Origin of the sequence: Nitrosospira sp. Nsp14 (genome assembly GCF_900113575.1) — a bacterium.
GTDB lineage: Bacteria > Pseudomonadota > Gammaproteobacteria > Burkholderiales > Nitrosomonadaceae > Nitrosospira.
The window spans coordinates 1-57,671 of sequence record NZ_FOPV01000007.1 but is presented as its reverse complement, the minus strand read 5'-3'; the positions used below and the strand labels follow the sequence as shown (position 1 = coordinate 57,671).

The window sequence follows — 57,671 nt, the reverse complement described above, 5'->3', positions numbered from 1 at the left end:
TGTCGCGGCCAATATCGGCTTGACCTATCCGGCCATCAGCGATCTCGATCCGCAATATCTGGAGGCACTCGAAACGCCGCTCGGCGCGATGCATTATGACCAGATATTCGACCGGGCGATGGAAAACGTGCTGGATGCGTGGGCACACGTTGCCGATGCCGTGTTCAGGAACAGCAACACTTACCAGACCGCGGCGGTTAACTGGAACCTCGACACCGGGCGCGACCAAACCGGCAGTTACGTGTACTGGCAGGAGAAAAAACTGGCGTGACCACGATACGGACGCCTGTTACAGCTACTGCTGCGGTTGTGTTCTTGCTTTCCTTCGCGGTGGGTTGCGCACCGATTAAGCAGCGTCCCGACAGGGAAGAAATGTACATCAAGGCCTCCGCGCTGACGAAGTTATCAGCTGCGGTGGAATCCACCGTCCGCTACAAGAATCCGCCAACGGGACTTGACGAACGCGAACTGCTGACGCTCGCCACGCGGCAGGATCCCGCACTCGTGGATAATTTCAAAGACTACACGGTCCGGGTGCTGCGGCACGCGCGCCACTCGGTAGTGCTGGTATGCGATACATCAGGTACTCGCGCCCTGCTCGAGGATGCGGGATGCTCCGGGCCGATGGATCGCCATCGGTGGATGGGTGAGAAACCGGAACCGTGCGAATTTACGATTGAAACCACAGAGGTGTGCGGGAGAGATTAATGGAGCGCCCCAAAATTGCTGAGTAAATACTTAAACCTGCCATAATAGCTCTTAGGCCAAACCGTTGTGAATTCAGCCATAAAGTTTAAGAAAGAGGCTAAGGAACAAGACCATATGGATGCCGTGCGTGACAACATAATTTCATATAACGAAATGTGCAGACGTGAAGGCATAAGCTTGCAACAAGGCATGAATTACGGTTTAGGCGGCAGCCACTCGGTCATTCTTATGTCCCTCAGACCTAATGCACCTTATCGCGATTATCTAGAAGACTCTGGAATAACGCTAGTGTATGAAGGTCACGACATACCGAAGAGCACCTTATTTCCCAATCCCAAAATCGTTGACCAACCTCTCAAGTATCCAAGTGGTGGACTCACGCAAAACGGCAAATTCCACGCCGCTGCCCAAGCCACAAAATTCGGTCAGCGTCATCCCGAGCGAGTGAGAGTCTACGAAAAAATTCGTCCAGGTATTTGGTCGTACAACGGGGTTTTTCATCTCCTTGATTCATGGATTGAACCCGACGACTTCCGTACCGTCTGCAAATTCAAACTCATTGCAGTGGAAGGTGAAGATGACTTTGAGCAACCGGTACAGCTCGATGCGCAACGACGCCGTATTATTCCCACTCACGTCAAGCTTGAGGTGTGGAAACGTGATGGGGGCAAGTGCTCACTTTGCAGCGCTACGGACGAACTACATTTCGACCATATCCTTCCGTTTGCTAAAGGGGGAACTTCATTAACAGCCACGAACGTGCAATTGCTGTGCGCGAGGCACAACCTTGCAAAAAAAGATCGCATCGAGTGATATGGCAGAACCAGCTCGCCTTGTAATTACTGCTGAATCTACACAACATCTCCTTGCCAATTCTTTACTTTTGTTCAGTGTCTGGGGCGGTGCAGCCCGTTGCCTCAGCCCTGCCGTTTCAATACCGTATCCCTCGCCTGCGGCAACAATTCCGGATAGTCCCGGCTGTAGTGCAGGCCGCGGCTTTCGTGGCGCATCATGGCGCACAGCACGATCAGGTCGGCGGTATCCACCAGGTTTCGCAGCTCGAGCAGATCGCTGGTGACGTGGAAGTTTGCGTAATACTCGTTGATTTCCTCGCGCAGCAACTCGATTCGGCGCCGCGCCCGCTCCAGGCGCTTGGTGGTACGGACAATGCCGACATAGCTCCACATGAAACGTCGCAGTTCATCCCAGTTATGCGAGATGACGATCTCTTCGTCGGCATTGGTTACGCGGCTCTCGTCCCAGCGGGGCAGCTCGACGGGAGGCTCGGGCGCCCGCCCCGTAATATCCCTCGCGGCCCCCTGGCCAAATACCAGGCATTCCAGCAATGAGTTGCTCGCCAGCCGGTTGGCGCCGTGAAGACCGGTGTGCGCGGTCTCCCCGACCGCATATAAATTGTCCAGGTCGGTCTTACCGTACAAGTCAGTCACGATGCCGCCACAGGTATAGTGGGCTGCCGGCACGACAGGAATGGGCTGTTTGGTAATATCGATGCCGAATTCCAGGCAGCGCTTGTAGATGTTGGGGAAATGCTCCTTCAGGAACTCCGCGGGCTTGTGCGAGATATCCAGGTAAACGCAATCGAGCCCGCGTTTTTTCATTTCGAAGTCGATCGCACGGGCGACGATATCACGCGGCGCAAGCTCCGCGCGCGAGTCGTGCCAAGGCATGAAACGGGACCCATCGGGGAGTTTCAGCACGCCGCCCTCTCCGCGTACCGCCTCGCTGATGAGAAAAGACTTGGCATGCGGATGGTAAAGACAGGTGGGATGGAACTGGACGAATTCCATGTTCGCGATGCGGCAACCCGCCCGCCATCCCATGGCGATGCCGTCGCCGGTGGCGGTATCTGGATTAGTTGTGTAGAGATATACCTTCCCCGCGCCGCCCGTCGCCAGCACGGTATTATCCGCCCCGATAGTCCGCACCTGGCCGGTGGCGCTATCCAGCACATAGGCGCCATGGCAGCGGTTGCTCTTCTCCTCGGCGACCCCCCGGAGGGGTCCCAACTTGGCGCTGGTAATGAGGTCGACTGCGACATGATGCTCGAGCACGGTGATATTGGGATGGGTGCGCGCCTGGTCGATGAGGGTGCGTTGCACCGCCTGCCCGGTCGCATCCGCCGCATGGATGACGCGCCGCACACTATGCCCGCCCTCCCGCGTCAAATGATATCCCGTACCGTTGTCATGATCTCGGGTAAATGGCACGCCCTGCCTGATCAGCCACTGGATGGCCTGGGGTCCGTTTTCCACCACGTAGCTGGTCACCGCCTCGTTACAAAGGCCGGCCCCCGCAACCAGCGTATCCCGGATATGGGCTTCGGGCGAATCCTCTTCCGACAGCGTTGCGGCAATGCCCCCCTGGGCCCAACCGCTGGCACCGTCGAGCAACGCTTTTTTGGTAATGAGTCCGACCTTTCTGCTGGATGCCAGATTGAGCGCAAGCGTCAGGCCGGCGAGACCGCTGCCGATGATCAGGGTATCAAAATGTAGTTGCGGCACGTGAATTCATTGTATTGATACAGGACCAGAATGATACCAGACTTGGCGCCGCTCCTTTGAGGGGACCCCAATCCCGACAGTGTCGAGACAAGCGTCCTCATGGGGCTGACTGATTCGCGGCAGTCAACGGATGAGCCGTTCCAATGCGAGGGACGGCCATAATTCCCAGCCCTCCCCTAGACCAACGTTGGTCTATTCCGTCGGTTACCGAACAGAATTGGCCCAGGCATGGGCGCACATTATGCGTCGGTTTCCCATTCTTGCCCCACCAACGCCGGAACCGCGCGCGAATTTTGCCAGCTCCATCTAACTGCCGCCAAGGAGATCACCATGCCGCTCACCATGACTAATAGCCAGAACACGGATTCATGCATTGACGAGTGCATCAGCTGCCATCAAACCTGTTTGCAGACTGCCATGGGTCATTGCCTGGAAACGGGCGGCAAGCATGTCGAGCCAGGGCATTTTCGGCTGATGATGAGCTGCGCTGAAATATGTCAGACATCGGCAAATTTCATGCTGAGCGATTCCCCTTTCAGCCAGCAGATCTGCAGAGTCTGCGCCGAGATTTGCGACGCCTGTGCGGAAAGTTGCGAGAAGCTGGAGGACATGGAGGAATGCGCACTGGCCTGCCGCGATTGCGCCGAAAGCTGCCGCAATATGGCGGGCGGCACCGAATAATTGATGCGCGATGGTTGATGCAAGCGCAAGCAGTCGGGGCGCCAATTTTGCCCCCCGCAAAAAATCACCTTGCCTCAAGTCTTCCTGGGAATCAGACGGCTCTGCGGCGGTACCACGACGCTACTATCTGGGCGTAATGCATCGGCCGGGAGATACTGAAGCTCATGCACGCTTGGCAACGCCCCAGGCGACGACTGAGGTGCCCTGTGGGAGTCATTCTGGCTTTCCACAGGCGGCGTCGAATTCAGGTGCAAAACAGTTGAATGATGCGTTCGATCTATCTGTGCAATAACCACGTTTTCAACTGAACTAATTTATACTATGCGTTGTCTCTCTACACAGATCACGGATAACAAGCCTGGAGCGCGTCATTCCCCGATAGACCCTTGAACGGGTATACTTGCCTGAGCCGCACGATTGTGCGGCAGTTGCAGGTAAAGAATCATTAATTCAGGGATTAGGCGGCATGGGTGACCGGGAAATCGATCAACAACTGGTGGAGCGCGCGCAGCACGGCGACAAACAGGCGTTTGATCTTTTGGTGGTCAAGTACCAGCGCAAGCTTGCACGATTGCTTTCGCAATTTATCCGCGATTCGACAGAAGTGGAAGACGTCACCCAGGAGGCGTTTATCAAGGCGTACCGTGCGCTGCCGTCATTCCGCGGGGATAGCGCCTTTTACACCTGGCTGTATAGGATCGGAATTAATACGGCGAAGAATTTTCTCGTGGCGCAAGGTCGGCGCGCGCCGACCACCACAGCCGGATTCGACAACGAAGATGCCGAAGGATTTGAGGAAGCAAGCCAGTTACGGGAGATGAACACGCCCGAGAGTGAACTGACAAGCAAGCAGATCGCTCAAACAGTGAACCAGACGCTGGAAGAATTGCCTGAGGAGTTGCGGACGGCAATTACGCTGAGAGAAATAGAAGGACTAAGTTATGAGGAAATTGCAGTCATCATGAATTGCCCCATTGGCACGGTCCGATCGCGCATATTTCGCGCTCGGGAAGCGATAGCGGAAAAATTACGGCCCTTGCTGGGGACCGGCAAAGACAAGAGGTGGTAGGATGCAGGAAAAAATATCGGCATTAATGGATGGTGAATTAAGCGGGGAAGACGCCGAAAGCGTCATTGGCGACTTTGAGGCAACAGACGGACTGCGCGAACAATGGGCGGTCTATCATCTGATCAGTGATGTTCTGGAGCATTCCGAGGCAAGACATATCGACGTTTCGCGGCGCGTGAGTGCAAGATTGGCCGCTGAACCTTCGCTCATCCCCTCCGTCACCGTGCTCCATCCCAAACCCAAGCCAAAGCGGAAACCGGTTGCCTATGCTGCGGCTGCCTCGATAGCCGCAGTGGTCGCAGCGGGCTGGATGAGTCTGCAAACAACGCAAGCGCCTCATCAGCAGCAAAATCTCGCTGATGCCAGAACCGCTCCTGCAAACTCCATGCCGGTCATCCCGGCAGTCAGTCCGGTTCCGGCATCCGCTCCCGTTCAAATCAACGATTATCTGCTGGCGCACAGGGAGTTTTCGCCCAGTACCGCCATGCATGGCGTAGCGCCCTATACGCGTACGGTAGCCGAGTCGCGCGAACATTTCGGCAGATGACACGAGTTGCACTGGCTGCCCTGTTGCTGCTAGGCACCAGCGGTCAGCTCGTATTCGCGCAAAACCCGTCCAGTTCGTCCCCAGAAGCGTTAGGCTGGCTGCAAAAGGTCGCTGCCGCACCGCGTCAGCATAACTACATCGGCACTTTTGTCTATTCTTCCGGCAACGAGATCGAGACTTCCCGCATCGTCCACGTAGTAAATGGGGACGGGGAGCAGGAAAAAAGCGAGGTTCTGGACGGCGCGCCACGGGAGATCGTCCGCAACAATGACGAGATGAGATGCTATTTGCCCGAGACCAAGACCGTCGTTACCGAAAAGCGCTGGCTGCGAAAGGTCTTTCCCGCGTTGCTTCCCCAACCGCTGAGCAATCTCGACGATAACTACATTGTTAAAAAAGGCGGGCTGGAACGCATCAGCGACTACCTCTGTCAGGTCATCGAGCTGGAACCCCGGGACGACAAGCGCTACGGACAAAAGCTGTGGGTGGATACTGAAACCGGTTTGCTGCTGAAAGCCGCCGTAATGGACAAGGACCGGGTGGTGGAACAGTTTGTGTTTACGGATCTTAAAATCGGCGGCAAGATAGACAAGGAATTGCTGAAATCCAGATATGCGGGAAAAGCCGCCGGTTGGCACAATACCAACTTGGTATCGTCCACCATCAAAAGCGGAAAGCTGGGCTGGCAAGTCAAGGATCCGCCACCGGGATTCAAAAAGATTATTGAAATGAAGCGCAATCTCTCCGAAAAATCCAGACCGGTGTCTCATATTGCCCTTTCGGATGGGCTTGCCGCAGTATCGGTATTCATCGAACCGGTTTCGACACAATTCACGCCACCGGCCGAGGGGCTTTATCACAGCCGCGGAGCGATCAATATCTATACCCGCACCGTGGCGGATAACGTCATCACCACTGTGGGCGAAGTGCCGCCAGCCACCGTCATGCAAATCGGAAACTCCGTCACCAGTCATAAGACCGATTGACCGATCAGAGGGATGCCAGGGCATTTCCCGAGCCAGAGCCGGGGATATTGCAACCCCGGCGACAAGACACCGTTCGGTATCGACGTGCTTGTATTACAATCATGGGCGGGGAGCGGTTCGTCCCGAGGTTCGTTCCAGATCCGACATCACCTTGAAAGACGCCATACCGGCCGCATATAGACGATATTTCCGTATGTGAAGCCCGGCGCGAGGGATATATACCTTTCGTATTAATTCAATGGCTCGCCGGTTTTATTTTCCCATGGAAGGCAGAGAATGATATTTAAATTTTTTCTTGTGGCGTTGTTCGGCTTATCTGCTCCGGTCTGGGCGCAGCCCGGAGATTTGCCCAATTTTACCGAACTGGTCGAACGGGAGGGCCACGCCGTGGTGAATATCAGCACGGTCCAGGCTCCCAGCATGGGCAGCCGGGCTTTCCCCGGCATGCCGAATATTCCGGAGGACGATCCCTTCTTCGAATTCTTCCGCCGTTACGCTCCTCCGCATGGAATGCCCAAAGATTTCGAATCGAAATCCCTGGGTTCAGGCTTCATTATCAGTTCGGACGGTTATATTCTGACCAATACCCATCTGGTGGATGCCGCCGACGAAATCAATGTAAAACTGACGGACAAGCGTGAATTCCGTGCCAAGCTGATCGGAGCCGACCGGAGAACAGACATCGCGCTCCTGAAGATTGACGCCACCGGCTTGCCTAAAGTTACCCAAGGCGATCCTGAAAAGCTCAAGGTTGGTGAGTGGGTGGTGGCCATCGGCGCGCCCTTTGGTTTTGAGAATAGCGTTACGGCGGGTATTGTCAGCGCCAAAGGGCGCTCCCTCGCGCAGGAAAACTTCGTGCCCTTCATCCAGACCGATGTCGCCATCAATCCCGGCAATTCGGGTGGTCCTTTATTCAATATGAAGGGGGAAGTGGTCGGCATCAATTCCCAGATTTACAGCCGCACCGGCGGGTTCATGGGCCTGTCGTTCGCCATACCCATCGATGTCGCGACCGATATTTCCAACCAGCTGATCGCGAGCGGCAAGGTGAGCCGTGGCAGGATCGGCGTGCTGATCCAGGAGGTAACCAAGGAGTTGGCTGAATCCTTTGGCTTGCCCAAGCCCAGCGGCGCGTTGGTCGCGTCGGTGCAGAAGGGCGGACCCGCCGAGAAGGCCGGAGTTGAGCCACGCGACGTCATTCTCAAATTTGACGGCAAAACGGTAACCAGCTCAGGTGATCTGCCGCGGATCGTCGGCGCCACCAAGCCGGGCGCGAAGGTCCAGATGCAGGTATGGCGTAATGGGGCCACCAAAGACATTACCATAACGGTGGACGAGCTTCCGGCCGACGAGAAACCGGGGGCGCGTGGTGGCAAGCGCGGCAAAGCACCCGATACATCCAACCGTATCGGGTTGAGCCTGAGTGAGCTTACTGCTGAGCAGAAGAAACAACTGGAAGTGGACAACGGTCTGCTGGTCGAAGATATGGCGCCTGGAATCGCGGCCCGCGCAGGCGTCCGCCCAGGGGACGTGATTCTTAGCATCAACAACCAGGATGTGAAAACGGTTGACGATTTTAATCAGTTGCTCAATAAGGTTCCAAAAGGACGCAACATCGCGCTCCTGATCAGGCGCGGCGACACTACCACTTTCATCACCATGAAAGTAAACGGTGATGGCAAGTAAGCCGGGCATGCCCGGCTCCCTCCCGGGCGACCGACCCCTCGAATTGAGGGTCTACGCGCGGGAGCACTGCCATCTTTGCGCAGACATGATTGCCGCGCTGCGGGAATTGCAAGCGCGACATCCTTTTCACTTCGACGTGATCGACGTGGATAGCGACGACGATCTCCGGATGCGATATGGCGTTCGAGTCCCGGTACTGGTGGCAGGGAGCGGTGAGGAAATTTGCCACTATCATCTTGACCGGGATGCGCTAGATGCTTATTTAGTCAAAATTAGCTAGAATGCGCACTTCTCGATAAAGAAGGTTGCCGAATCTGTGCGGACCTGCGGGGCTGCGCCAGAGATTCAGGAGGGGCACGGCACGTGCCCTTTTTAATTGTCCCCAGCCATCCCCTCATAGCCTTCCTCGATCATTCACTCGGTCCCGATGCAGCATATTCGAAATTTCTCCATCATCGCGCACATCGATCACGGCAAATCCACCTTGGCCGATCGCATCATTCATTTGTGTGGCGGCCTGTCCGATCGGGAGATGGAGGAGCAGGTGCTGGACTCCATGGACCTGGAACGGGAGCGTGGCATTACCATCAAGGCGCAAACGGCCGCACTGGAGTACCAGTCGCTCGATGGAAATCGCTATTTTCTCAACCTGATCGATACCCCCGGCCACGTCGATTTCTCATACGAGGTGTCACGCTCGCTGGCCGCATGCGAAGGCGCGCTTCTGGTGGTGGACGCCTCCCAGGGCGTGGAGGCCCAGACGGTCGCCAACTGCTATACGGCCATCGAACAGGGTGTGGAGGTGGTACCGGTATTGAACAAGATTGATCTGCCGGCAGCCGAGCCGGAGCGGGTCATCAAGGAGATTGAGGATATTATCGGCATAGACGCGCAGGATGCCCTGCACGCCAGCGCCAAGACTGGTGAGGGGGTGCGGGACATCCTTGAAGCGGTGATTTCCCGTATCCCGCCGCCCAAAGGCGACCCTGCGGCCCCGCTGAAAGCCTTGATCATCGATTCGTGGTTCGACAACTATGTCGGTGTCGTCATGCTGGTACGGGTGCTGGATGGCGTGCTGAGGCCAAAAGACAGGATCATGCTCATGGCCAGCAAAGCGATTCACCTGTGCGAGCAGGTCGGCGTATTCACTCCCAAATCAAAAAACCGTGAATCCCTCAGCGCCGGCGAAGTCGGATTCATTATTTCGGGCATCAAGGAACTGAAATCAGCAAAAGTCGGCGACACGGTGACGCTGGTAGAACGTCCAGCTGCGGAACCGCTGCTCGGCTTCAAGGAAATAAAACCGCAAGTATTTGCCGGCCTCTATCCGGTGGAATCCAATCAGTATGATGCCCTGCGCGATGCGCTGGAAAAACTGAAACTCAACGATTCTTCGTTGCAGTATGAGCCGGAAACCTCGCAAGCGTTGGGTTTTGGTTTTCGTTGCGGCTTTCTCGGGCTGCTCCATCTCGATATCGTGCAGGAGCGGCTGGAACGCGAATATGACATGGATCTCATCACCACGGCGCCAACGGTGGTGTACCAGATCGTGCTGCGCGACGGCTCCATGATGGAAATCGAGAATCCCTCCAAGTTGCCTGACCTGTCGAAAATCGCGGAAATTCGCGAACCGATCATTACCGCCACCATTCTGGTCCCGCAGGAATACGTCGGATCCGTTATCACGCTCTGCATCAGCAAGCGGGGATCACAGAAAAACATGCAATACATGGGCAGGCAGGTCATGCTCACCTATGAACTTCCGCTAAACGAAGTCGTTATGGACTTTTTCGACCGCCTGAAGTCGACCAGCCGGGGATATGCCTCGCTTGATTACGAGTTCAAGGAATTTCGCCCTTCCGACCTCGTCAAGCTGGACATTCTCATAAACAACGAGAAGGTGGATGCGCTTTCGCTGATTGTGCATCGCAGCAATAGCCAGTACCGCGGGCGGGAACTCGCGCAGAAGATGCGCGAACTGATTCCGCGGCAGATGTTCGATATCGCCGTGCAGGCCGCCATCGGCTCTCATATCATTGCCCGGGAAAGCATCAAGGCGTTGCGCAAAAACGTGCTTGCAAAGTGCTATGGCGGCGATATTTCGCGCAAGCGCAAGCTGCTGGAAAAGCAGAAGGCTGGAAAAAAACGAATGAAACAGGTTGGTAATGTCGAGATCCCGCAAGAAGCTTTTCTGGCGATCTTGCAGGTCGGCGACAAATAGCGGGATGAACCGCGCGCGCACATGCCCGATGCGGGATCGTTTTACGCGGGACGCCTTCTACTCGAAAAATAAGGAATAGCGATGAACTTCCCTCTCATCATGCTGATACTGCTGGTGATTACCGGCGGCATCGCGTTGCTTGACCGCCTCGTGCTGCGGCGCCGCCGTGCGCCGGACGCTCAGGGCCCGTGGTGGGTGGAATATCCGAAAAGCTTTTTCCCGGTCATCCTGGTTGTCTTCTGCTTGCGTTCCTTCCTGGTGGAACCCTTCAAAATACCGTCCGGATCGATGATCCCGACGCTGCTGGTCGGGGATTTCATCCTCGTGAACAAATACACCTACGGCATCCGGTTGCCGGTGGCAAACGTCAAGGTGGTAGATATCAACGAGCCCCAGCGCGGGGAAGTGATGGTGTTCCGGTATCCGGTCAATCCATCCATGGACTATATCAAGCGTATTATCGGCATCCCGGGGGATACCGTTACCTATCGCGACAAACAGTTGACGGTTAACAATATCCCTGTAGTAATGGAACCTGAAGGCGAATACACGTATGTGGAATCCGGCTTGAATTACGTCTATAACCGCCGCTTCCGCGAGTCTCTGGACGGGCATAAGCACGATATCCTCATTAATCCGGATGCGCCAGATATCCAGCTTGGGGGGGTACACCCGTTTCCGCACCATCAGAATTGCAGCTACGATGACCGGGGATTTGCCTGCAAGGTGCCTGCGAACCACTACTTCACCATGGGCGATAACCGGGACAGCAGCAGCGATAGCCGCTACTGGGGCTTTGTACCCGAACGCAACATCGTCGGCAAGGCCTTCATGATCTGGTGGAATTTCAACGATCTCAAGCGCATCGGATTATCCATCAAATAGTGCCGGCGCTCGCGGCGCCCCAACTGCCCTGGGTTTGCTGGAACGACGGCGGCAGCGTGTACGCTCGCTCCCTCAGAATAAGGGGATCCGCCGGGCCAGAGGCGACCAATGAGAGCAAGCCGGCAGATGGTACGGATAGGAATTGCAGGTAAACTTGAGACCATGAACAATGAGGAGTTCTGCCGGAGAATCGGGTACACATTCCATCGTCCCGATCTGCTGCGCCAGGCGTTGACTCACCGCAGCCATAGCTTCCCGCACAATGAGCGGCTGGAGTTTCTTGGCGACAGCGTGCTCAACTGCGCGGTCGCAGGACTGATATTCCGCCATTTTTCCGACCTCACCGAAGGCAACCTCTCGCGCGTCCGCGCCAATCTTGTGAATCAGCAGGCACTCGCCAACCTTGCGCGCATGCTTGAATTGGGAACACTGATCAGATTGGGCGAAGGAGAACTCAAAAGCGGGGGGGACCGGCGCCCTTCCACGCTCGCCGACGCACTGGAGGCGGTGCTCGGCGCCATCTATCTCGACGGCGGTTTCGCCTCCGCCGAGAAAGTGGTTGTGAGTCTTTTTGTCCCCCTGCTGCAAAACCTCGATGAGCGCACGCTTGGAAAAGATCCTAAAACCCTTTTACAGGAATATCTCCAGAGCCACAGGCTGGCGTTACCACAATATTCTGTTATTGCCACCGTGGGCGAGGCTCACCAGCAGCATTTCACGGTCGAATGCGTTATCGTCAGGCCGGCCATGCGCACGGTAGGTGAAGGGGCCTCCCGCCGGCGGGCGGAGCAGGAAGCAGCAAAACAAGCTTATGATCAGCTATACCCACAGGATGAGTAGGAAATACCTTGTCAAGTCCATCGCGCCCGTGAGGAACATGTTCACGGATTCCCGCCGCTTCAACAGGGACTCGTTCGCAAGCGCGCGCGCACGGCTCCCAAGCGGCAACGTCCCTGCCGCTCTGGTTTTTTCCCAGGCGGCGTCCGCCGTTTTTATGGATCACCGGCGGTAATGACCAGCGACCACATGGAACATACTTTTCATGCCGAATACCGCTGTGGATATGTCGCCATTGTCGGACGGCCCAACGTCGGCAAATCCACTCTGCTCAACCGGATGATAGGGCAGAAAATCAGTATAACTTCCAAAAAACCCCAGACCACGCGCCATCGCATCACTGGCATATTGACTGAGGCGCAGTCCCAGTTCGTTTTTGTCGACACGCCCGGTTTTCAGTCACAACACCTTAATCGCCTGAATAGTGCGATGAACCGGGTCGTTACCCAGAGCCTGCGTGACGTGGACGTGGTGGTGCTTGTAATTGAGGCCATGCATTTCGATAACCGCGACAAGCTGGTAATAAAGCTCCTGCCAGTGGACCGGCCAGTGATTCTCGCCATCAACAAGGTTGACCTGCTGAGCGACAAATCACAGCTGCTGCCCTTTCTCGACAAAATGGCCAAAACGTACAGCTTCAGAGAGATCGTCCCGGTAAGCGCAGAACGGGGAACACAACTGCCGGCGCTGATCAACGCGATACGGCCATATCTTCCCCTAAACCCACCCTTTTTCGCTGAAGACGAAGTCACCGACCGCGACGAGCGTTTCATAGCCGCGGAGCTGGTCCGTGAAAAACTGTTTCGGTTGCTGGGCGAAGAAGTACCCTATTCCACCAGTGTTGTCATCGATCAATTCCAGACCGAGGGCGAACTGCGCAAAATTCATGTATCGATCCTCGTCGACAAGCCCAATCAAAAAGCGATCGTTATCGGCAAGGGTGGCGAAAAACTCAAGCTGATTGGTACGACCGCACGCAAGGACATGGAGGAAAGTTTCGGCGGTAAAGTTTATCTCCAGATCTGGGTGAAGGTGAAAAGCGGCTGGGCTGACGATGCGCGAACACTCAGAAGTCTGGGGTATGAGTAAAAAATTCGCGACTGGGTAGAGCGTGAGCAACGATAAGCTGCGCCAGGATGCCCAGCCTGCGTTCGTGCTACATACCTATCCCTATCTGGAGACCAGCCTCCTGGTTGAGACGTTCACGCGTAACTTTGGACGGGTTCCGCTGGTGGCGAAAGGCGCCAAGCGACCGAAATCCGCCCTAAGGGGCGTACTGCGGGCGTTCCAGCCACTGCTGCTCAGCTGGGGAGGTAAGTCCGAATTGAGGACCTTGTATAAAGCCGAGTGGCAGGGCGGACAAAAGCCATTACAGGGCACGGGGCTGATTTGCGGATTTTACCTCAACGAGCTGCTGGTGCGGCTGCTGCATCGCAACGACCCTCACGAGCACCTGTTCGAGTATTACCAGAAGGCGTTGGCAGAGCTCAGTACCCTGGAGGATTATATTCCCGTGTTGCGCGGCTTCGAGCAACGCATGCTGCAGGAGCTCGGCTACGCACTGACGCTTGATCACGACGTTGCCTCCGGGAAATCAATCGACCCCAGCCGCGAGTATTCTTATGAAATCGAGCGCGGTCCCCTACGCCAGGGTAGCCCCGCGCACGGTCTCGTGATTTGCGGAAAAACGCTGGTGGATATGCAGCAAGGCGATTATTCCGACGCCATGACCCGGCAACAAAGCAAAACGCTGATGCGCTACATCCTCAACCATTACCTCGGGGACCAACCGCTGCATACACGGCAATTGCTGAAGGAGCTACATCAATTATGAGATTGGTCGATCTGGTTGCGATCGTTTGCATGGCGCGGGCAACAGAAACTCCAGAGCAGGCTGGCGTCGACGATGGAGGTGGAACACACACCGGGAATCATAACCTCCCCCCGAAATATTCAACCCGGTTGCGACCGGCCTTTTTTGCCCGATAAAGCGCCTCGTCTGCGGCGGCGATAAGACGCCCTGCATCTTTACGCTTGCCATCGCTCATTGCTACCCCGAGGCTTACCGTGATGGGAATTTCCCCGGCCTCGCTTATAACGGGCGTCAGGCTGACGGCACGACGGATGCTTTCGGCGAGGGCCATCGTCTGGCTCCCGCCAGAGCCTGAGGTTGTGATCAGGAATTCCTCCCCGCCGTAGCGCCCCATATTGTCATCGGGACGCAAGGCGCCCTGCATGCGGCACGCCGCCTCCTGCAATACCGTGTCGCCGGCGGCATGGCCAAGGGTGTCGTTAATACGCTTGAAGTGATCAAGATCGGCTATTATCACGCCGAGGGGGAAATTTTCCTGTGCCGCGCGTTGCAGTGACCGTTGCAGATTGTCTACGATTGCCGCCCGGTTCCATACGCCGGTCAAGCGGTCATGCGTGGCTTCGATATGCAGCCTTTTATGCAGCCCAAGTATTCGTTCCGCGACCCGGAGCCGGGCGGCCAGGTGTTCTTCGTCGAGCGGCTTGGTAATGAAATCATCCGCGCCCGCGTCCATGCCTTCGAGGTAGCTGCCCTTGCTGTCCATCGCTGTAAGAAGAATGATGTAGGTATATTGCAGGGTAGGTTCCGCGCGAACCATTCGGCACAACTGCAAACCGTCTACATGGGGCATCATCCAGTCGGAGATGAGCAGGGAATAATCATTCTGTCTCCAGGCTTCCCATGCCTTACGTCCATCCTCCACGGCAGTGACTGTATGGCCCAACTTCCTTAGCGTGGCGCTGAACAAAAGCCGCGAGGTGGTATCGTCTTCAGCAATCAGAATCTTCATGTTCGGTTGTTTCCGGGGAATAAAATATCTGGGTGAACCCTGAGCTGGGCAATTTCTCCTACTACCCGCTCAAATTCCGCTTCAAGCTGATCGACCAGCCCTACGGCCCAATTCATCCGCTGGTCGCTTGTGGAGCACTCCAGTTGCTGCGCGATACTTGCCATGTGTAATGCGCCCACATTGGCGCTTGCGCCTTTGAGCGCATGCGCCGCCTTGCGCATCAGTTCATGGTCGCTGCCGCTTATCGCGTCGCGCAAGGCCCGGATGCGTTCGATGCTATCGCCCACGAATGCCGTGAATAACTGGTCGATTAACGATGGCTCGGATGCTCCTGCCAGCGCGCGCAGGCGGGCAATAGTCTCTGGATCCAGAGCGAAGGAAATGTTCCCAAAAGCCGAGGGACTGGGAAAAGAGGAAGGGTCTTCTACGCTGAGGGGGCCGATCACGTCATCAAGCTTCCCCGACGGCTGTGGCTCATCACTCTTCTGCTCAGCTTTATCTGGCACCCAACGGTTCAACACCGCCAAGAAATCTTCCTGTTTGACCGGCTTGCTGATATACCCGTCCATGCCCGCGCTCAGGCAGCGTTCCTGATCCCCCGCCATCACCTGAGCAGTTACCGCGATAATAGGGACATGCTGGCCATCTGGCTGCCGGCGAATCGCGGCGGTAGCCTCGTAACCATCCATTTCAGGCATTTCGCAATCCATAAAGACAATATCGTAATGGTAGCTCCGGGTCCGCTCGGTTGCTTCCTGGCCATTGGCGGACACATCCACCTCACACCCCAGATTCCGCAACATCGTAGCGCCGACGATCTGGTTGACTACGTTATCCTCCACAAGCAGCACATGCGCGCCCGTAAATAGCGCTTCGGCGCTGCTCTTAGTTTGTACGTCGAGAGGGGCAGCCACGGATGAAGTGCCACTGATGAGATCTACCGGCTGCTTGCGACAGTAAGCATCCCAGATATCCGCCAGCGTGGACAATAACTCGGACTGGCGCGCGGGTTTCACCAGATAAGCCGCGAAGCCGATTTTCTTAAGCCGTTCCCTGACGTCTCCTTCCTGTCCCAGTGAGCTGAGCATCACCAGCTGAATATCACGCAACAGCGGATCCGCTTTAATGGCTCGGCCCAGCATTTCACCGTCCATCTCTGGCATCTGATAATCGAGTATCGCGATCTGGTACGGGTTATCTGCCATAGAGGCGTCGCGCAGTGCCCGAAGCGCCTCCCCACCTGATGCACAACTGCCGATGCGCATTCTCCAGCCGCGAAGCTGCTCCTGCAGCACCAGCCGGTTTGCCGAGTTATCGTCCACGATCAGCACGCGAACACGCGCGAGATCGACGCGAGGTGTCGCCGGCAGCGGCGGCTGCTTCTGTAACGGCAGGCGCAGCGTAAACCAGAACGTTGAACCAACGCCAACCCGGCTCTTGGCCGCAATGGTTCCACCCATCAATTTTACCAACTGCTTGCTGATAGCCAAACCCAGGCCCGTGCCGCCGTACCGACGCGTGGTAGAGGTATCCGCCTGGGTGAATTTGTCGAAAAGGCTTTCCAGTTTGCCGGTCGCGATTCCGAGCCCGCTATCCTCAACACTGATACGGAGCGAAACCTCATCATCGTTTAGTTCCTCGGTTTCCACATCGATGAGCACGTGCCCCTTTTCGGTGAACTTGATGGCATTGTTGGTGAGGTTAGTCAGGATCTGGCGGATCCGACCCTTATCTCCAAATACATAGCGCGGCACATCCGGCGGGTAACGCACGATGACGTTGACATCTTTCCTTCTTGTCGGCTGCATCGCGATCATGCTCCCCACCTCTTCGACAGTCTGGAGCAGGTCAAAATGGATGGGCGAAATGATGAGCTTTCCCGCCTCGATTTTGGAGAAATCAAGAATGTCGTTGATGATGGTGAGCAAGGTCTCGCCGCTCGCGCGCGCGAGGCTGGCCAACTCGCGCTGCGCCGCCGTCAGCGGCGTATTTAGAAGCAGGCCCACGGTGCCGAGCACCCCATTCATGGGCGTGCGAATCTCATGACTCATGTTCGCCAGGAATTCGCTTTTTGCGCGATTTGCCGCCTCGGCTGCTTTTCGAGCGTTAAGCAATTCCATCTCCATATTCTTTCTCGCGGTAATGTCCTGGCCGGAAAAATAGAACTCCTCCACATCCTTGTTAGCAGTGATATTCCACAACACCCAACGCGTCGAGCCGTCCTTGCAGCACATCTGGCATTCGAAGGAGACCGGCGTACCCTGTATGAGCTTATCCAGCGCCGCCGAAGCTTCCGTGCGCGAACCAGGAAAAACGAAGTCCATGAACGGCCGGGATACCAATTCCTGTTGGGAAAAACCCGAAATCTTGGCCCAAGCCGGATTCAAGCGTTTGAAGTGCCCGTCAAAGCCGGAGATACTGAGAAAATTAAGCGACTGGTTAAAGTAGCGGTCGCGTTCGGTTTGGGTCGTTGTAAAAACGTAGGAGAGATGGCCTATCTCATCACTTGAGTCGATTTCAAACGCTGAATGGTAGCCTTCCTCCCCGATATGCCGGGTTTCTTCCTCAAGCTGCTCCAGATTCGCGACCTTTCGCCGCACGATCCGGTAGGAAAAAGCAACCCAGGCAATGATACAAATCAGCGTGACAAAGACGCACGACATATAAAAGCCCGCACGCCGCTCTGCAGTAGTGACCAAGTCCGATGTGCGCTGGTCGATCAGATCGTAGAATTCGTTTAACGACCGCATGATGCCGGCCTTGGCGATATGATAATTCTCGTCGTGCAGGAGACCGCGCGCGAATTCAGGGTCGGGTTCGCTCTTGATGTAATGGGAATCCGCGGACCCTTGCGTCGACCCTTTCATCGCGTTTAACCCCCGGCGTTCCCGCTCGACCAATTCGTTTGACCTGGTTTCGGCTTCGTCAAGTTTTGCAAGCTCCGCCGCCGGGACCCCGAGCTGTTCCAATTGCGATCGTAGCGATCGGCCCGGGCCTGGCTTGAGTTCAAAGCCGGGATCACCCAGCACGAGATCCCAGTAACTCCGCTCATACTTGTAGGGACGTTCCCTCTCGCCATTGCGTATCGCCAGGATATCCCAGTAATACTGCTCGAACTTTGGATCACCGGTGACCACAAAGGCGCGGGCCATGCGCGTCAAATCATCAGAGGATTGGCGCAGCTCATCCGCGGCAAGAAAAGAAGCGTGCCGAACATTCAGCGCATCATCCAGCTTGCGGCTCTCAAAGAAGCGGAGCACCACAAAGAGCGTAAGCAGGGCGATAAGTACCCCGGTCGTGAGGTAAAAGATATAACTCAATTTCCGGATTGTCATACTCTCTCCTTCGGCGCAGCTGCATGATCATTCCAACGCAGACGTCGCTTTTTTCTTGTTTTATGGACCGGAATATGCGACCGGAATCGGCGGCCGCTTGCCTGCTTTCTGGCCGGAACAGCAGGCGTCCGTCAGACTAAAATCGTCTTTGTCTTTGTCTTTGTCTTTGTCTTTGTATCGTGCGCAACCGAGGCACGGTGAAGGCTGGCAGACGCAAGACCGATCACCGGGGAGGCATCAGCCCAGCAGGGTCCTTTGTATCCGATCGCTGGATGTACCATTCATCCTGCTTGCGCATTAGATAACGGGGAGGGATTTCTGAATAGCTGTAAGTTTTTACAGGTAGCGGTAGGGAATTCAGGGTTCGGGGCGTACGGCATTCGGGAACCTCATGCTGCCGTGCCGCAATGATGGCGTCCGGATGAGCAGCAAGGCAGTATAAATCGGCTGCCTGGGCCGAAGAACAACGCTAGCCGGGCGGTCGCTGTGCTCGGGAAACCTTCCGCGTTGATGGCTGGGCGGAAAGCTTCGGATATCTTCTATTCGACGCCCCGGCGGCTATCGCACCATGAGGATTATTGACGTGAACGCAATGCACGATAAAGCTGCCGTGCCTCTTCTTCCTTGAGCGTGTCGTTAATCTCACGCATGACACTTTTCACGTCCACGGCGTGCTCGCTATGCTCGAAGTATCCGGTCAGCACAGTCTCCGGGTGAAGTTTACTGCTCTGGTAGAGCGACCAGATTTCCATGCCGTAATTGTTGGTCAGTAACTCGGGCGCAAATTGGCCGAAATAGGTAGCGAGGTTGTCGACATCACGCAGCAGCATTTTGCGCGCCTGGTTATTGGCGGCGGCGTCAATCGCTTGTGGGAGATCGATAACAACGGGACCCGTCGCGTCGACCAGGACGTTATATTCCGAGAGATCGCCATGGACGATTCCCGCGCAGAGCATGCGCACCACTTGCCTGATCAACATATGATGATATTCGCGGGCTAGCTCTGCCGTAAGCACCAGGTCATTCAGCCGTGGTGCCGCATTGCCGTCGCTGTCGGCCACCAGTTCCATCAGCAGCACGCCCTCATGGAAGTTATATGGCTGGGGCACACGCACACCCGCTGCAGCGAGCCGGTACAAGGCATCCACCTCGGCATTTTGCCAGGCCTCTTCCTGCGCTTTGCGTCCATAGCGGCTCCCCTTCTCCATGGCTCGCGCACGGCGGCTGTTTTTTACTTTGCGGCCTTCCGTGTAATCCACGCTTTGGTGGAAGCTGCGCTTGTTGGCTTCTTTGTATACTTTCGCGCAACGGATATTTTCTCCGCAGCGCACCACATAGACTGTGGCCTCCTTGCCGCTCATCAACTGGCGGATGACCTCATCGACGAGGCCGTCCTGGACCAGCGGTTCGATTCTCTTCGGGATTTTCATTGATTCGAATGCTTTTTAACGGCTACAGATCCATGCTCATGTAACACCTTATCTTGACACGGCCCCAGCCTCAGCCGCTTCTACCACAAGCACGTCGCAAGGCGCATACTGCAGAACCTGTTTTGTGACACTGCCAAGCAGCATATCTTCCCATCCTGCCTTGCCGTGCTTGCCTATGATGATCAGATCCGTTTCCAGCGCCTGTGCCTTTTTCAGTATGACATCGGCTGGCGAACCTGACTCGACCATATGCGACCATGAAAGGGTGTCGTCACCCGACCTGGAGATAAGTTTTTGCATCTCATCGCTTCTGCGGTCACTCAACTCGGCACGGTAAGCTTCTATCTTTTCCACATCGAATTTCAATTTCTTTTCGAGCGGCACCTCAACCGCGTGCAGGACAGTGGCAGTCGCCCGTGGTGCCACGCTTCGCGCCAACTCCAATCCGCGCCTGGAAGATTCCGAGAAATCCACGGCCACCAATATCCGTTGATAAGGCGCCTCGGGCTCACGCTTCACAATCAACAACGGGCAGGGCAGCGTGCGCAATACCTTGTCGGTGGTCGAGCCGACGAACAAGTCGCGCATCAACCCGCCACCGTGAGCACCCAGCACCACCAGTCCCGCTTTCAGCAGTTTGGCATAGTGGGCGATTTCGCTGTGGGCCCGTCCCACGTTCAGCGTCACCGTCATTACCCGGATCCCGTAGGTATCTGACAGCCTGCGTTCAACCTCGGCCAGCTGGTGGCGAGCGGACTCCATCAAATGCTGCTCCGTGTCCACGCGCGGTTCGGCCAGATGGCGCAGCGACTCAAGCGCCAGCCTATCGATGACATGCAGCAAATCCAGAGATTCGCAATCCAGTTCACGCGCCAGCATTGCGGCTCGCATTTCCGCGCGGGCCGCCATGGCGGACATGTCCGTGCCGACGACGATTCGTTTAATGGGCGATATCATTGGTTCTTCCCTAGTTAATTGAATTATCCGATTCAACTCACATGAAAGTCATGCCCAGGTCGTCATGCTCCAGGTTTTGGCAGTGATAGAGGACAACAGTATAGTCCCCGAATTAGTCCTGGAATGCCATGGGAATGGACTTCCTCAAACGGCATGACCAACACCGCGTCCGCCCCGTCGCTGTTAATGAAACCGTTCCACAGGCCGGCGTAGCTATCGTATCCTCGTTCTCCGTCGACATGGTACGCGAAATAACCATAAACCGCTGGCCACGCAGATGGATGGGATGGGGCATGGCATCAACTTGCCCATACTACCTCGGCCCCGACCATCCATCCCACTGCCTCCCCCTCGAGTCCTCCCATACCCAGTCCACCGCCTTCCGCCGACCGGCGCGCTAGTCCCCTGCCCTCTGCGACACGTTCAAGACTGAGGGTCCCGCATTTACCCGGCTTGCTCTCTCCCTGCATTCGTTTCATACGGCTCCAGCTTGTAGCAACATTGAGTTCCTACCGCCCCCACCTGGAGTCGCAGGAAGTTCAGAACCTCGATCACCACGAGGCGCGAATTACCGCGCGACAGATTTACCTTCGGACGAAGACTGTATTAGTATAGTAAATTTGCTCAATCGGGCTTGCCTTGAGTCGTAACCACTGTGGCAAGCATGACCTCACGCTCAAAAAGCGATGCCGGCTCATCCTTCGCCCTGGTAGCAGGCTGGCGCGACCCTCGGCTTGTACAAAAGGACGCATTTGAAATACGTCAGATAGAACTTTTACGCACGGCGGCGGGCAATCACCGAATCGTCAATTACGCTATTATCCGCGCAAGGCACGCCGGAGACTATGCTGGTATGCGCGGGCCAATCACAATGAATAATGAGACATGATAAAACTTGGCGTAAATATTGATCACGTCGCGACGCTACGGCAAGCGCGGCGTACGCGTTACCCCGACCCGGTAGAGGCGGCACTGGTCGCGGAATCGGCCGGGGCGGATGCGATTACGCTGCACTTGCGTGAAGACCGCCGCCACATACAGGACAGTGATGTTGAAACCCTCCGCGGTTTGATAAAGACCCGCATGAATCTCGAAAGCGCGGTCACCGAAGAAATGACAGATTTCGCGCTTCGGATCCAACCGCACGACGTTTGCCTGGTACCTGAACGGCGTGAAGAACTGACAACCGAAGGGGGCCTTGATGTGCTGCGCTACTTCGACCAAGTGCAGCGCGCCTGCCGGAAACTGGCTGAGGCCGGGATTCGGGTATCGCTGTTTATCGATGCCGATCGAGCACAGATCGAGGCGGCGGCGCACGCCGGCGCGCCGGCTATCGAAATTCATACCGGCCACTACGCCGATGCGCGAACTGTCGCTCAACAGGAGAATGAGCTGGAGCGTGTCCGCGCCTCTGTCAGCGCAGGGCTGGCCCGGGGCCTGGCGGTCAATGCGGGACACGGCTTACATTATCAGAACGTTCGGGCGATTGCGGCTATCCCCGGCATATCCGAACTCAATATCGGCCATGCCATCGTGGCCCACGCTTTGTTTGTCGGCTTCGAGCAGGCGGTACGGGAAATGAAAACCCTGATGCTGGAAGCCTGCAAATGATTTATGGAATCGGCACCGACTTGGTTGAACCCTCACGCATTGCGCGGCTGCTCGAGAAGTACGGCGAGCGTTTTGCCAAACGGCTGCTCGCCGACGACGAATGGCCGGAATATGTGAAGAGTATGCAGCCAGCGATGTTTCTCGCCAAACGCTTCGCCGCGAAGGAAGCTCTTTCCAAGGCAATCGGGACCGGTATGCGCTATCCCGTGAGCTTGAATAATATCGGCATCACGCACGACCCCCTGGGGAAACCCTATTTTACCTTTCATCCCGAATTGAGCTCGCTGGTCAAAAATGAAGGCATAACCAGCCACCATCTCTCCATCAGCGACGAGTTGAACCTCGCCTGCGCGTTTGTCATACTAGAAAAATAAGCCCATGACGCTCGGCCCTCTCATGCTTGATATCGGCGGCACTAGGCTCACTGCTGCCGATAAGACAAAACTTCTGCATCCGACGGTTGGCGGGGTAATCCTCTTCGCCCGCAATTACTCGTCCCTTGCTCAGCTTACGCAACTGACCGCCGAGATTCACGCACTCCGGAACCCTCCGTTGCTCATTGCCGTCGATCATGAAGGCGGCAGAGTCCAGCGTTTTCGTACCGAGTTCACCCGCTTGCCGCCGATGCGGGAGCTGGGAAGAATCTGGGATGAGCATCCGCGCCAGGCGCGCCATCTCGCAAGGCAGATGGGGTATGTCCTGGCAGCCGAATTGCGGGCCGCGGGGGTTGATTTCAGCTTCACTCCCGTCCTCGATATGGACTACGGCACGAGCTGCGTCATCGGAGACCGCGCGATTCACCGTGAACCGGAAGCGATAGCAGATCTGGCGCATAGTCTGATGTCCGGGTTGAAATCGGGTGGCATGAATGCAGTGGGCAAGCATTTCCCCGGACACGGCTGCATCCAGGCGGATTCTCATCTTGAACTGCCCGTAGATCAACGCGCCTATGCGGACATCGAAATGAATGACATGGTCCCGTTCCGCAAAATGATCGATCTCGGGATGATCGGCATTATGCCGGCGCATGTGATTTACCCAAAGGTGGATTCACGCCCTGCTGGATTTTCCGAGGTCTGGCTGAAGAAGATACTGCGGGGCGAGCTGGAGTTTGAGGGATGTATTTTCAGTGACGACCTGAATATGGAAGGCGCAGCGTTTGCGGGCACCGTGCTGCAGCGCGCGGAAAGCGCGTTGCATGCCGGGTGCGATATGGTGTTGATCTGCAACAATCCGGACGCCGCCGACACGCTGCTGGCCGAGTTGCGCTGGGATATTCCCGCCATCAGCCTGGTTCGCCTCGCTCGCATGCATGGACACCCCCACCCCGAGTCCATCGTTGAGCTGCACGAAAACACTGATTTTGTTAAAGCGGTAAAAGAAATTGGAGGTATTGGAATGAGCAGCGGAGATTTGCCGTTAGGGAATGTCGAATAAATCCTCCGCGGAGCCCGTTGCCGGCAAAATAGGCATGTACACAAGTGGTCTCTTTGTACACCCTTGTCAAAAGGATCGGCCATTTGCGTCCTCGCCGTCCGGGCACCCCATCTTGCAAATACGCAATGTGCCTCTGACCCCTCCCAAGCATTGGCCAAAGGTTTTTTTGGCATAACGGCGCCACTTTCGCTCAAACCCTGTCACGGCCGATTGCGCCCCATCGAGCCACACGCTCCTGCGCAGCCGCGCCAGTACGCCGGTCGTATTGCGTACGCCACTAACTGCGACATAAGGAATCTGTTCAATGTTCCCTTGTAGTCGCGCTTCAGATTGATCCCAAATAGTTGAGCGAGGCAAACACCGGTTTATTCCCCGCACGCTCAAAACCCTGCGCGCATTCTTCCGTCCCCACCCTCTAGCCTCCATCGAGACCGGCTCATGTTGATTACCAGGTTCAGTTGAAAAAAATTCAAATGGCACTATATTGAGAGATGATGCAAATCAATTATTTTTCAACCGTTAATCATGGAGGGAGTATGCCCATTACACGTTATGAGCCCTGGAGCTTGCTGCATCAATTGCACAAAGAACTGGACAGAGCCCGCGAGGGCACGAATGGCGACGGATCGACGGCCACTGCCGAGTGGGCCCCCGCCGTCGATATCAAGGAAGAAGCTGATAAATTCGTATTGCAGGCCGACCTTCCCGGCGTGAAACCCGAAGAAATCGACATCAGCATGGAAGACGGAGTTTTGACAATCAAGGGGGAAAAGAAAACCGAGGCCAAAACCGAAAGGGAAGGCTATAAGCGGGTCGAACGAACCTATGGCTCGTTTTATCGTCGCTTCAGCTTGCCCGACACCGCGAATCCCGACGCGATATCGGCAAAGTCCAACCACGGGGTGCTTGAAATTGTCATTCCCAAACGGGAGGCGGTTCAGCCGAAGAAGATCAACGTCACGTCGGCTGAATAAGCGCAGGAGTACGAAAAGATTAAAGGAAGAGTCCAGCAGCCGGACCCTGAGCTGATTCCTCTGCAAACATGCGAGGTGATCCCCGACACAGCTTGGAGAAGCTCTGTTCAGTCCTCTGGAAGCACGGCCGGGAAATTGGAAGAATCCGGCCGCACCCCTCCTGGACTGTGCAGAGCTTGAGTGGGTTTTGCTACAGCTTGCGTTCGACGCGTGATCCGTTAACTGGCCGCGCTCCGATGTCTCATTAGACCGGATTGTAACCATACGCCACCCGGTAATAAACGCGCCGCAGGGGCCGCTTGTCCCGGTAAATGACCAGCTCCTGCGTCGGACCAGGGCGGACAAGGGATGGCGTGATATTGTCAACGCCATGAATATCATGTTCCAACTGGTGGGGCTTCATGCCCACCAGAAGGATGGGCCGCGTGGTCGGCGACTGGGATGGATACCAGAAATCGTACGCCGCCGCGCTTTGATGGAACATGTTGCGCGCGCGTATCTCCATGGGCTCCGCCTTGTTGCCGTAAAAGGACAACGCGGCGGAGACCGACCATTTGCTCATGCCGACGACAATAGGTTTTTGCCCAGTCTGATGCTGAATCTCCGCTGCCAGCTTCTCGATTTCAGGAACTGTTTCATGCCAGAAGTAGTGTTCGGCGAATCCCTTGTAGGGAACGCCAGGGATGCCGAGCGTGACATAGTGCAGCGCGATTGCATAGACAAACAGACAAACCACGATAGTCGGCTTCCACGCCGCCGCTACCCGACGTGTAATATTGCGCCAGTTCCCCGCCGAACCCATCATCCACGCGATCGTGGGCAACACAGCAAGCCATACGGGAGCGGTCCAGTGGAACTTCGGCGCACCAACAAGGCTAAGACCAAAGAACACCGCCAATGGCACAACTGTAAATACCCGCACGAATAGCTGCCGCCTGTTTGCGTAGGGGCTGGGGCGTTGGTCCCGTCCTGGCCATAGAGCAAGGGCAGCGGCCAGAAGACCCACTGGCGTCAACATCAGCAGCATGTGGAAAAAAAGCAGGTGCAGCGAAAATTGATTCCCGATCCCCGTAGCTCGCTCGGATTGGAATAAAATCGATGCCCAGCCGTTTTCCATATTCCAGATGATGACCGGGGAAAACAGCAATAGCGCAAGCGCGGCGGCGAGATATGCGTGCGGCCGGCGAAGCCAGCGGCGGGACTCCGGATCAAGCACCACAAATACCAACGCCGCCACACCCATCAGGCCCAGCGTATATTTGGACAGAATACCCAGTCCAAATGCAATGCCCATGCCCAGCCATGCCCAGCGGCGATCGGCTATCAATGCCCGTTCCATGTAATACAAGGTGGCCGCCCACGTTGCCATCAATGGCGCATCGGGGGTCATAAGAGCCCCGGTGACACAACCGAAAGGCAGTACCGCGAGCAGTAGAACGGCGCGCATCGCGGTCGACTTATCGTACAGATTATGAGCTAGCGCATACAGATAGCCCATCGCGATCAGCCCGCATATGACAGCCCCGACGCGCACGCCGAACTCATTGTCGCCAAAGAGTCCCGTACCCAGCCAGATGAGCCAAGCAACCATCGGCGGGTGATCGAAAAAACTCAGATCCATATGCTGCGCATAGTTCCAATAGTAGGCTTCGTCGGGAATCAGCTGCGCCGCGCCTATGTAGATCAGACGCAATAGCACCGCAAACGCGACGATTCCGAAAGAGGCTACCCACCAGCGCACATCAGGAAAACTGAAAGCCGACCCGGCCGAAAACACATAGAAGCCGGAGCCGAGGTAAAGGATGACAGCAGCGGCGACGATGGCCGGAAAAATCGCTATGAACGCCGGGATGTGCCAGGCATTAACCAGCAGGGCCAACACACCGCCACGCATCGACAACGCGAGCATGCTGACGAGCACAAAGCGCCCGATTTGCGGCGAGCGCATGCGGCCGTCGTTTTGCTGAGTCCGACGTGACGATTTCGAATACAGAAAATAGCTGACCGCTACAGCGGGAAGAAAGCTGAGGATATGGGCCATGGCCAGCCCCGCTCCCTGACCCGTGAGCGAAAGAAACAGTACCGCGTCGATTATGGCACCCAACAGCGCGACCGCCGCCAAGCGGCTGCCGGCACCGGGCGCAACTGTGCTGCCTGTAAGCGTCATCAGGCGTTGCAGGTCTCCCGCTTGCTGTTTGATTCCCGCCCGTAATGGCGCATCGTTTTCGTCGCCGAGGCGGGTGGGCACTTCCACCACCCTGAGTTTTCCCCCACCCGCCATCAGCAGCTCAGGCAGAATCCTGCCCCCGTCAGGGCACGCGGTTATCAGACGCGCCAAGTCACGCCGGAATACAAAAAATTCTGATGCTGCGTCATATCCATGGCGTAGCGGCCACGCAAGCAAATTGCCCAGGCTGCCGGTACCGGGCGGGTGGGCGTAGCGGCTGGCAATCGCAACGTCATGGCTCCCGTTCAACACCGACTCTATCAACGCTGGAAGCCGATCAAGCGGATGACTGAAATCACCACCCATTACCACGACCACTTCTCCGCAAGCCAGGGCTGTGCCGGCCAGCACGGAACGCGCGCAATCAAGCTTTTCCTCCGGCTCCACCAGGCGTATGTTCGCCCGATTTTCCCAAGCGCGCACCCTTCCCGCCACCTGCTCGCTTGAGCTATCGTTTACGACGATGACCTCAAAGCTTTCCGCCGGAATATTGGAAGCAGATAAACTCTCCATGAGCAGATCGATGCCCGCCGCATCATTAAGCGCGGCCACCACCACGGAAAACCGGATGGCGTTCGGACCCCCCGCGCCGGACGGGCCCGCCGCGGGGGGGTCCGGGGCAAAGCGAAGCGACAGGAGGCCCGTCCTATCCGTAGGTTTGCTTAACGAACTCACGTAGCTGTTATTTTTTTACGAATTGAAGGGGCATCTGCTCGGTAGATAGCGCGGCCGCGACAAGCATGCCGAAGCCTAGCATAATTATTCGAGCCGGGTATGGCTCGAATGCGCTGCAGCGACCGTCCCCGGCGGTCAGCACCCGTAAACCGGCACCCGCACAACGTTTTATTGCCGAAACCGTCAATTTTTTAAATGCCGTACCCATATCCTCAACGGTATGCTAGTATTAGACCGGCTTTAATTTATCAATCACTAGGGAGGTATCGATGAAAAACATGCTGAAATCACTGCTGATACTATCTGCACTTTTATTCATTTCGCCGCAAGCCGCCATGGCCCACGATTACGTCGAGGGCGTAGGTGACAAGCTCGCGCACGGTCTTGCGAACACGGTAACGGGACTTGGGGAAATTCCTAAGAATGTGATTATAGAAACGCATGAGAGGGGCCTGGGTTATGGCCTTACCGTCGGAACGCTGACGGGTATTGTACACGGGATTGGACGCACATTGACGGGTGCGGTCGACCTGGTAACATTTATCATTCCTACCAAACCGATTATCGAACCCGACTTCATCTGGAAAGACTGGGATAAGAAAACGCATTATATTCCCGACTGGAAGTTATCGACGGACACCAAATAACGTCGACCCCATCGATAAAAAAGGGAGCCTTGGCTCCCTTTTTTATGCCAAATGTTTACATACCGAAATTAATTCAAAAGCGTCCCTGTATATCATTCCGCCTTCAGCACATCCCGGAAAAGGCACGCCATGCTGGAGAATTGTCGGGGTAGCTGCAGGAATTCCCCCCGACAATGAAGCATGACATCCTTGCACACCGACCGAGCGACCTAACCATAGACTGGGCGCAACGAGTGGTCGGAAACAATTGCCCCGGGGTAATCGTGTCGAATGTCGCCACCGTCTCTGTCGATATCGGCACAACGACGCGAGTACGCCTGGCAATAGAACATGATGGGCCGGCCGCGATGCCGCGGCGGTGGTTTGTGAAATTGCCCTCCCTCAACTGGCGCGCTCGGGTCATTACGGCTTTACCGGGCCTGCTGCATACCGAGGTACGTTTCTACAGAGAAACGGCTCCTGCGATACCGCTTGCAGTGCCCGGATTTCTGGCGGCAGAGAGCAAGCTTGGAAGAGGCACAACTCTGGTTCTGGCGGATGTGACGGAAACCGGTGCGACCACGGGAAAGCCGGGCGACGCCCTGACTCCGGCGCAAGCAATGCTCGTCATCGAGCAGCTCGCCCGTTTTCATGCCTTTTTTTCGGATAAGGTGGCGCTCGGGGAAACCTATCGATGGCTGGCCGGTCCAGTCCGCCGGCTGGAAGATCATCTGGGCACGGCCCTGGCTGTACCACTGATGCAGCGGGGGCTGAGACTGGCTGGAAAGCTCGTGCCTGGCGCCGTACGAAGATGGGCCGTCCGCTATGCCCGGCATCGTCGCGGAGCCATGCGTTTTCTTGCAAATGCGCCGCAAACCCTGGTGCATCACGATTGTCACGCAGGGAATATATTCTGGCGCCAGTCTCAGCCGGGCCTTCTCGACTGGCAATTGGTTCGCTTTGGGGAGGGGATCGCGGATGTCTCTTATTTCCTCGCCACGGCACTGCAACCCGAAGTGCGGCGGATGCACGAAGCTCTTTTTTTGACGACTTATGCGCAGGCACTCGCTGCACACGGAGTTACCGGAATTGAACCGAGCAGTCTGTGGCAGCGATACCGGGCGCATCTCGCCTATCCGTTCGAAGCCATGATTGTCTCGCTGGCAGTGGGCGGGATGATCGAACCGGAGAGCAATCACGAGCTCATTCGCCGCGTAACCGCTGCCGTAGAAGATCTGGATGCCTTTGCTGCGATACCGATTTGACGCTGCGGTCGGATAGCATCCAGCGTAATGCGCCCGATAGATTGACAACCACATCGGCAGGCTCCGCTGATAATCCCTGTCACCCCCATGGATAGCGCAACGGCCGCCAGCGGAAGTTACTCATGCACGGCTCTTTTAAATTACGTTACACTTCAATTACGAGTGACTGCTTCCGCAAGCATAATGAGCGATATTTTCAAAACCGGGCTTGAGGCAATTGACGCTGAATGCGAAAGCGCTGCCAAAATCGAGCTGGAAAAGCTATTCGGTGACGCACGCTCCGGTCAGAAACCCCATATGCCTTCTCCTCAGGCAGTGGAGGCAATCTGGTTGAGGCTGATTACTCGAAAAGAATACGAGTTTATTCAGAAAATACGCAGCATTTTGAAACCGGCAGCCGCGGCCTCGCATCCCAGACCCAGAAAAGAACAGCTAGCCGAAATCGAGACGCTGGTTGGCTCCATGCTGGCGGAGGACCGCTATGAGGATCGAATGCAATCTTTTTTCCGAGAGGCCGCCAGGAACACGCCTGAGCAGGAGCCTTTTACTGATAGTCAGGCCAAACGGCTTGAATTGATCGATGCCACGTATCGAACGGGGGTTCGTGACGCGCTGCGCAGGGCCCGGCACAGCATTCTTGTCGAATTGAACTTGTACAAGGGCCGGGAAGCAACGGAGGATGCAGGTTTTTTAACTACATGGAGGCGTTATTCCACCTTGAGCCCGTGGCGCTCTGTCGGAACGATTGTTCTTCTAAGCTTAACCTCGTATCTGATCGCGTTCGTCATTGCCAGTGATTCCTTCCGCGCATTGCTGGAACGCTTCGGGTTTTCGAGTGGAACCGGTCTATAGTGCCAGTCGAGGATCATGGATAAGCTTGGATAAGCAATACGGCTCCTCCAATAACAACATTTGACCGATTTAATGGAGCGGTATTGCCCTAGCATTATTTTTCCTGGTGTGTTTCCTCATGCGCAGCCCTGCCAATCCGAGTAGTCCCAGCATCGTAAGCGCCAGCGAGCCTGGTTCCGGGATCGGATTGGAGGGGATTTCCTGCGGAGGCACCTCCCCGTCCGACGCGACGTATTTCAGTGAACTCTCCCCGCCAGGCCCGGCGCCAACCTGCTGGACGTGAACCATGGCGACGGAAGCCGTGCCGCTGCCGGTCACGGGGTTCAAAAAGTCATCTAACAAAACATTCCTGATTGTCCAAGAACTGGACTCGCCATCTACAAAGCGCGCCGAGGATTTGGTTGGGAAATCCAACCCAATATAAAAGTCGTAGCCGGCATCGTTCCCGGGAGGGTTTAGATCAAAATCGTTAGCCGTAACGAGCTGCGTGCCTCCAAAATTCACGAACGAAGCATTCGTCAGAGCTGAAGCTCCAGCATAAGAGAAAAGCAGTTTCGATATAAATGCGTCATCACCAATGCCGCTCTGAAGGTTATTGACCGAATTGCTGAAGCTGAAATCGACGTGGGCGCCATTCTGCGTCAGGGTGAGCTGACCCATAGAGGCGGTACCAGACACCAGACTGCCCGTTACATAGGTATTGATGTCAATAAGGAGCGCGGAGGCCGGCAAAGTCGCGGCCATCAGTCCCAGCCCGACCAGGGCACCAGCAACTGATCTGTATCCGCCATAAATTCGATTCGATTCCATAGTTAGCCTCAGCCTATTTAATAGAAAATATAAAAGAACCTATCGAATCGGTTTTCCGGGAAACTACCGTGCTCAATCGGTTTCCTTTAATCCTGTATACGAGTGCTTTCCCGGTTTTCCCTTCACTCTCGGGAATCCCAAAACTCTCCCCGATAGAACTCATCTTCCCCCAATACGCCAGCGGTGAACATTGGACTGAAGTACAAGTTTTTGAAATATTCAGCGCATGAATGGAGCAACCCGAAAAGCCCTGGGGTGGAGGCGGGAAATCGCATCAAGTAAGCAAGTAAGCTGCTTCCTCGCTGAGCTGACGCAACCGAATTACAGCACCGAGGCAGTATCAACTCCAGTATTTTAAAAAGGAAAGAAACAGGAAAACGATGAAGCGGAGGGCAAACAAAAACCCCGCCAAAGCGATATGAATCGCGGGGTTCAGCTCATCAATGAGACAAGCATGCCGGAGCGGTAATGGAGCCCCGCGTATTAACAGCCGGCAGGCCGGGCAAGATAGGCCCAATGTAACGTGCTATGGAACGTATCATGGGTCACATTGCATTCAGGTCTTGAATCGCGTCAATAACCAGTCCCGTGCCGGCTGCGATCAGCAACACATCCGCCGCCACCCGCACGTAACGATAGCCAGGTCCTGGAACCCCAAGTTGACTGATCAGGTGGGGCGGCAGCGGATGATAGATCATGCCTTGCGGCAATGGGTATCCTACTCTCCATTTTGCCTGCCCTGGCGGCATGCAGCCATTATGCTTTTTTGCCAATCCCGGTGGGCAATGTCCGCTCTGGAAGCGAGGTGTAAAATAATTATGCACGGCAAGCCGTTGGCGCTCGTCAAATCCCCGCATGGGATAGCCGTTTCTCGGGCTCCCCGCGCCTTTGCCCTTGTTCCGTTTCTCCCCCTTGTAATGCCCATTCTTGCCTGCTTTATGATTGCCGCCCGGATCAGCAGAAACAGGCGCGGAAACAAAATACATGGAGAAAGCAATAGCCAACGCGAACAGCCTCAAGCGGAAATCATGCATGGTTCAGCTGAGAAAGATGGGTTCTTAATGATTATATTAACGGCGAGTTTGCGTCTAACTGGTGCTACGCATCCGACCACTGCCAGATTTTTGGATTTAATTCCTCGAAAGAGCAGTAGCCGCTGGAAATCCGCGCATAGGAATCCCCCTGCTGCCCTATCAACGTGGGAAAACCATGCACGCCCAACTGACGCGCCTTTTGAAAATGACTTTGCGTAATATCCCGCGCCACTTGGGATTCAAATGCGTCCAGAAAGGCCTGTGCCTCAAGCCCCACGTGGACGGCCAGTTCGGATAGCACCGAGGCTTGGGTGACGTTTCTCTGCTCAACGTAGAAGGCGGATTGAATTGCGCGAAAAAAAGCGAAGGTCGCATCCGGACTGAGCTTCGAAACGGCAACCACTGCGCGACTGGCGGGCTCGGTGTCGTAAATGAACCCATCGGGCATTGCGCGCTCGAATCGAAACGGCTGTCCAGTCAGGCGATGCACGGCGTGCCAATGACCGATGATCTGTTGTCGCTGGGCTGCTGGCAGTGGATGCTCGGTGCCTGGCCGCAGCCCCCCAAGCAGTAGCTCCACCTTCAAACGCTGATCATAATCATTCCGCACGCGCTCGATCACGGGCATGAACCCCCAGCACCAGGAGCACATGGGGTCGGCCACATACCAGAGGATTTTTTCGTTCACGCCGACCAGACTTGCGCTTAATTGCCGCGGCGGATCAGCTGACCAAGAAAATGGCCCCCATGCCGCACGCCAGGCTGAACGGCGTGGCAGGCACCTGTCCGTTCGGCCGTGCTATGCAGCAGCGCGGGAAGCTTTCTTGCGTTCATGATCCTGCAGAAAACGCTTGCGGATGCGGATGGTTTTTGGGGTAATTTCCACCAACTCATCGTCAGCGATGAACTCGATGGCAGATTCCAGGGTGAGCTGAATTGGGGGCGTCAGGGTCACGGCCTCGTCGGTTCCGGATGCGCGTATATTCGTCAATTGTTTCCCTTTTATGGGATTGACCACCAGATCGTTGTCCCGGCTGTGAATGCCGATTACCATCCCCTCGTACAGGCGGTCGCCCGGGCTGACGAACATGCGTCCGCGCTCCTGCAGTTTCCAAAGCGCGTAGGCGACGGCCTCCCCTTGCTCGGCGGAGATGAGCACCCCGTTGCGGCGCGCCGCAATTTCCGGGCGAACCGGCGCATACTCATCGAATACGTGACTCATGAGGCCGGTACCCCGGGTCATGGTCATGAAGTCGGACTGGAAACCGATCAGTCCGCGCGCAGGAATACGATAGTCCAGCCGCACCCGCCCGCGTTCGTCCGAGACCATATCCTGGAGATCGCCGCGACGGGCTCCCAGTGCTTCCATTACCGCGCCCTGATGAGCTTCTTCGACGTCCACCGTCAGCATTTCGAAGGGTTCGCATTTAACCCCGTCGATCTCCCGTAGCACCACATGCGGACGCGACACGGCAAGCTCATAGCCTTCCCGGCGCATGCTTTCCAGCAAAATCGTAAGATGAAGTTCGCCCCGGCCCGAGACGAGGAATGAATCGGTGTCCCCGGTTTCTTCCAGTTTCATCGCAACATTGGTCAGAAGCTCCTTTTCGAGGCGTTCCCGCAATTGCCGGCTGGTAACGAATTTGCCTTCCTTGCCAGCAAAGGGGGACGTATTCACCTGAAAATTCATCGTAAGCGTGGGCTCGTCCACAGCAGGCATCGGTAGCGCTTCAGGCTGGTTGATATCAGCGAGCGTTGCGCCAATGCAGAGCTCTTCAATGCCGTTGATCAACACAATGTCACCCGCCTGCGCCTCTTCCAGCTGTACGCGTTCGATGCCGCGAAAACCCAGCACCTGGTTGACCCTGGCTTTCCTGGGGGTGGCTGTTCCGGCCATCACCATGACATCCTGGGCAGGTCTGAGCCGGCCGCGGCTGATGCGTCCAATGCCGATGCGCCCGACGAAGCTGGAGTAATCCAGCGCGCTGATCTGAAGCTGCAACGGTTCGTCTGCGTTGCCCGCGGGCGCTTTAACATGCCTGAGGATGATATCGAACAGCGGGCGCATATCAGCCGCGGCTTGCTTCAAATCGGTCGTGGCATAACCGTTAAGCGCCGAGGCGTAGACGACGGGAAAGTCCAGCTGTTCTTCATTTGCGCCCAGCTTGTCGAACAAATCGAACGTATGATTGACCACCCAGTCCGGCCGCGCCCCGGGACGGTCTATCTTGTTGACCACGACGATCGGACGCAAACCCAGCGCGAGCGCTTTCTTGGTTACAAAGCGTGTCTGCGGCATGGGTCCCTCGACTGCATCGACCAACAGCAACACACCATCGACCATGGACAGGACACGCTCGACTTCGCCGCCGAAGTCGGCATGACCCGGCGTATCCACGATATTGATATGTACACCTTCGTAATCGACCGCGCAGTTCTTGGCAAGGATGGTGATACCGCGCTCGCGCTCGATATCGCTCGAATCCATCACCCGGTCTGCAATGTGCTGGTGCGCAGCGAAAGAACCCGCCTGATGCAGCAGCTTGTCGACCAAAGTAGTCTTGCCGTGATCGACGTGCGCGATGATGGCGATATTGCGTATGGGACGGGACATAGATAAATTCCTTTGCCAGGACGACAAAAGGGCGGCATTATATCAGATCATGGAGAAGTACGCCCAGATAGCTACATCGCCTATTAGCCATATCCATGTACCACGGCGTCCCAGATCCAAGTTTGGAAGTTTCGGCAAACCATAAAGCAGAACGCCGTAAGAACCGGGGTTCTATCCGATGGGGTAACCACTATCTACTAATATCCGGCATCCGGTCGCTCGGCTCATGGTGCCTCTCCCTGTGCCGCCAGCTTGTCCGGAGAGCGCCCTACCTTTAAAGCGCTCCTCGGCGATAACTGTTCGCGCCCGAACTTGCCGGCTTTGGAGCGGCGGTCGATGATATCCTCCGCTTTGGCGGATGACACGGCTTAATGCCTGAGGCTCATTCCGAGCCGCAGCTGTTGTTAGCCGCTACGTGTACCCCGCCGGAGAACAGCAACCGATAGTTTGGGGATGTTTACTTGACGGTGTAGCCCTTGCCCTCAAAGCACGCTGCATAGGCACGCTGAAATTGCTGTTGCTTCTGTGCCTCGGCCTGCTCGTGCTGTGATGCAGCCTGTTGGTACTCCTCCTGTTTCCGCCGTTGGCGCGCGCCGCCCACCATGGTTCCCGCAACGGCGCCAATCGCAGCGCCCGTGCCGGCGCCGCCGGCGATGGCACCAATTATCGCTCCGCCGGCTGCCCCGCGAGCGGCGCCTCGAACCCGCTCACCTTCATGTTGCGGCGGTGGCGCTACCGCGTACTGGGTGGACTGCGCGGGGTCATGGCCCGTCTGCTTCTTGGCGAATGCATGACACTCGGTTTCATCCTTCTGCTGTTGCGCTGCCGACTGACCCTTCGCGGGATAAATAACCAGCTGCGCAACCGCCGGAGCGCTGGCAAGCGCTGCCAGCACCGCTCCGGAGATTGTCGATCTCGAAATCATCTTCCTCTTCGCCTTGTCTACTTGAAACATTCCGCTATCTATCTTGCGATAGAAGTTTGGCTATCGCATCAATACGCCAACGGAATCGCGCTAGCAAGTTCGTACCGTACAATGGCCCGGACCTTGTTCTCTATCTGAATGTAACGCGCCACCTTTACCCCAGGAAGAACCTTGCTGAGCTTGGGCACATAAGACTTCTTTAACGACGCTTCGTCGTGTTCGATATCAATCGCTTCCTCGGTAAGTTTCCGTGCCGTTGCGTCTGTGACCTGGCCTTTATTGTAGGCATCGGCATACTCATTGATCAGCTTGAGTATACGCTGGTTGATCTTTTGCAGATCCTCCTGATAGGCCTCGTACACCGGCCAGAATTTCTTTCCCTCTTCCTCGGTCAGCTCCATGTTCTTCGCCACAACAAACTTTTTATCCGCTTTTATTTTTTCACGTGCTATTTCCATGTCACTGGAACCTGCCGTGTGCCCAGCGCTAAACGCTGGCATGGCCACCATTGCAGCCAGGAGTAAAAGAACGGCGCGCAGCATGTCAAACGCATTTTTGTTTATCATTTTTACCTCCATCAGGGTTACGGTTAACAAATCGAATTTACGCGGGACTCGGTTTTCTTAAGGTCGTCCGGAAGAGTGCTATCCATTCTCGGCTGCACTTCTACCGATTTCAGTATAGCAGCAGATCAAATAACTGCTCATGTATACAATTACGCATCAGTAGATGCCATCCGCCGCAGGCGCTAGCAACCGCTTCACCGGGGCTATGAGAGTCGAATCAGGTAAGGCAGGGCCCGATCCCGCGAACTTCGGTCTGCGTCTTGCGGTGTACAATGCCGCGATGCTTGGGACGGCCATTAAACTAACAAGGGAATAAGCGGCTGTGGCAACGCTCTGGCCAAGTTCAAGGGAAGGATCAGTAGGCAACGGTACTGCCGCGGTGTATTGTGCAGCCGGATTCGGCGGGCTGGGAACTCGGGCATGTTATTGGCCACCACAGGAAACTGGCAGAGGATCGATAGTGTACTCGGAACAATACGCAGGCGCCCTAGTGCACGGAGCGCCGCTGAGATAAGCAGGCGTTGAGGGCTCCTGCAGCATGCGGGCACTCATGAACAATTGTCTATCACATTGTCGGGAAATTCATTCAAGGAAAGTGTCATTAACGCTCAACGTCCCGATCTAAACCCACCATGTTCGGATCTACCAATTCAATCCGTTGTTCGGGTGGAAAACCAAACAATGATTCGAATTCGCTTCTGCTCAGCAATTTGGCGACCTCGCGCAAGTACATATTTATCGCGTCGTTTATCTCAGCTGCAGCCTGCTTACCGGGCAGCAGGTCGATTTTCGCCTCTGCGCCCAGCTGCAATTCGGCGCCAAACTGTTCCCGGAGCACTTTCAGTTCTGCAAAACGGGCCGGCGGAAGAATCCGCCGGGCGTCTTTATCGAAATCGTCGTCAGGATCGTCCGTCATTTCATTGCTGCCTCCCCCTCCCCCAGCCCCGCCGCCATTTGGAGAGCAACTCGTTTTCTTGTCGTTCCATGCTTCTTTCTCCCGACCGTACATCTGGTAAAAGAATACACTTGCCTTGTATCCATTTGCTCCCGCCGTTGTCAACGGAACACCGGTATTGCCCTTTGTTGCCCAAAGTACCTGATTGGCAAGTTGATGACAAACACCATCAGCACCGTATGTGAATATTGTTCCTCGTGCAGCGCTATCCGTGCGTGAATCAGCGTTTGGCCGTACCAGACAGTCAGCGAATGGAATGTCCACAGCACCCGAACGCAGTGGGGCAGCCGGGTTCCCACCGGCGTGGAAGCTCCCCCAACAAAACCAGTAACGCTCCCCTCGCGCGGCGACCGCTTCGACGTCCGGTAACGGTGTAATTTGATTATCATAAGTGGTAACCCACGTATGATCGACGGGCGAATCTGACGCCCACGCTGGCGTGACCCAAACATAAGCGGTTGGTACGATTAAGTCTTTCATAGTTAGCTCGATAATTGAAGAGGCAACGTCGTTGTGCTCGACCCGTTTTTTTTAGTGAGGTACAACAAAACTCTGCATGAACGGCGTCAAACACGACCTGGTCGTTCCACCAGAGCCGTTCAAAGAGCGCACGTTTCGTAAAGCTCCTTACGACAAATTTGTCCTCTACTATGGCTGTCCAGATGCCGTCCAAATGTGAAGCTCGAAGAATACCCATTTACTTTAGACCAAAGAAAACCTATTGCAAGGTTTGTTTCCTGATCAGTAAAACTTGGACCCCTTCGTTTTTGGCACGTGGCGAAAACAGGAGCAAGCCATGAACCATTCCATTCGTCATGAACGAGACGAAGCGCCATTTTTCGGCCCGCCTTGCCCCTTTTCAGCAGGGGCATCTCAAGCGCAAGCGCCAATGCTCAAGCGCGTAAAACGCCCAGAAAGCCGATTAACGCAATAAAGTGGACCGCAATACCTTCCCACCGCAGAGGCACCTCCCTTTAACTCACCCCATCAAGGAAGCGAACTCGCCCTGTCGCCAGCTCGTACACGCCTCCTACCAGGCTTACACGTTTTTCCCGTAGCGCCCGTGCCGCTTCCGGCATTGTGGATAGTTGCTGCATCGACCACCGGACATTCGCCTCAACGGCAGCGCTCAGCAGCGCCGTCCTGTCCATGTTCAGATCGAGCTCCTTTAGCCCGGGCTTGATCAACCGGATCAGCGCCCCTACGTATTTCAGTTCCGTGGGCTTGTGGAGCATCTCCTCCAAAGTGGCGTCAACCGCGCCGCAACCTTCATGCCCCAGGACGACCACCAATGGAGTATGCAGATGGGCTACGCCATATTGAACGGTGCCGATCACGTCTGCGGCAATGATGTTGCCCGCCAAGCGGATCGTAAAGAGATCGCCGAGCCCCACGTCGAAGATCAGTTCGGGCGGCGCGCGTGAATCGCTGCAAGCCAGAACGGTGGCGAAAGGTTTTTGGGTTTTGGTCAGCAGGCTGCGCCAGGAAGCGCTTTCGTGCGCATGACGCGATACACCCTCCATGAACCGCCGGTTTCCCTTCTTCAGTCGTTCGAGCGCGCCACGGGCATCAGGCGGATTAAGCTCGGTATTCACTGATCCGGCTAAGAGGGCTTCGACCGAGGCATTCAGGGGCTTTCCAAAGCCTAAAGCACCCATGGCGATCAGCCATCGCCTTCGCGTTAGATTCGTACTCGTCACAGTACTTGCCTCATCTGATGGGGCCTCAGCCCGACAATCTTGCTCCGGCAGCGGGAGTCGCGCAATCCCAGTTTAGACCATATTTTGCGGATGTCCTGATATCTTCAGGCAGCGCAGGCTGTAACTGATCGGATTCGGATGATAAACGCGGCGGGCACCAAAAAAATGAACGCCAGAACCTTCGCCCCCGCTACCTCAGCGTTCACCAAGACTAAATTGCCCTGCTCGTTGGCCCCCGCTAATTCTTGATCTATGGCAACTAAATAACCTGTCCAAATGCTTCTACTCGTTAAACACGGGCTGAGCGGCACGCCATTTCGACAAAGGTGGGAAGTGCATCTCGACGGCTACAATATCACCGACGCCCACGCCGGCAACACCCCGAGTCCGCGCAAGGAGTGCTTCTACTTCAATGACGACGGCTCGTTGCTGGCGCTCCGCCACAACCAGTGGAAGCTGGTGTTCGCGGAACAGCGCGCGCATGGCTTGGATGCCTGGCAGGAGCCTTTCGTGACCCTTCGCTTTCCCAAGCTCGTTAATATTCGCTCAGATCCTTTTGAAACCGGCGACAGCGGCATGGATTACGGGCGCTGGAGAGCGGAAGCACATGTTCCTGCTCGTGCCGGGGCAGCAGTAGGTAGGGCAGTTCCTCGCGACCTTCAAGGAATTCCCGCCGCGACAGAAGGCAGGGAGTTTCTCACTTGATCGGGTGCTGGAATCCCTCCAACGGGCGGGGAAGGACTAGCGGCATTGATGCAATGGGGTAGGTGAGCTCGCGCGGCGCTGAGGCGTGCGCTCGTGGCGAAGGGGCTACGCTGAGGGTTACGTAGGGCAAACTACCACGATGTTGCGCCGTGAGCCGTCTCACGATATTCACGATATCGCGATCGGCTTTCTCTGCAAGGGCTCCGCGGCTTCGGCCCACAACACATTTCCAGAGACTCAAACTGTCAGCGCCGGCTAGCAGTTCCCTACGCGTGATATCTAGCCTAGAAGGATCGACTTGCGGAGCGCAGCCGCTCCAGGTTCTTGACCATCTGCTCCTTCATCTGCTCGCGGCCGATGCTATGCTTCAAGCTGCTGCCCATTCCGGCGACCTGATCAGTGGAAGTTCGATGCGCATAAAATACGAGGGACCCATTACGATACGGCAGGCAACCAACTATCAACTGGCTGGAGTTGTAGGAGTGCCCGACAAAGAAGTGTCTTGCCAGAATCACCGAACCAGCATTGGAGGTTTGCAGGACGAGATGGCCGAGAATAGCAGTGGGCCGGTCTTCCACTTTCCGGTTGAGCCAATAAAATTGCTCCTCGGCGCCAGTCGGCAATGTGACGGGATAATTCTGCCAAGCCTGATACAGATCGGGGTAGTAGCGTGCCAATAAATTGCTGCTAATGGTAACAGTGCGTAATTCCTTTGCAGGACTAGCCTCTGGCCCAGGTCGCGCGTAGGGTGCAATTCCTGACAAACCGTCCTTGCGGTAAGTTTGCCAGCGCTGCAATAAAATCTCCCGATAATGTTGCGTCACGCCCGCAACCAAAACGGTGTTATCAGCGGCGGCGAGCTTTTTTTTAAGGAGTGCAAAGCTCTGGATTTCATCAGTGGATAAATTAAACCGGTCACTCGCCGCGGCATTCAATAAACCTTTGGCTTCATCGCTCTGCTTGAATTTAAAATCAAACCTTTTGAAGGCACCTGCATCTGATTCTGGCTGCACATCGCCCCGAGCTATGGTATCCGGGTCGATCGACGCTAGTGTACCGCTCTTGAAGTAAGCCACGAGTTTCGCCGGTGGCGATGGCAGGTAAATGGCCAGACCCATCGCCAGTTCTTTTTCAGTTGCTTCACCGATTTTCAGTGGAACGATTTCGCCCCGGTCGAGCTTGGCCACCTGGTCCTGCGTGAGCGCCAGCAAGGTAATGATGTCTTTGGCAGTGGGGACCGGAGCCGCTAACGTCATAGCAGACGGCATCAGCAGCAATACAAGAAAGAACCAGGGAAATCTGGCGCGCTTCCGATAGCTATTTCGGGCAAGACTGGCCCGCTTGGTGCTGCTGCCGTGGGATGACCTAAAGGGCAGGACATGGCGAATATGCGACATTTTTACCCCAAATGAGCATGAACGCAGCGGCGACGTGATGCGCACCCAAGGCTTGTACGTGGATCTCGTCCCCGGGGGGTATCATGTCCTAACCCAATGGGCGCCGGTAGGGTGAGCATGGTGTGCTGTTTTTTGCGCTTTGTTAATAGTTAATCGGCACGGACCGCGAGTTTTCAACCGATTGTAATGGAGGAGCAAGGAATAAACTTGCGAGCACGATCCGACTTGCCGTGTTCTTGGCGGTCGCGTTCATGGTGGTCCCCGTGTTGGCAGCCGAGAAACCCCATATACTCGTCATGTGCGACTATCCTGGCTCTGCAACGGAGCAGCAAGGAAGTCCATTCCGAATTCGCTGCGAGGCTCACTTTAACCAAAATATCCGGCTACGCTGCCAATGTGCGCCTTCCTCGACCTTCTTTTTCTACCCCTGTTTCACTCGATGGTCGGTGTGTATTCACACCTTTCCATCACAAGCGGTGATGTATGGGGCGTTCCGATGCCCTTCGCGATCAGCGCAACCACGCGTTCATCCTTATCGTAACCGATATGCGCTGAACCGGGACGGGCGACGGTCATACCGAAGGCCTCGATAATTGGGGCCACATTGATACTGATATTGGTGACGTCTGCACATACTCTGGAGTCGAGGAATTGCTCACGAAACCCCGGGGGGATGCCAAAACTTAACAGGTCGTTGGGATCGCTAAAGGCGATAATGGATGTTTCGCTGACCATACGTTGATTGTAGTATTGACCTCCAGGTCTGCAATAGTCCGCTTCCTGCCCGACTACCTCAGGAGGCTCCCGGCCTAACTGCAACATCGGGAGTTGATTCGACATCATGAAAATGGGTATGCGTTTGGGGCGGAATGCCTCGATTATTTTTGGCGAAATGCTCATTTTCACGTTTTTTGCGCCTCTCTCGAGTAGGAATTGCTCCTGACGCGGCAGTATTCCGGCAATACGCTGCAGACCATCAGTAGTGATACGGCTACCGAGGCTGTGGGAGATAAAAATATGATCGTCGTGGATAACCCGATCTGCCGCTGCGTCCGTCAGCTCAAGGCATGCATGTCCGCCGCTCGCGGGAAGATCGTCCCAATCCTCTTTCAGCATCCAGCAGAATGATTGCCCGAATGCCGCCTGAATAAGTTCTCTGTTGGTTCCTGCATACATAAGTGGGTCGGACATAGCGTCGTTGCTGAATTTCTTTAGCATGGCGTTGAAGGCTGCCCTCCGGTAATCGTATTCCCCGGAGATATCGTAGGCCAGGAGCTCTTTTTCTTTCCGGGTAATCGGGGACCAGGTGAGCTCATAAAACAGCACTTCCTTGCCATTTTCCCTGTTCGCCAAGCGAGAAATGCGCAGATTGCCAAGCTCCTTGTCGGGAAACAGAGGAGTCTCCAGTTCGATATTTTTCGGGCTCGCCGAACGGGCGTTCAAGCCCATCTCCTTGGCTAATTTCGCCTGAAATTGAGTGGCATACCCTGGAATATGATCGCCGACGCCGTGCACCATCAGAATTCTGGTTTTCCCCTTTTCTTTAGCCAATCTTGGTTCAATACCTTCGAAAGGTTTGCCCCACACTTCGCACCGCCGGGTATCCACCTCTTCCGATTTTTCCAAAAGCGCCAGCGTCACGCCTTTACTTACGCTGACACAACCGGCCAATACGGTCGTGATCAAGAGAAAAGAACTCAACCAGATTATTTTCTTGGCGAAATAATACGCGCGAGACGCCATGGTGTTATTGTCCTGGATGTCGTTAAGTTAATATACTCAGCTGCTATCCTTTTGGGACGATCAATGACCTACCTTTTCCCTGATCTCCCTCGCAAACGATGCCGCGGTTGGCGATAAGGGCTCTTCAATCCGACAACGCCAGCCGTGGCAGATTTACTTGACCGTGTAGCCCTTGCCTTCAAAGCACGCTGCATAGGCCTTTTGAAATTGCTGTTGCTGCTGCGCCGCGGCCTGCTGCTGTTGTGATGCAGCCTGTTGGTAATCCTCCTGCTTACGTCGTTGTCTGTGGCCACCCGCCATGGTGCCCCCTGCGGCGCCGATGGCAGCGCCCTTGCCGGCGTCGCCGGCAATGGCGCCAACCACCGCTCCGCCGGCTGCCCCGCGAGCGGCGCCTCGAGCCCGCTCCCCTTCATGTTGCGGCGGTGGCGCTGATACGGACTGGGTAGCCTGCGCCGGGTCATAACCCGTCTGCTTCTTGGCGAATGCATAACACTCGGCTTCATCCTTCTGCTGTTGTTCTGCTGACTGACCCTTTGCGGGATAAATAACCTGTTGCGCAACTGCAGGAGCGCTGGCGAGCGCTACCAGCACCGCTGCTGACATGATCGATTTTGAAATCATTTTCCTGCCTCCTCGTCTATTTGAAAAATTCCGTTATCTACCCTGCCTGGAGAGAGACCATCAGGTAATCCGGCTCAATACGCCAGCGGAATTGCAGAAGCGAGTTCGTAGCGTACGATGGCTCGAATCTTGTTCTCGATCTGCATGTAACGTGCGACCTTTGCCCCGGGAAGCACCTTGCTGAGCTTGGGCACATAAGATTTCCTCAACTTGGCTTCATCCATTTCAATATCAATCGCTTGATCGATAAGTTGCCGCGCCGTTTTGTCCAATATCGCGCCTTTGTTGTAGGACAGCGCGTATTCGTTGATCAGCTTGGCCATGCGCTCGTTGATCGTGTGCAGGTCCTCCTGGTAGGCCTGGTAGATCGGCCAGAATTTGCTTGCCTCCTCCTCGGTCAGATCCATATTCTCTGAAACAATAAGCTTCTTATCCGCGTAAATTTTGTCGCGCAGTACTTCCATATCACTTTTAGTTGGTGCGGTCTCCTCAGCGCTCAACGCAGGCTGCGCCAACGTTGCAGCCAGGATCAAGAGAACGGCGCGCAGCATATCCCGCGAATATTTGTTTATCATTTTTATCTCCCTGGAAAGGTTACGGTTGACAGGTTGAGCATGCGTGGACTAGTTCTTCTTAAGGATGACTGAAAGAGTGCTATCCATTCTCGGCTGCACTTCTAACAATTTCAGTATAGCAATCCGTGTGAATATTGCTGAAAAAAGACCGGCCTGACGGTAAGGATATGTGATCAGGGAAAGACAACTCGGCGGGCGCACCCTACCCGTGACGCGAGCAGGCCCTAGTCTGAGGTGGCCCCAGGTATCTGCTGGGGACTCACTCGCTGATAAGGGAATTCAGGCGTAGCGGGGAGAATGTTGCCATAATGAGACCTACGCCTCTTTAGGGCGCCGAACGGGGAAATCCATGAGGTTGCAGGAAGATAACTGCCACCTCAATATAGACGGGCGGAAAGAATGAAAAACAGAACTGCTGAGCACGGGGCTTGATGGATGGGTTGAAGTCCCACACGTTTCCTGACACAGTGACGAATAAGAGAGTACAACTCAGCTAACCTGACTCTGGATGCCACGCCGGGGTGAAAGACAAAACCTGGAACCACAGGAGCAAGGGCCAGCACCTGTTCGCCGCGAGCTTAAGGCGAGCCCTCTGCCGCTATCTCAGGCGGCTCTCGGATGAGGTGCGAAAAATCGGTGGCGCCGTTTGCCGCTTTTGCCCGCACATTTACGTGCGCACGTCGCTTCAGCTCCGAGAATGGCAAGCCCCTGTCGAGTCGCCCTGCTTCATACGCGTACTCCGGCACATAACCACTTGCCAAAACCTTCCAGCTGAATGGAAGATGCTCTGGATTAACCAGGGTGTGCAGCCAGATACCGGTTGTGCAGTTGGTCGTTAAGGTGTTATAGAATTCAGGGTGGCTCTGTAAGTCATTGATTTTGTTAATATACTGCAGAAATACGCGCCGTACGTTCTCAAGCGGACCTTGCAAGCGGTACACGTAAACGTCTTCAGGTGGGTCGTTGCGATAGTTGGTCCGTAGCCGGATAACATCGCGTTCGTCGGCAACCACATAGTAAAGTTCATACTGCCGGAAGAAGCCCTTGAGAGTGGAATAGCCCTCTCCCTTCTCCTTGCGCGTCTCAATGGAAATCGCCAGATGGTCCCCACCGGCGAAGGCGAAACTGACAAATATATGCGCGATGGCCGGCCCCATCCAATAGACCGCCACGAGATCGGCACCCTCCAACTGCCGCAGATCGAAGCGCTTGTCGTAGTAGGCGGGAGTGTAGTCGGTCTCGCTGCGGTAGTCGAAATTGCGAATGTTGTGCACCGTAACCACGTCGCCTTCGATGGTGGCATAGGGGAGTACCGCCACATCGGTTTGCCAATCGCGATCGTTAGACGGCTCGATGTTGCGCCACCACACGACCACCAGCGCAAACAGCGCGAAATAGATGGCAATTGCGTGCCAGCGCCAGCGGTGGAAGCCCAGTGCAATCAACGCCACAACCGATACAGCCACAAATATTGCCGCCGCAGCGAGATGTACTGTATCGCGCCGCGGCGCTGAAAAAGTGAGCGCGAGTATTCCCCACGCGCTCGTCGCGACAACCAGCAAGCTCAGCATTGTCAACCCCGCTACGGTGCAGATTCGAGTCGGCATAATGTCCATGTCGTGGCGTCGGCCATGCTGATACGGTTAGAAAGTACCCACCTGCGGGTGTATCACATACTAGATGCGCAGCGGTCCTGCCTTCAGCGGTCCATTATTGAGCTTGCGGCTGTCTTTGAGACATTCCTCATAGAATTCAGCGAACCGGTACTAGCTGGACGTCAACAGCTCTTGTTCTTTTTATAGCAGGATTCTCATCACTACATCGACGTCCTCCAAAAAATCGGCTAGCCCGGGCTTTTTTCCCAGCAAAACTGCCGACATGGGATACAAGATGGTAGTGGTGGAAGATGGCGACACGGGCATGCAAGCCGTTACCGGAGCTTGCCTGCCGATAGAGTTCGAGCTGAGGATCGTAGGATGCTGGACGCGGGTTCGGTTCCTGGTTTCCCAGTATTACTCCCCCGGAAACATCAGTGCAGTTCCAGAGACGGGCATCTTGTCATCCTTAAGACCGAGTAAGGTGCTGCTAAGTCTGGACAACCCGACAACTGGTCGACAAGTGGTCGGCATAAGTGGAGGTATCGGACGGGATTACCCAAATTGAACGGGTGGATGAATTCACTGTCACCGTTTGGCAACGTCGGCAAAGAGCCGATTATCCAACTGCATCAGCTGTTCCTTGATATTTGAAAGTTCAGCCAGTGCCGCCTGTTCGCCAATCGCGGCCATTTCGCCGGCTCTTACGAAATCTGTCAACTCGCATCGGGTCACATCGGGTTCAATAATGGCGTCCGCTTGCCGCATACCCACAGAGTTGACGCTTTTATTCTGAACCAGAAGACTGCGCAAAATAGTCTGTATCGTCGAAGCCCGACTCATCGTTGACTTCGGAGCGTGCCGCGGATTTGGAGGGAACTCCCGTTCAATTTTGGCTGTCACGCTAACTGCGATAACATAATTGCAGCCGTAATCCACGAGCACGTCCGCCGGAACGTTTTTGACCAGTCCCCCGTCGACCAGCGCGCGCCCATCGCGAAAGATCGGCTCGGACAGCCCGGGTAAGTTGATGCTCTCCAGGATCGCGTGCACTACGTCGCCATGGTCACGGACAATTGGCTCGCCGCTGACCAGGTCGAGCGTTACGGCGCAGCAAGGTATGGGTAGCTGTTCGAGTCTCCAATCCGAGAAGTACCTTCTCAGCATTCCGTCAAATTGCCCACTACGATACTTGTACACAAGATACCAGTGGTTGCCGTTCGGAAGGCAGCGAAACGCGATTGGCGGTGTCAGATCGGAAACGAATCGCTCAACCCAATGGTCGGCTGAAACCCCGGAAGCATAGGGAATGCCTGTCAGCGCTCCGGCACTCGTCCCGGCAATCATGTCGACTACAATCCCATTCTGCTCCAGAACCCGGAGGACTCCCAGGTGGGCCATGCCACGCGCGGCTCCCCCGCTCAGCGCCAGTCCAATCTTAATCCCACGCAGGTAATGGATGAGTCTTTCCACGCCATAGGCCAGCGTTTTACCCAGCGGCGACTGCGGTTCGGAGAAAGTGATCTTGAAATCCCCCGACACCAGCTCGCTCAACTCCGGAGCAAAAGGCGACGTCTGATACCCGTCCGCAAGCAGCCAAACAACATTGCTTTTTGTACGGCAACCGGGAATTTCCGCGCAGTTAGCCTTTAGGCGGTCCGCGGCTGATTTCTCGTCTCCCGCCTGGACACACCACATCACTGAATCACTGAGTTCGATTAATTGAGACGCTCGCTCGCGGTCGAGGGCGGCATCCACATCGATAAACAACCGCCCCGAATTTCGCCCATGGCTGATTTTAATTTGTTCGCGAATTTCCGATATGAACAGTTCACAGTCCCCCTTGGAGAGCGCGGTGTAACCTGCATCGCCCCCTTGTTTCTCTTCGTCTCGATCACTCAACACCCACGGCTGTTCCCCAAGTTCGGTTAATCGCCGTACGATTCGCTGAGTCAACGGCCGTGTTGCAGGCGAGCTATGGAATATGGCCACGATCCGCGGCTGCGGCTTCGATTTCTCCTCAAAAAAAAGCCGGCGATAATTTCGAAGGGCAGCCTTCAGGACATTGAGTCGGAACTTTGGGTATTTGGGCGCGAGGCTTAGCGCCTGTTTGTGCACTAATTTCAGTAGCGTGCAATTCGTTATTGCAAAGAGACCTTCGGGCACGGCCTCTGAAATCTCCATCGCCAGCATGGCGCCGATTTGATCATCCCGCGAAAATACCCCAATGACTTTCTCGTTCCCATGAAAATCGCGGCGCGTCGCTTTCAAGGTACCCAGAACAACGAAATAGATATTTGTCAGGGGCGTATTCGGCTGATGTACACATTCGCCGGGCTTGCACCGCACCACTTCCATATGCTCGGCAATCTCCACAAGCGCATCGTCTTCCAGCCCTTCGAAGCAACTATGCATCCTCATCAAGTCCAAGACTTCGGTTTGCATTCAAACTTCCTGGAGTAATTTGATCAAGGCCACCTGAAATACCTGCACATCACCTGCTCCGCTGTTGGCCTCGTCATATCGATACCTCACTTCGTCGCGTCACGAGTAGTGAAAGCGGCGCTTTTCCCTTGCTGGAGCGCTTTTTGAGCATCGAGAAATCCAAAGAGCTGGATTATTTTTGCCACGAGACCGGTCCAACCCGTCTGATGACTTGCACCGAGGCCGGTGCCGTTGTCGCCATGGAAATACTCATAGAACAGGATGTGATCGCGCCAGTTCGGGTCGTTCTGAAACTTCTCTGTTCTCCCGTACACCGGACGCCCGCCCTCTTCATTGCGCAGAAAGATGCGGGTCAACCGGTCGCCGATCTCCTTGCTAACCTCGAAGAGGTTCATCATGTTGCCTGAACCGGTGGGGCATTCAATCTTGAAGTTATCCCCGTAGTACAGATAGAACTGCAGCAGCGCCCGGATGATGAGGGCATTCACCGGCATCCAGATCGGGCCCCTCCAGTTCGAGTTGCCGCCGAACATGCCCGTGTTCGACTCGGCAGGCAGATAGTCCACGCGGTAGTCCTGGCCGCCCACCTCGAGAACGTAAGGGTTCTGGGAATGAAATTTGGAGACCGAGCGAATCCCGTAGGGGCTCAGGAACTCGTTCTCATCAAGCATTTTCGACAGGATGCGGCGGAGCCGTTCCGGATTGACCAGGGCCATCATCCCCCGGTCGGCCACGCCAAGATGGCCGGGGCCAAAGGGGTGGACCGACTCCATGAGTTCCGGCATCTGGCGCAAGCGTTCCCTGAACAAGGCTATTGTCTGCGGGGTGCGCTCACGCTGCCACTTCTCGATCACGGTGGTGGCGCAGAGGGGCAGGAGTCCCACCATCGAGCGCACCTTGAGCCGTCTGGCGCTGCCGTCGGGGAGCCGCAGCAGGTCATAGTAGAAGCCGTCCTCCTCATCCCACATCCCATCCGCTCCGGGCTGATTCATGGCAGCGCCGATATACAGGAAATGCTCTACAAACTTCAAGGCCATATCCTCGTAGGTCTGGTCGTAGGAAGCCAGCTCAACGGCGAGTTCCAGCATGTTCTGGGTGAAGAGGGCCATCCACGCCGTGCCATCCGCCTGCTCAAGGTAGCCTCCTGTGGGAAGCGGTGCACTGCGGTCAAAGACACCGATGTTATCCAGGCCCAGAAAGCCACCCTCGAATACGTTCTTGCCGAAGCGGTCCTTGCGGTTCACCCACCAGGTGAAATTCAACAGAAGCTTGTTGAACGCGGACTTGAGGAAATCAACGTCTGTTTCACCGCGCAGCGCCTGCTCGGTGCGATGCAGGAACAGGGTTGCCCAGGCGTGGACGGGGGGGTTCACGTCGCTGAAGTTCCACTCATAGGCGGGCAGCTGGCCGCTGGGGTGAAGGTAGTGTCCGCGTAGCATCAGTTCCATCTGCTGTTTTGCGAAGTCGGGGTCCACGATCGAGATCGGTAGTGTGTGGAAGGCAAGATCCCAGGCCGCGTACCAGGGGTACTCCCACTTGTCGGGCATGGAGATAATGTCCTCGTTGACCATGTGAAACCATTGCCGATTCCGGAAATCACGACTGCCTCGACGAAGGGGGTGAGCGTGGTGCTCTTCCAGCCACTGATTGGCATCCAGGTAATAGTACTGCTTGGACCAGAGCATACCGGCGAGGGCCTGGCGCATCACCCTGGCGGCGTCCGGAGAAACCGACGGCGGCGTCACTGAGCGGTAGAACTCATCCGCATCCCGCCGTCGCGCAGTGAGGGTTTCCTCAAAATCTTTCCCGAAGAGGGACGCACCCATGGTGTTTGCGTCCGTCGTGGCATTCGCCTTGGCCAGATGCAGCCGCACTATCGCTGACTGTCCAGGGCTTACCTCAAGTCGGTAGTGTGCCGCAACCTTGGTTCCAGTTTTGTCCGGGTTCACCGCATTCTGGCGGCCGTTCACTATGTAGTCGTTGATCCCGTCCTTGACAAAGGGAGTCTCGTTGGGTGTTCCGAAGACGCGCTCATAATTCGTCTCGTTTTCAGTAAAGAGCAGTTGTACATTGCCTTCGCAGTAAAGATGGTACGCACCCGGCACCTCATGCTCAGCGGAGACTCCGGTGACACCCTCAGGGAGGGCGATCTGCTTTATTTCCGGTCTGTTGGATGGCTTGGCGATCCACTTTGCCCAGTCGTTTCGGAACCACAGGGTCGGCAGCAGGTGTAACTCGGCCGCATCCGGTCCCCTGTTTATGGCAGTGATCTGGACCAGAATATCTTCCGGGCTGCTCTTGGCGTATTCCACAAAGACGTCGAAGTAACGGTCGTCGTTGAAAATGCCGGTATCGATAAGTTCGTACTCCATCTCATCACGGTTGCGCTGCCGGTTCGTCAATATCAGGTCACTATAGGGATAGGCTGCCTGCGGGTACTTATACAGGTACTTCATGTACGAATGGGTCGGCGTGCTGTCGAGGTAAAAATAATATTCCTTCACGTCCTCGCCGTGGTTGCCTTCGCTGTTCGTTAGCCCGAAAAGGCGTTCCTTCAGAATGGGGTCCTTGCCATTCCAGAGGGCCAAGGCAAGGCAGAGGCGCTGCTTGTCATCGGAAATGCCCGCTAACCCATCCTCTCCCCAGCGGTATGCTCGGGAACGCGCCTGATCATGGGAAAAGTAATTCCAGGCATCCCCGTTTTCGCTGAAGTCCTCGCGGACCGTGCCCCATTGACGTTCGCTCAGATAGGGTCCCCACTTCTTCCAGGGAACATTCTCGGTATGCGCAGCCTCGAGCCGCTTCGCTTCTTCATTGTTGTCCATGACGTCCCTTGATCAGTTGTTGTTCTGCCGGCAATGCGGGATTTGTTTTATCTCCAGCAGCCGATGGCAGGGGATGAATACCATCAAACAGGATGCTGTAGATTTTATTCTAGGTGCAGATTTGGGCTACCGCCATGATCCCTCTCAAATATGTTCGAGCTTGAGTGAAATCCTTGAATCGGTAAAAGATGCGGGCGGGGTGACTATCTCAACAAAGGGCGACGATCCGGTAATGGGCTTCCATTTGATAATACGAAGAGGCATCGACAACCACGGTTTAGCGATGGGGGTCGGACGTGATTAGACTCGACCATTTGAACGAACCATCAGGTAGGGATCACCGGATCTCTAACCGTTGGACGCCGAGGGAAAATCTGCCGTCCCTTCCCATTTCCCGAATTCAGGCTGATCGCTAGAAGCTCCGGAACATGTAACGAACGCCGCCATTGATACTCCACGTGTAAGCGCCGGGAAGATCCTGCCCCCAGATACCCACTCCGGGACGCACGAATATACCCAGTCGTTCCGCCACATTGCGTCCCAGTTCAAGTTCAACGGTCATGTTGCTTCTCGCGTTTCGTTCCCAGTCGACCCTCCACTCGGCTTGCACGACGCTCCACCACCGCTGGGCCCAAAATGAATTGACTTGCAGGGTTGCCTTTGAAACATTGACGGAACTTCGAGCGGGATCGCCCGCGACAGAGACTTGGTGGGTGAACAACCCGAGCAGAAGCGAATCCAATCTGGGAAGAAACCGGGCTGTAGCGACGGTCGGGCCGAGTGTATATTTGCCGAGGCTTAATCCTGGCTCGGTTCCCGTGGGGAATGTCGATGTCACGCCCACCAGTACCGTATATTCAGGCGTGCTGTAGACGCGCCGTGCTACTGTCACGGAGAGATCGCTGAAACCTTGCAGGGACGCGGCGCCGGGTCGATTCGGATCATTCATTTTAAAGACCGGCACATCTGTGCGCAGCACGTAGTTTCCCCCGAGGGCCAAGTCGACACGGGCTAACGTATCGATGCCTTGCCTCCCCTGAGGGAGGTTAAGGTAGGTGGAAGACAACTGCACGCGTCCCACGATTGCTGTGGGATCGGTCCCATACTTGGCGCCCAATTGTTTTAGGCGCTCCGCCTCTTCCTGCTGCTCCGGGGTAACCGGCTGCGGGCCGACGAGCGTTCGGCGTCTGCCGGTCACGGCATCCGGTTCTTTTGCAGAGTCTTCGATGCCGTGTTGTCGGTTTGGGCCTTCAAGGGGCCCGCTACTCCGCGGTATTTCCGGTGGCGCTTCTTGCCCTGACGCTGCGGGGGTGGACGCTGCGAACAGCGACATCAACCCTATAATCCACGCGCACGCCCTGACCAGACTGTATCTAAAACTTTTCACACAGCCCCCCTACAATATAGTGCCGCCTGTGGTCTTGATGGCAGAACCCGCCCGTTGGCTTGGACCGTATTTTACTGATAGTAATGTAGATCGGAGCGCGCCGCTTCGCCGATGGTTATTTCACATGTTTTATTGAAGTATCTTGTAAATAAACCATACTAAATAAAACACATGAATGTTCGGAGGCCCGACGCCGGGGTGCTGCGATGAACCAGGAAAGTCGCTATCAAACGGATGAGATAGCAGCATGGACCAAAAAGGGCTCTGCTGGCGAGGACGGTTCAAACGGCTGTGCGACCAGTGACGCGCGCGAGGTTTAAATGAGCATGGACACCATACCCGTCGAGGTGATTTTCCTCGCAACGATGATCGTTGTCGCGATTGGCATTGAGGTCGGATTCAGGCTGGGGCTTGTGGTGCACCGCAGATCGGAGAACGAGAAAGCATCATCGGTCTCCACCGTTGCAGCCGCCATTCTGAGCTTGGCGGGATTCATGCTGGTGTTCACCTTCGGGATCGCAGCCGAACGGATGAACGACCGAAAGAAGCTTGTGCGCGAAGAAGCCAACGCGATTGGCACTGCCTGGTTGCGGTCTGATTTCCTGCCGGAACCGGACCGCGCGGAGTCGGCAGGGCTTTTACGGAAATATGTCGATATTCGTCTGGACGCGGTTCAGGGTACGAGCCCCGATCAAATACAAAAACTGGTTGTTGAGTCTCAACGAATCCAGCGTCAAGTATGGGACATGGCCGTCAAAAATGCCCGCAAGGACATGGACTCGGACGTCGCAGCCCTTTATATTGAATCGCTGAACACAGTAATTGATCTTCATGGCACCCGGACTGCCATAGCACTACATGCGCAGATTCCAGGCACCCTCTGGTTAATTCTCTACGCCCTCATCATTCTGGGCGTGATCGGCGTGGGATATCAGACGGCAATTGCGGGCTCCACGCGCCGAACATTGGCCACATCGATTCTGGCTCCGTCATTTGCTATGGTGATAGCACTGATCGCTGCACTTGATAGCCCTAGGAGTGGTATCCGAGCTCCCCAGGGGCCACTGATCGAGCTCCAGTCTACAATGAGTCACAGCCCCGAAACCAGTGCAGACCCGGGGCACAAACCGTAGCGAAACCGAGACGACGAGGACCATCGATCCGGTTCTTAGACCAAAAGCCGGTGATCCGCCTATCCACGTAGTGCTCGAAAAAGATTAGGATAAAAACGGCTCACTCCCTAGAGGAGGGGGAGATGTTTCAGTCTTATGCTCGACCCGGTGATTGGCGATCTGCCGCAATCGATTCAGGTCGTTGAGTTTGATACGCCTGCAATCGCAGGTCATCATCCCCTCTTCCTGAAAGCGAGCGAATATGCGACACACGGTTTCCTCAGCAATGCCCAGGTAATTCCCGATGTCGCTGCGCGACATGCTGAGAACGAATTCGGTTGCGGAACAATGGCGGTGGGCAAACTGCTTCGATAGATTGAGCAGAAAGGCGGCGATGCGCTCCTCCGCATTGTGCTTGCCGAGCAACAGCAGCAACTCATGGCTGTGGCGAAGCTCCAGACTCATGAGCTTGATGATTTCGTGCTGTATCGCCGGGTCTTCCCTGGCCAATTCCTCGAAACGGTCGATGGAAACTTCGCAAACGGAAGTGAGTCCCATCGCCCGCGCCTCGTAATTCTGCTGCCGGTTCTCGATTGCGTTCAGCCCAAGCAGTTCTCCGGCGATGTGAAAACCGATCACCTGCACCTGCCCGTCTTCGGTACTGACGCTGGTTTTGACCGAGCCTCCACGAATGACGTACATATGCTGGGCGGATTGCCCCATGGCATACAGCACTTCCCCGCGTTTGAACACTTGCTTTCTTTTTACCACGCGCTCAAGCAACGACGAATCGCCGGTCTTCAACCACAGCGACATGCATAATTTGTAGGCCCCGCAATCCCTGCAAGCGGTAGGCACATCGCGCGATGTGCCGGGGATGGGTATCGCCTTAGAACTTTGCTTGCCCATGATCAATGCCTTTCAGAGTCGATTTCCAACCCATCGGTCTGGCTGAGTCCTCAAGGGCGGCCTCAGGCAAATCGGTAAGCTGGTATTTACCGCTCACCACCATTGCGGCCAGCATATCCAGGGTCTGGCTTTGCAACAGCTTCACGATTTCCTGCTTGATCGGCCACCACCTGACATGCATCGGGCACGGCGTTTTGTCGCTGCAAACCTTCAGTCCCAGCACGCATTCATCGGTAAACCCCGGACCCTCGGTAAGCATTGCAATCTGCATTAAAGTGATTCTATCGCTATTCTCCCGCAGACAGAAGCCGCCCTGTTTCCCGCGGAAAGAATAAAGCAGATTGCCTCTGCACAAGTCCTGCAGGATCTTGGCAAGATAGGTCGGGGATGATCTCAAGCACTCGGCGATTGTTCGATTCAACACCACCATCCCCCGGGGCTGCGTTGCGATATAGATGAGCGCCTGGATGGCATATTGCGTAGTGCGGGACAAGATCATAGCTGAACCAAAATTAGGCACGACCGCTAGATAAGCCAGTACACGAAAATAAACAATCCCAGCCAGACCACGTCGACAAAGTGCCAATACCACGCGACACCCTCGAAGCCGAAATGGTGCGCCGACGTGAAGTGCCCCGCCAGCACGCGGAACCAGATGACCAGCAGCATGATGGAGCCCAGTGTGACGTGGAAGCCGTGGAAGCCGGTCAGCATGAAAAACGTTGCGCCATAGACCCCAGTGGTTAGCTTGAGATTGAGATCCGAATAGGCGTGGCCGTATTCGTATGCCTGCATGCCCACGAACAGAAACCCCAGTGCGAAGGTGAGGAACAGTCCCAGCTTGACCTGTACGCGTTTGTCCAGCTTCAGGGCCCAGTGCGCCCAAGTGACGGTCACGCCCGAGGTCAGCAGTATCATGGTGTTGACCGCCGGAAGTCCCCATGGTCCCATGGGCATGAACTTCTCGCTGATCCCGGGTCCCGAGGTAGGCCAGTCCCCGCTGAAGTCCGGCCAAAGCATTCTGCCGTTCAGGCCCGCCAGATCCGGAATCGAGTAGACGCGCAGATAAAACAAGGCGCCGAAGAATGCGGCAAAGAACATCACCTCGGAGAAAATGAACCAGCTCATCCCCCAGCGGAAAGACTTGTCCACCAGCTTATTGAATTTTCCGCCTTCACTTTCCCGTGCCACTGTTTTGAACCAGCCGTATATCATATAGAAGAGCACCGCAAACCCTATGGCCAGCAGCCCGTATCCAATTGGAAGCCGGTTGACGGAAAACGCCGCACCGAAACCCATGAACAACAGCGCAATCGACCCTTTAATAGGCCACGTCGATGGCTCTGGAACGTAATAATGACTTCCTTCGTGGCTCACGCTTCCTTCTTGGCTCATGCTCGCCTCCCGCTCCAGTCCGCTTCGAGCTATCCATCGGCAGCGATCGCTAAAATGGTCGACGCCGCCCGGTTTTAAATGAATCACTGTACTAAATAATAGATCATGGGCAGAACCAGGGACGAAGCCAGCAAGAACAATGCTGTTTTAATGGATGCCAAGCGCCGCTCCATCTCCGCATCTTCGGACACATCGAGGTTTCCCGCCATATTTGACTGCTTGTACATAGCATCCTCCTATCTCCACTGTTATTTGATGATCGGGGGTGTCTCGAAGCTGTGATACGGCGCGGGCGAGGGCAGCGTCCATTCCAGGGTCTTCGCTCCTTCCCAGGGTTTGGCCGGTGCTTTTGCTCCCCCACGGATGCACTTCAACACAACGTACAGGAACAGCAGCTGAGTGGTGCCGAAGCCGAAGGCGCCGATGCTGGATATCATGTTGAAGTCGGCAAACTGCAATGCATAGTCCGGGATGCGGCGCGGCATGCCCGCAAGTCCCAGGAAGTGCTGAACAAAGAAGGTAAGGTTGAAGAAGAACATCGACAACCAGAAGTGCCATTTGCCCAGCGTCTCGTCATACATGTGCCCGGTCCATTTCGGCAGCCAGTAGTAGGTCCCGGCAAAAATGGCGAAGAGCGAGCCCGATACCAGCACGTAATGGAAGTGAGCAATCACGTAGTAGGTATCCTGGACCTGAACATCCACCGGCACCACCGCGCATACCACCCCGCTGAAGCCACCAATGGTAAACAGGAAAATGAAGCCGATGGCAAACAGCATGGGCGTCTCAAAAGTCATGGAACCGCGCCACATGGTCGCGGTCCAGTTGAACACCTTCACCCCGGTCGGCACTGCGATCAGCATGGTGCCGTACATGAAGAACAGTTGGCCGGTCACGGGCATGCCAGCAGTGAACATGTGATGCGCCCACACGATGCAGGACAGGATGGCGATAGACGCGGTGGCGTACACCATCGACGAATACCCGAACAGCGGCTTGCGCGCGAACGTGGGAATGACCTCGGACACGATGCCGAATGATGGCAGAATCATGATGTAGACTTCAGGGTGGCCGAAGAACCAGAATATGTGTTGGAACATCACCGGGTCGCCGCCGCCGGCCGCGTTAAAGAAGTTGGTGCCGAAGTTTCGGTCCGTCAGCAGCATGGTCACCACACCAGCCAGCACCGGCATCACCAGCACCAGCAGATAGGCGGTGATCAGCCAGGTCCAGACGAACATGGGCATCTGCATCAGCGACATCCCCGGTGCCCGCATGTTGAGTATGGTGGTGATAATGTTGATCGCGCCCATGATGGAGGAAGCGCCCAGGATATGTACGGCGAAAATCATCATGTCCATGCCGATACCCATCTGCACCGATAGCGGCGGATAAAATGTCCAGCCGCCCGCCGGCGCACCGCCGGGAACGAAGAACGAGCTGATCAGCAGCAGGGCGGCCGGCGGCAGCAGCCAGAAGCTCCAGTTGTTCATGCGCGCGAAGGCCATGTCCGGGGCCCCGATCATCATCGGTATCTGCCAGTTGGCGAACCCCACGAACGCGGGCATGATGGCGCCGAACACCATCACCAGGCCATGCATGGTGGTCAACTGGTTGAAAAACTCGGGCTGAACGATCTGTAGGCCCGGCTGGAACAGCTCTGCCCGGATGGTCAGCGCCATCACGCCCCCCGTCAGGAACATGATGAAGCTGAACCAAAGATACATCGTGCCTATGTCCTTATGATTAGTGCTGGTCAACCAGCGCATCATGCCGGTCGGATGATGCTCGTGGACGTGACCAATTTCGTGTTCTACTGCCGCCATCGTGTTCTCCTTGCCCCTATTTTTTAAAATATTCGTGAATTAACAAGTCACCCGCCCATCAGGCCGGTCGGATGATAGTCGTGCCCAATATCGTGATCTACTGCTGCCATGATTTCCTCCTGATGCTATTTTCTTAACTGGTTGATTTCGGATGGTTGCACCAAGTCCCCTGCGGCATT

Annotated in this window: 54 protein-coding genes (1 of these 54 running past the window's edge); 25 read left to right on the top strand and 29 right to left on the bottom strand. The window is 55.7% G+C overall.

Going from position 1 to position 57,671, the window contains the following annotated elements; genetic code table 11:
* The 3 genes from BM022_RS06180 to BM022_RS06170 form a co-directional block, all read left to right on the top strand.
* Positions 1 to 271: the 3' end of a zinc dependent phospholipase C family protein gene (locus tag BM022_RS06180; RefSeq protein ID WP_256208990.1), read on the top strand. The gene continues 818 nt to the left of window position 1, outside the view; 271 of the gene's 1,089 nt are visible here — the last part of the coding sequence; its start codon lies off the left edge, out of view; it ends in the stop codon at positions 269 to 271.
* Positions 268 to 708 carry a hypothetical protein gene (locus BM022_RS06175; RefSeq protein ID WP_256208989.1) on the top strand — a complete coding sequence of 147 codons (441 nt, stop codon included), beginning with the start codon at positions 268 to 270 and terminating at the stop codon, positions 706 to 708. The genes BM022_RS06180 and BM022_RS06175 overlap by 4 nt, the downstream gene beginning before the upstream one ends.
* 114 nt (positions 709 to 822) lie before the next feature.
* A complete protein-coding gene (locus BM022_RS06170) occupies positions 823 to 1,521 on the top strand; it encodes an HNH endonuclease (RefSeq protein ID WP_218146843.1) in 699 nt (232 codons plus the stop codon).
* A 104-nt stretch (positions 1,522 to 1,625) separates the two neighbouring features.
* On the opposite strand, the gene nadB is transcribed toward BM022_RS06170, so the two are convergent.
* Positions 1,626 to 3,230 carry an L-aspartate oxidase gene (nadB, locus tag BM022_RS06165; protein ID WP_091137755.1) on the bottom strand — a complete coding sequence of 535 codons (1,605 nt, stop codon included), beginning with the start codon at positions 3,228 to 3,230 and terminating at the stop codon, positions 1,626 to 1,628.
* 330 nt (positions 3,231 to 3,560) lie between these two features.
* On the opposite strand from nadB, the gene BM022_RS06160 reads away from it, so the two are divergent.
* The 11 genes from BM022_RS06160 to recO all read left to right on the top strand — a co-directional run bounded on the left by BM022_RS06160 (position 3,561) and on the right by recO (position 13,976).
* Positions 3,561 to 3,911 (top strand): four-helix bundle copper-binding protein, encoded by a 351-nt coding sequence (locus BM022_RS06160; RefSeq protein ID WP_256208987.1) that lies wholly within the window; start codon positions 3,561 to 3,563, stop codon positions 3,909 to 3,911.
* A 466-nt stretch (positions 3,912 to 4,377) separates the two neighbouring features.
* The gene (rpoE, locus tag BM022_RS06155; RefSeq protein ID WP_091137753.1) at positions 4,378 to 4,980 is read left to right on the top strand and encodes an RNA polymerase sigma factor RpoE; all 603 of its coding nucleotides are present in this window, start codon (positions 4,378 to 4,380) and stop codon (positions 4,978 to 4,980) included.
* 1 nt (position 4,981) lies between these two features.
* Positions 4,982 to 5,527, top strand: a complete 546-nt coding sequence (locus BM022_RS06150; protein WP_091137752.1) for a sigma-E factor negative regulatory protein — start codon at positions 4,982 to 4,984, stop codon at positions 5,525 to 5,527.
* The gene (locus BM022_RS06145) at positions 5,524 to 6,513 is read left to right on the top strand and encodes a MucB/RseB C-terminal domain-containing protein (RefSeq protein WP_091137750.1); all 990 of its coding nucleotides are present in this window, start codon (positions 5,524 to 5,526) and stop codon (positions 6,511 to 6,513) included. The genes BM022_RS06150 and BM022_RS06145 overlap by 4 nt, the downstream gene beginning before the upstream one ends.
* A gap of 276 nt (positions 6,514 to 6,789) precedes the next feature.
* Complete coding sequence (locus BM022_RS06140; RefSeq protein WP_091137748.1) at positions 6,790 to 8,199, top strand: DegQ family serine endoprotease; 1,410 nt, start codon at positions 6,790 to 6,792, stop codon at positions 8,197 to 8,199.
* The gene (locus BM022_RS06135) at positions 8,189 to 8,479 is read left to right on the top strand and encodes a glutaredoxin family protein (protein ID WP_256208986.1); all 291 of its coding nucleotides are present in this window, start codon (positions 8,189 to 8,191) and stop codon (positions 8,477 to 8,479) included. The genes BM022_RS06140 and BM022_RS06135 overlap by 11 nt, the downstream gene beginning before the upstream one ends.
* 147 nt (positions 8,480 to 8,626) lie before the next feature.
* Entirely contained in the window at positions 8,627 to 10,420 is a 1,794-nt protein-coding gene (gene lepA / locus BM022_RS06130; protein WP_091137746.1) for a translation elongation factor 4, read from the top strand.
* An 81-nt stretch (positions 10,421 to 10,501) separates the two neighbouring features.
* Positions 10,502 to 11,305: a signal peptidase I gene (lepB, locus tag BM022_RS06125; protein WP_091137745.1), complete on the top strand. Its 804-nt coding sequence runs from the start codon at positions 10,502 to 10,504 to the stop codon at positions 11,303 to 11,305.
* 162 nt (positions 11,306 to 11,467) lie between these two features.
* Complete coding sequence (rnc, locus tag BM022_RS06120) at positions 11,468 to 12,145, top strand: ribonuclease III (protein ID WP_091137867.1); 678 nt, start codon at positions 11,468 to 11,470, stop codon at positions 12,143 to 12,145.
* Positions 12,146 to 12,316: 171 nt separating this feature from the next.
* On the top strand, positions 12,317 to 13,231 hold the full coding sequence (gene era, locus BM022_RS06115; RefSeq protein ID WP_256208985.1) for a GTPase Era: 915 nt from the start codon (positions 12,317 to 12,319) through the stop codon (positions 13,229 to 13,231).
* 22 nt (positions 13,232 to 13,253) lie between these two features.
* On the top strand, positions 13,254 to 13,976 hold the full coding sequence (gene recO, locus BM022_RS06110; RefSeq protein ID WP_091137743.1) for a DNA repair protein RecO: 723 nt from the start codon (positions 13,254 to 13,256) through the stop codon (positions 13,974 to 13,976).
* A gap of 97 nt (positions 13,977 to 14,073) precedes the next feature.
* Here the strand turns inward: recO and BM022_RS06105 are convergent, their stop codons facing one another.
* The 5 genes from BM022_RS06105 to BM022_RS06085 form a co-directional block, all read right to left on the bottom strand.
* A complete protein-coding gene (locus tag BM022_RS06105; RefSeq protein ID WP_091137742.1) occupies positions 14,074 to 14,964 on the bottom strand; it encodes a GGDEF domain-containing response regulator in 891 nt (296 codons plus the stop codon).
* Positions 14,961 to 18,299, bottom strand: coding sequence for a PAS domain-containing hybrid sensor histidine kinase/response regulator (locus BM022_RS06100; protein WP_091137741.1), 3,339 nt, complete (start codon positions 18,297 to 18,299; stop codon positions 14,961 to 14,963). Before BM022_RS06100 ends, BM022_RS06105 begins: the two co-directional genes overlap by 4 nt.
* Before the next feature lie 575 nt (positions 18,300 to 18,874).
* Positions 18,875 to 19,729 carry a PA4780 family RIO1-like protein kinase gene (locus tag BM022_RS06095; protein ID WP_091137739.1) on the bottom strand — a complete coding sequence of 285 codons (855 nt, stop codon included), beginning with the start codon at positions 19,727 to 19,729 and terminating at the stop codon, positions 18,875 to 18,877.
* A gap of 48 nt (positions 19,730 to 19,777) precedes the next feature.
* The gene (locus tag BM022_RS06090; protein ID WP_256208983.1) at positions 19,778 to 20,686 is read right to left on the bottom strand and encodes a universal stress protein; all 909 of its coding nucleotides are present in this window, start codon (positions 20,684 to 20,686) and stop codon (positions 19,778 to 19,780) included.
* 299 nt (positions 20,687 to 20,985) lie between these two features.
* Entirely contained in the window at positions 20,986 to 21,165 is a 180-nt protein-coding gene (locus tag BM022_RS06085) for a hypothetical protein (RefSeq protein WP_091137737.1), read from the bottom strand.
* Between the two features lie 406 nt (positions 21,166 to 21,571).
* On the opposite strand from BM022_RS06085, the gene pdxJ reads away from it, so the two are divergent.
* The 4 genes from pdxJ to BM022_RS06060 all read left to right on the top strand — a co-directional run bounded on the left by pdxJ (position 21,572) and on the right by BM022_RS06060 (position 24,708).
* Positions 21,572 to 22,297, top strand: a complete 726-nt coding sequence (gene pdxJ / locus BM022_RS06075) for a pyridoxine 5'-phosphate synthase (RefSeq protein ID WP_091137735.1) — start codon at positions 21,572 to 21,574, stop codon at positions 22,295 to 22,297.
* Entirely contained in the window at positions 22,294 to 22,671 is a 378-nt protein-coding gene (acpS, locus tag BM022_RS06070) for a holo-ACP synthase (RefSeq protein WP_091137733.1), read from the top strand. The genes pdxJ and acpS overlap by 4 nt, the downstream gene beginning before the upstream one ends.
* A 4-nt stretch (positions 22,672 to 22,675) precedes the next feature.
* The gene (gene nagZ / locus BM022_RS06065) at positions 22,676 to 23,734 is read left to right on the top strand and encodes a beta-N-acetylhexosaminidase (protein WP_091137732.1); all 1,059 of its coding nucleotides are present in this window, start codon (positions 22,676 to 22,678) and stop codon (positions 23,732 to 23,734) included.
* A 536-nt stretch (positions 23,735 to 24,270) separates the two neighbouring features.
* A complete protein-coding gene (locus BM022_RS06060) occupies positions 24,271 to 24,708 on the top strand; it encodes an Hsp20/alpha crystallin family protein (protein ID WP_091137730.1) in 438 nt (145 codons plus the stop codon).
* Between the two features lie 244 nt (positions 24,709 to 24,952).
* Here the strand turns inward: BM022_RS06060 and BM022_RS06055 are convergent, their stop codons facing one another.
* Positions 24,953 to 27,610, bottom strand: a complete 2,658-nt coding sequence (locus BM022_RS06055; RefSeq protein WP_371264299.1) for a glycosyltransferase family 39 protein — start codon at positions 27,608 to 27,610, stop codon at positions 24,953 to 24,955.
* Between the two features lie 269 nt (positions 27,611 to 27,879).
* On the opposite strand from BM022_RS06055, the gene BM022_RS06045 reads away from it, so the two are divergent.
* The 3 genes from BM022_RS06045 (at position 27,880) to BM022_RS06035 (ending at position 30,353) form a co-directional block, all read left to right on the top strand.
* Positions 27,880 to 28,257 carry an exosortase system-associated protein, TIGR04073 family gene (locus tag BM022_RS06045; RefSeq protein WP_091137725.1) on the top strand — a complete coding sequence of 126 codons (378 nt, stop codon included), beginning with the start codon at positions 27,880 to 27,882 and terminating at the stop codon, positions 28,255 to 28,257.
* A gap of 173 nt (positions 28,258 to 28,430) precedes the next feature.
* Positions 28,431 to 29,501, top strand: a complete 1,071-nt coding sequence (locus tag BM022_RS06040) for a phosphotransferase (RefSeq protein ID WP_091137723.1) — start codon at positions 28,431 to 28,433, stop codon at positions 29,499 to 29,501.
* 183 nt (positions 29,502 to 29,684) lie between these two features.
* Positions 29,685 to 30,353 carry a hypothetical protein gene (locus BM022_RS06035; RefSeq protein WP_091137722.1) on the top strand — a complete coding sequence of 223 codons (669 nt, stop codon included), beginning with the start codon at positions 29,685 to 29,687 and terminating at the stop codon, positions 30,351 to 30,353.
* A gap of 69 nt (positions 30,354 to 30,422) precedes the next feature.
* On the opposite strand, the gene BM022_RS06030 is transcribed toward BM022_RS06035, so the two are convergent.
* The 9 genes from BM022_RS06030 to BM022_RS05995 all read right to left on the bottom strand — a co-directional run bounded on the left by BM022_RS06030 (position 30,423) and on the right by BM022_RS05995 (position 38,957).
* Positions 30,423 to 31,163 (bottom strand): PEP-CTERM sorting domain-containing protein, encoded by a 741-nt coding sequence (locus BM022_RS06030; RefSeq protein WP_091137720.1) that lies wholly within the window; start codon positions 31,161 to 31,163, stop codon positions 30,423 to 30,425.
* Positions 31,164 to 31,708: 545 nt separating this feature from the next.
* On the bottom strand, positions 31,709 to 32,197 hold the full coding sequence (locus tag BM022_RS06025; RefSeq protein ID WP_091137718.1) for a hypothetical protein: 489 nt from the start codon (positions 32,195 to 32,197) through the stop codon (positions 31,709 to 31,711).
* Positions 32,198 to 32,261: 64 nt separating this feature from the next.
* Positions 32,262 to 32,885: a DsbA family protein gene (locus BM022_RS06020; protein WP_091137717.1), complete on the bottom strand. Its 624-nt coding sequence runs from the start codon at positions 32,883 to 32,885 to the stop codon at positions 32,262 to 32,264.
* A gap of 111 nt (positions 32,886 to 32,996) precedes the next feature.
* Positions 32,997 to 34,811 (bottom strand): translational GTPase TypA, encoded by a 1,815-nt coding sequence (gene typA / locus BM022_RS06015; protein ID WP_091137715.1) that lies wholly within the window; start codon positions 34,809 to 34,811, stop codon positions 32,997 to 32,999.
* 224 nt (positions 34,812 to 35,035) lie between these two features.
* Positions 35,036 to 35,176, bottom strand: a complete 141-nt coding sequence (locus BM022_RS15450; protein WP_177191640.1) for a hypothetical protein — start codon at positions 35,174 to 35,176, stop codon at positions 35,036 to 35,038.
* A gap of 92 nt (positions 35,177 to 35,268) precedes the next feature.
* Entirely contained in the window at positions 35,269 to 35,736 is a 468-nt protein-coding gene (locus BM022_RS06010) for a YMGG-like glycine zipper-containing protein (protein WP_091137713.1), read from the bottom strand.
* Between the two features lie 68 nt (positions 35,737 to 35,804).
* A complete protein-coding gene (locus BM022_RS06005) occupies positions 35,805 to 36,302 on the bottom strand; it encodes a hypothetical protein (protein WP_091137712.1) in 498 nt (165 codons plus the stop codon).
* Between the two features lie 601 nt (positions 36,303 to 36,903).
* Positions 36,904 to 37,737 (bottom strand): hypothetical protein, encoded by an 834-nt coding sequence (locus BM022_RS06000; RefSeq protein WP_091137710.1) that lies wholly within the window; start codon positions 37,735 to 37,737, stop codon positions 36,904 to 36,906.
* A gap of 494 nt (positions 37,738 to 38,231) precedes the next feature.
* Entirely contained in the window at positions 38,232 to 38,957 is a 726-nt protein-coding gene (locus tag BM022_RS05995) for a carbonic anhydrase (protein ID WP_143079539.1), read from the bottom strand.
* 276 nt (positions 38,958 to 39,233) lie between these two features.
* Between BM022_RS05995 and BM022_RS05990 the strand changes: the two genes are divergently transcribed.
* Positions 39,234 to 39,662 carry an alkaline phosphatase family protein gene (locus BM022_RS05990; RefSeq protein ID WP_091137707.1) on the top strand — a complete coding sequence of 143 codons (429 nt, stop codon included), beginning with the start codon at positions 39,234 to 39,236 and terminating at the stop codon, positions 39,660 to 39,662.
* A 284-nt stretch (positions 39,663 to 39,946) separates the two neighbouring features.
* Here BM022_RS05990 and BM022_RS05985 read toward each other — a convergent pair whose 3' ends face one another.
* The 5 genes from BM022_RS05985 to BM022_RS05965 form a co-directional block, all read right to left on the bottom strand.
* Positions 39,947 to 41,059, bottom strand: coding sequence for a hypothetical protein (locus BM022_RS05985; protein WP_091137706.1), 1,113 nt, complete (start codon positions 41,057 to 41,059; stop codon positions 39,947 to 39,949).
* Positions 41,060 to 41,491: 432 nt separating this feature from the next.
* On the bottom strand, positions 41,492 to 42,802 hold the full coding sequence (locus tag BM022_RS05980) for a hypothetical protein (RefSeq protein ID WP_091137704.1): 1,311 nt from the start codon (positions 42,800 to 42,802) through the stop codon (positions 41,492 to 41,494).
* Between the two features lie 153 nt (positions 42,803 to 42,955).
* Entirely contained in the window at positions 42,956 to 43,423 is a 468-nt protein-coding gene (locus tag BM022_RS05975; RefSeq protein ID WP_091137702.1) for a glycine zipper family protein, read from the bottom strand.
* A 74-nt stretch (positions 43,424 to 43,497) separates the two neighbouring features.
* On the bottom strand, positions 43,498 to 43,998 hold the full coding sequence (locus BM022_RS05970) for a hypothetical protein (protein ID WP_091137700.1): 501 nt from the start codon (positions 43,996 to 43,998) through the stop codon (positions 43,498 to 43,500).
* 578 nt (positions 43,999 to 44,576) lie between these two features.
* Positions 44,577 to 45,614 (bottom strand): Lnb N-terminal periplasmic domain-containing protein, encoded by a 1,038-nt coding sequence (locus tag BM022_RS05965; RefSeq protein ID WP_218146842.1) that lies wholly within the window; start codon positions 45,612 to 45,614, stop codon positions 44,577 to 44,579.
* Positions 45,615 to 45,876: 262 nt separating this feature from the next.
* Between BM022_RS05965 and BM022_RS15130 the strand changes: the two genes are divergently transcribed.
* Positions 45,877 to 46,161 (top strand): hypothetical protein, encoded by a 285-nt coding sequence (locus BM022_RS15130; protein WP_143079538.1) that lies wholly within the window; start codon positions 45,877 to 45,879, stop codon positions 46,159 to 46,161.
* A gap of 20 nt (positions 46,162 to 46,181) precedes the next feature.
* Here BM022_RS15130 and BM022_RS05960 read toward each other — a convergent pair whose 3' ends face one another.
* Both BM022_RS05960 and BM022_RS05955 read right to left on the bottom strand, forming a co-directional pair.
* Positions 46,182 to 48,038, bottom strand: coding sequence for a patatin-like phospholipase family protein (locus BM022_RS05960; protein WP_091137698.1), 1,857 nt, complete (start codon positions 48,036 to 48,038; stop codon positions 46,182 to 46,184).
* 86 nt (positions 48,039 to 48,124) lie between these two features.
* Positions 48,125 to 50,863 (bottom strand): MGH1-like glycoside hydrolase domain-containing protein, encoded by a 2,739-nt coding sequence (locus BM022_RS05955; RefSeq protein WP_091137697.1) that lies wholly within the window; start codon positions 50,861 to 50,863, stop codon positions 48,125 to 48,127.
* Between the two features lie 73 nt (positions 50,864 to 50,936).
* Here BM022_RS05955 and BM022_RS05950 point away from each other — a divergent pair, with 73 nt between their 5' ends.
* Entirely contained in the window at positions 50,937 to 51,167 is a 231-nt protein-coding gene (locus tag BM022_RS05950) for a hypothetical protein (protein ID WP_091137695.1), read from the top strand.
* A gap of 108 nt (positions 51,168 to 51,275) precedes the next feature.
* On the opposite strand, the gene BM022_RS05945 is transcribed toward BM022_RS05950, so the two are convergent.
* On the bottom strand, positions 51,276 to 52,250 hold the full coding sequence (locus tag BM022_RS05945) for a hypothetical protein (protein WP_143079537.1): 975 nt from the start codon (positions 52,248 to 52,250) through the stop codon (positions 51,276 to 51,278).
* Between the two features lie 326 nt (positions 52,251 to 52,576).
* Between BM022_RS05945 and BM022_RS05940 the strand changes: the two genes are divergently transcribed.
* Positions 52,577 to 53,383, top strand: coding sequence for a bestrophin-like domain (locus BM022_RS05940; protein WP_177191639.1), 807 nt, complete (start codon positions 52,577 to 52,579; stop codon positions 53,381 to 53,383).
* A gap of 84 nt (positions 53,384 to 53,467) precedes the next feature.
* On the opposite strand, the gene BM022_RS05935 is transcribed toward BM022_RS05940, so the two are convergent.
* The 5 genes from BM022_RS05935 to ctaD all read right to left on the bottom strand — a co-directional run bounded on the left by BM022_RS05935 (position 53,468) and on the right by ctaD (position 57,492).
* The gene (locus BM022_RS05935) at positions 53,468 to 54,271 is read right to left on the bottom strand and encodes a helix-turn-helix domain-containing protein (RefSeq protein WP_091137691.1); all 804 of its coding nucleotides are present in this window, start codon (positions 54,269 to 54,271) and stop codon (positions 53,468 to 53,470) included.
* Positions 54,252 to 54,770: an RrF2 family transcriptional regulator gene (locus BM022_RS05930; RefSeq protein WP_091137689.1), complete on the bottom strand. Its 519-nt coding sequence runs from the start codon at positions 54,768 to 54,770 to the stop codon at positions 54,252 to 54,254. The genes BM022_RS05935 and BM022_RS05930 overlap by 20 nt, the downstream gene beginning before the upstream one ends.
* 26 nt (positions 54,771 to 54,796) lie before the next feature.
* Positions 54,797 to 55,666 carry a cytochrome c oxidase subunit 3 gene (locus tag BM022_RS05925; RefSeq protein ID WP_177191638.1) on the bottom strand — a complete coding sequence of 290 codons (870 nt, stop codon included), beginning with the start codon at positions 55,664 to 55,666 and terminating at the stop codon, positions 54,797 to 54,799.
* An 83-nt stretch (positions 55,667 to 55,749) separates the two neighbouring features.
* The gene (locus BM022_RS15445; RefSeq protein ID WP_177191637.1) at positions 55,750 to 55,893 is read right to left on the bottom strand and encodes a hypothetical protein; all 144 of its coding nucleotides are present in this window, start codon (positions 55,891 to 55,893) and stop codon (positions 55,750 to 55,752) included.
* A 21-nt stretch (positions 55,894 to 55,914) separates the two neighbouring features.
* On the bottom strand, positions 55,915 to 57,492 hold the full coding sequence (ctaD, locus tag BM022_RS05920) for a cytochrome c oxidase subunit I (protein ID WP_091137687.1): 1,578 nt from the start codon (positions 57,490 to 57,492) through the stop codon (positions 55,915 to 55,917).
* Between the last annotated feature and the right edge of the window lie 179 nt (positions 57,493 to 57,671).

Bases quoted from the DNA above. Each gene is read 5' to 3' on its own strand.
- BM022_RS05950 (WP_091137695.1), top strand. From the start codon at position 50,937: ATGAATACCATCAAACAGGATGCTGTAGATTTTATTCTAGGTGCAGAT.
- BM022_RS06090 (WP_256208983.1), bottom strand. From the start codon at position 20,686: ATGATATCGCCCATTAAACGAATCGTCGTCGGCACGGACATGTCCGCC.
- typA (WP_091137715.1), bottom strand. From the start codon at position 34,811: ATGTCCCGTCCCATACGCAATATCGCCATCATCGCGCACGTCGATCAC.
- BM022_RS06045 (WP_091137725.1), top strand. From the start codon at position 27,880: ATGAAAAACATGCTGAAATCACTGCTGATACTATCTGCACTTTTATTC.
- BM022_RS06105 (WP_091137742.1), bottom strand. From the start codon at position 14,964: ATGAAGATTCTGATTGCTGAAGACGATACCACCTCGCGGCTTTTGTTC.
- BM022_RS05960 (WP_091137698.1), bottom strand. From the start codon at position 48,038: ATGCAAACCGAAGTCTTGGACTTGATGAGGATGCATAGTTGCTTCGAA.
- era (WP_256208985.1), top strand. From the start codon at position 12,317: ATGACCAGCGACCACATGGAACATACTTTTCATGCCGAATACCGCTGT.
- BM022_RS06035 (WP_091137722.1), top strand. From the start codon at position 29,685: ATGAGCGATATTTTCAAAACCGGGCTTGAGGCAATTGACGCTGAATGC.
- BM022_RS06040 (WP_091137723.1), top strand. From the start codon at position 28,431: ATGAAGCATGACATCCTTGCACACCGACCGAGCGACCTAACCATAGAC.
- rpoE (WP_091137753.1), top strand. From the start codon at position 4,378: ATGGGTGACCGGGAAATCGATCAACAACTGGTGGAGCGCGCGCAGCAC.
- BM022_RS06095 (WP_091137739.1), bottom strand. From the start codon at position 19,729: ATGAAAATCCCGAAGAGAATCGAACCGCTGGTCCAGGACGGCCTCGTC.
- BM022_RS05970 (WP_091137700.1), bottom strand. From the start codon at position 43,998: ATGATAAACAAATATTCGCGGGATATGCTGCGCGCCGTTCTCTTGATC.
- BM022_RS15130 (WP_143079538.1), top strand. From the start codon at position 45,877: ATGGGATACAAGATGGTAGTGGTGGAAGATGGCGACACGGGCATGCAA.
- BM022_RS06010 (WP_091137713.1), bottom strand. From the start codon at position 35,736: ATGATTTCGAGATCGACAATCTCCGGAGCGGTGCTGGCAGCGCTTGCC.
- rnc (WP_091137867.1), top strand. From the start codon at position 11,468: ATGAACAATGAGGAGTTCTGCCGGAGAATCGGGTACACATTCCATCGT.
- BM022_RS05965 (WP_218146842.1), bottom strand. From the start codon at position 45,614: ATGGACATTATGCCGACTCGAATCTGCACCGTAGCGGGGTTGACAATG.
- BM022_RS06085 (WP_091137737.1), bottom strand. From the start codon at position 21,165: ATGAAACGAATGCAGGGAGAGAGCAAGCCGGGTAAATGCGGGACCCTC.
- BM022_RS06170 (WP_218146843.1), top strand. From the start codon at position 823: ATGGATGCCGTGCGTGACAACATAATTTCATATAACGAAATGTGCAGA.
- BM022_RS06000 (WP_091137710.1), bottom strand. From the start codon at position 37,737: ATGAAAGACTTAATCGTACCAACCGCTTATGTTTGGGTCACGCCAGCG.
- acpS (WP_091137733.1), top strand. From the start codon at position 22,294: ATGATTTATGGAATCGGCACCGACTTGGTTGAACCCTCACGCATTGCG.
- BM022_RS06140 (WP_091137748.1), top strand. From the start codon at position 6,790: ATGATATTTAAATTTTTTCTTGTGGCGTTGTTCGGCTTATCTGCTCCG.
- BM022_RS05935 (WP_091137691.1), bottom strand. From the start codon at position 54,271: ATGGGCAAGCAAAGTTCTAAGGCGATACCCATCCCCGGCACATCGCGC.
- ctaD (WP_091137687.1), bottom strand. From the start codon at position 57,492: ATGGCGGCAGTAGAACACGAAATTGGTCACGTCCACGAGCATCATCCG.
- BM022_RS05985 (WP_091137706.1), bottom strand. From the start codon at position 41,059: ATGTCGCATATTCGCCATGTCCTGCCCTTTAGGTCATCCCACGGCAGC.
- pdxJ (WP_091137735.1), top strand. From the start codon at position 21,572: ATGATAAAACTTGGCGTAAATATTGATCACGTCGCGACGCTACGGCAA.
- BM022_RS06030 (WP_091137720.1), bottom strand. From the start codon at position 31,163: ATGGAATCGAATCGAATTTATGGCGGATACAGATCAGTTGCTGGTGCC.
- BM022_RS05980 (WP_091137704.1), bottom strand. From the start codon at position 42,802: ATGGCGTCTCGCGCGTATTATTTCGCCAAGAAAATAATCTGGTTGAGT.
- BM022_RS06060 (WP_091137730.1), top strand. From the start codon at position 24,271: ATGCCCATTACACGTTATGAGCCCTGGAGCTTGCTGCATCAATTGCAC.
- BM022_RS05955 (WP_091137697.1), bottom strand. From the start codon at position 50,863: ATGGACAACAATGAAGAAGCGAAGCGGCTCGAGGCTGCGCATACCGAG.
- BM022_RS05990 (WP_091137707.1), top strand. From the start codon at position 39,234: ATGCTTCTACTCGTTAAACACGGGCTGAGCGGCACGCCATTTCGACAA.
- BM022_RS06100 (WP_091137741.1), bottom strand. From the start codon at position 18,299: ATGACAATCCGGAAATTGAGTTATATCTTTTACCTCACGACCGGGGTA.
- BM022_RS06150 (WP_091137752.1), top strand. From the start codon at position 4,982: ATGCAGGAAAAAATATCGGCATTAATGGATGGTGAATTAAGCGGGGAA.
- BM022_RS05940 (WP_177191639.1), top strand. From the start codon at position 52,577: ATGGACACCATACCCGTCGAGGTGATTTTCCTCGCAACGATGATCGTT.
- nagZ (WP_091137732.1), top strand. From the start codon at position 22,676: ATGACGCTCGGCCCTCTCATGCTTGATATCGGCGGCACTAGGCTCACT.
- lepB (WP_091137745.1), top strand. From the start codon at position 10,502: ATGAACTTCCCTCTCATCATGCTGATACTGCTGGTGATTACCGGCGGC.
- BM022_RS06160 (WP_256208987.1), top strand. From the start codon at position 3,561: ATGCCGCTCACCATGACTAATAGCCAGAACACGGATTCATGCATTGAC.
- BM022_RS05930 (WP_091137689.1), bottom strand. From the start codon at position 54,770: ATGATCTTGTCCCGCACTACGCAATATGCCATCCAGGCGCTCATCTAT.
- BM022_RS05975 (WP_091137702.1), bottom strand. From the start codon at position 43,423: ATGATTTCAAAATCGATCATGTCAGCAGCGGTGCTGGTAGCGCTCGCC.
- BM022_RS06005 (WP_091137712.1), bottom strand. From the start codon at position 36,302: ATGATAAACAAAAATGCGTTTGACATGCTGCGCGCCGTTCTTTTACTC.
- BM022_RS06025 (WP_091137718.1), bottom strand. From the start codon at position 32,197: ATGCATGATTTCCGCTTGAGGCTGTTCGCGTTGGCTATTGCTTTCTCC.
- BM022_RS05925 (WP_177191638.1), bottom strand. From the start codon at position 55,666: ATGAGCCAAGAAGGAAGCGTGAGCCACGAAGGAAGTCATTATTACGTT.
- lepA (WP_091137746.1), top strand. From the start codon at position 8,627: ATGCAGCATATTCGAAATTTCTCCATCATCGCGCACATCGATCACGGC.
- BM022_RS06145 (WP_091137750.1), top strand. From the start codon at position 5,524: ATGACACGAGTTGCACTGGCTGCCCTGTTGCTGCTAGGCACCAGCGGT.
- BM022_RS15445 (WP_177191637.1), bottom strand. From the start codon at position 55,893: ATGTACAAGCAGTCAAATATGGCGGGAAACCTCGATGTGTCCGAAGAT.
- BM022_RS06135 (WP_256208986.1), top strand. From the start codon at position 8,189: ATGGCAAGTAAGCCGGGCATGCCCGGCTCCCTCCCGGGCGACCGACCC.